Source organism: Paenibacillus sp. J53TS2, from assembly GCF_018403305.1.
In the GTDB taxonomy this organism is placed as follows: domain Bacteria; phylum Bacillota; class Bacilli; order Paenibacillales; family Paenibacillaceae; genus Fontibacillus; species Fontibacillus rhizolycopersici.
This window is the reverse complement of the sequence record NZ_BOSK01000016.1, coordinates 1-57,671: the sequence shown is the minus strand read 5'-3', so window position 1 is coordinate 57,671 and position 57,671 is coordinate 1. Positions and strand designations below refer to the sequence as shown.

At 53.9% G+C, this 57,671-nt stretch carries 52 protein-coding genes, 1 rRNA gene and 1 riboswitch (1 of these 54 running past the window's edge); of the genes, 5 read left to right on the top strand and 48 right to left on the bottom strand.

The features are described 5' to 3' along the window. The 7 genes from KJS42_RS21945 to yabP form a co-directional block, all read right to left on the bottom strand. Positions 1 to 930: the 5' portion of an ABC transporter substrate-binding protein gene (locus KJS42_RS21945; RefSeq protein WP_155608087.1), read on the bottom strand. The gene continues 825 nt to the left of window position 1, outside the view; the window shows 930 of its 1,755 coding nt (coding positions 1–930); its start codon is at positions 928 to 930; its stop codon lies beyond the left edge, outside the window. A gap of 240 nt (positions 931 to 1,170) precedes the next feature. Beyond that, positions 1,171 to 2,088 carry an ArsR/SmtB family transcription factor gene (locus KJS42_RS21940; protein ID WP_155608086.1) on the bottom strand — a complete coding sequence of 306 codons (918 nt, stop codon included), beginning with the start codon at positions 2,086 to 2,088 and terminating at the stop codon, positions 1,171 to 1,173. 110 nt (positions 2,089 to 2,198) lie between these two features. Then, complete coding sequence (gene spoIIE / locus KJS42_RS21935; RefSeq protein WP_213624126.1) at positions 2,199 to 4,706, bottom strand: stage II sporulation protein E; 2,508 nt, start codon at positions 4,704 to 4,706, stop codon at positions 2,199 to 2,201. A 411-nt stretch (positions 4,707 to 5,117) separates the two neighbouring features. Continuing rightward, positions 5,118 to 5,594 carry a S1 domain-containing RNA-binding protein gene (locus tag KJS42_RS21930; RefSeq protein ID WP_059040379.1) on the bottom strand — a complete coding sequence of 159 codons (477 nt, stop codon included), beginning with the start codon at positions 5,592 to 5,594 and terminating at the stop codon, positions 5,118 to 5,120. 124 nt (positions 5,595 to 5,718) lie between these two features. Beyond that, positions 5,719 to 6,075 carry an FtsB family cell division protein gene (locus tag KJS42_RS21925; RefSeq protein ID WP_193418984.1) on the bottom strand — a complete coding sequence of 119 codons (357 nt, stop codon included), beginning with the start codon at positions 6,073 to 6,075 and terminating at the stop codon, positions 5,719 to 5,721. Between the two features lie 18 nt (positions 6,076 to 6,093). Then, positions 6,094 to 6,681 (bottom strand): spore cortex biosynthesis protein YabQ, encoded by a 588-nt coding sequence (gene yabQ, locus KJS42_RS21920; protein WP_155608083.1) that lies wholly within the window; start codon positions 6,679 to 6,681, stop codon positions 6,094 to 6,096. Next, positions 6,678 to 6,959: a sporulation protein YabP gene (yabP, locus tag KJS42_RS21915; RefSeq protein WP_155608082.1), complete on the bottom strand. Its 282-nt coding sequence runs from the start codon at positions 6,957 to 6,959 to the stop codon at positions 6,678 to 6,680. Before yabP ends, yabQ begins: the two co-directional genes overlap by 4 nt. 162 nt (positions 6,960 to 7,121) lie before the next feature. Here yabP and KJS42_RS21910 point away from each other — a divergent pair, with 162 nt between their 5' ends. Next, complete coding sequence (locus KJS42_RS21910; RefSeq protein ID WP_213624134.1) at positions 7,122 to 8,555, top strand: aspartate ammonia-lyase; 1,434 nt, start codon at positions 7,122 to 7,124, stop codon at positions 8,553 to 8,555. A gap of 15 nt (positions 8,556 to 8,570) precedes the next feature. Further along, complete coding sequence (gene hydF, locus KJS42_RS21905) at positions 8,571 to 9,827, top strand: [FeFe] hydrogenase H-cluster maturation GTPase HydF (RefSeq protein WP_213624125.1); 1,257 nt, start codon at positions 8,571 to 8,573, stop codon at positions 9,825 to 9,827. Positions 9,828 to 10,305: 478 nt separating this feature from the next. Here the strand turns inward: hydF and hydG are convergent, their stop codons facing one another. From hydG to KJS42_RS21760, 29 genes are all read right to left on the bottom strand, one after another. Further along, positions 10,306 to 11,739, bottom strand: coding sequence for a [FeFe] hydrogenase H-cluster radical SAM maturase HydG (gene hydG, locus KJS42_RS21900; RefSeq protein ID WP_155608079.1), 1,434 nt, complete (start codon positions 11,737 to 11,739; stop codon positions 10,306 to 10,308). Between the two features lie 116 nt (positions 11,740 to 11,855). Then, a complete protein-coding gene (locus tag KJS42_RS21895; protein ID WP_240908800.1) occupies positions 11,856 to 13,595 on the bottom strand; it encodes an NADH-dependent [FeFe] hydrogenase, group A6 in 1,740 nt (579 codons plus the stop codon). A 15-nt stretch (positions 13,596 to 13,610) separates the two neighbouring features. Beyond that, positions 13,611 to 15,494 carry an NADH-quinone oxidoreductase subunit NuoF gene (nuoF, locus tag KJS42_RS21890; protein ID WP_204801189.1) on the bottom strand — a complete coding sequence of 628 codons (1,884 nt, stop codon included), beginning with the start codon at positions 15,492 to 15,494 and terminating at the stop codon, positions 13,611 to 13,613. 16 nt (positions 15,495 to 15,510) lie between these two features. Next, positions 15,511 to 16,038, bottom strand: coding sequence for an NADH-quinone oxidoreductase subunit NuoE (gene nuoE / locus KJS42_RS21885; RefSeq protein ID WP_239484104.1), 528 nt, complete (start codon positions 16,036 to 16,038; stop codon positions 15,511 to 15,513). Positions 16,039 to 16,051: 13 nt separating this feature from the next. Beyond that, positions 16,052 to 18,343: a thiamine pyrophosphate-dependent enzyme gene (locus KJS42_RS21880; protein ID WP_213624124.1), complete on the bottom strand. Its 2,292-nt coding sequence runs from the start codon at positions 18,341 to 18,343 to the stop codon at positions 16,052 to 16,054. Between the two features lie 59 nt (positions 18,344 to 18,402). Then, positions 18,403 to 19,395, bottom strand: a complete 993-nt coding sequence (locus KJS42_RS21875) for a 2-oxoacid:acceptor oxidoreductase family protein (RefSeq protein WP_155608077.1) — start codon at positions 19,393 to 19,395, stop codon at positions 18,403 to 18,405. 94 nt (positions 19,396 to 19,489) lie between these two features. Further along, positions 19,490 to 20,548, bottom strand: a complete 1,059-nt coding sequence (gene hydE, locus KJS42_RS21870) for a [FeFe] hydrogenase H-cluster radical SAM maturase HydE (RefSeq protein WP_213624123.1) — start codon at positions 20,546 to 20,548, stop codon at positions 19,490 to 19,492. Between the two features lie 497 nt (positions 20,549 to 21,045). Next, positions 21,046 to 21,327 carry an RNA-binding S4 domain-containing protein gene (locus tag KJS42_RS21865; RefSeq protein WP_059040394.1) on the bottom strand — a complete coding sequence of 94 codons (282 nt, stop codon included), beginning with the start codon at positions 21,325 to 21,327 and terminating at the stop codon, positions 21,046 to 21,048. Further along, complete coding sequence (locus KJS42_RS21860; RefSeq protein WP_068784357.1) at positions 21,327 to 21,599, bottom strand: HU family DNA-binding protein; 273 nt, start codon at positions 21,597 to 21,599, stop codon at positions 21,327 to 21,329. The genes KJS42_RS21865 and KJS42_RS21860 overlap by 1 nt, the downstream gene beginning before the upstream one ends. A gap of 184 nt (positions 21,600 to 21,783) precedes the next feature. Beyond that, positions 21,784 to 23,280 (bottom strand): bifunctional methyltransferase/pyrophosphohydrolase YabN, encoded by a 1,497-nt coding sequence (gene yabN, locus KJS42_RS21855; protein ID WP_213624122.1) that lies wholly within the window; start codon positions 23,278 to 23,280, stop codon positions 21,784 to 21,786. Positions 23,281 to 23,452: 172 nt separating this feature from the next. Next, positions 23,453 to 25,117, bottom strand: a complete 1,665-nt coding sequence (locus KJS42_RS21850; protein ID WP_213624121.1) for a putative polysaccharide biosynthesis protein — start codon at positions 25,115 to 25,117, stop codon at positions 23,453 to 23,455. Between the two features lie 191 nt (positions 25,118 to 25,308). Further along, positions 25,309 to 25,851 carry a stage V sporulation protein T gene (gene spoVT / locus KJS42_RS21845; RefSeq protein ID WP_155608073.1) on the bottom strand — a complete coding sequence of 181 codons (543 nt, stop codon included), beginning with the start codon at positions 25,849 to 25,851 and terminating at the stop codon, positions 25,309 to 25,311. A 306-nt stretch (positions 25,852 to 26,157) separates the two neighbouring features. After that, positions 26,158 to 27,303 (bottom strand): peptidylprolyl isomerase, encoded by a 1,146-nt coding sequence (locus tag KJS42_RS21840; protein ID WP_213624120.1) that lies wholly within the window; start codon positions 27,301 to 27,303, stop codon positions 26,158 to 26,160. After that, positions 27,290 to 30,814, bottom strand: a complete 3,525-nt coding sequence (gene mfd / locus KJS42_RS21835; RefSeq protein WP_193418848.1) for a transcription-repair coupling factor — start codon at positions 30,812 to 30,814, stop codon at positions 27,290 to 27,292. The genes KJS42_RS21840 and mfd overlap by 14 nt, the downstream gene beginning before the upstream one ends. Positions 30,815 to 30,974: 160 nt before the next feature. Then, the gene (gene fin, locus KJS42_RS21830; protein ID WP_155608070.1) at positions 30,975 to 31,205 is read right to left on the bottom strand and encodes an anti-sigma-F factor Fin; all 231 of its coding nucleotides are present in this window, start codon (positions 31,203 to 31,205) and stop codon (positions 30,975 to 30,977) included. 81 nt (positions 31,206 to 31,286) lie between these two features. Beyond that, a complete protein-coding gene (gene pth, locus KJS42_RS21825) occupies positions 31,287 to 31,847 on the bottom strand; it encodes an aminoacyl-tRNA hydrolase (protein ID WP_155608069.1) in 561 nt (186 codons plus the stop codon). Positions 31,848 to 32,449: 602 nt separating this feature from the next. Beyond that, complete coding sequence (locus KJS42_RS21820) at positions 32,450 to 33,403, bottom strand: ribose-phosphate diphosphokinase (protein WP_155608068.1); 954 nt, start codon at positions 33,401 to 33,403, stop codon at positions 32,450 to 32,452. A 102-nt stretch (positions 33,404 to 33,505) separates the two neighbouring features. Further along, the gene (glmU, locus tag KJS42_RS21815; protein WP_155608067.1) at positions 33,506 to 34,906 is read right to left on the bottom strand and encodes a bifunctional UDP-N-acetylglucosamine diphosphorylase/glucosamine-1-phosphate N-acetyltransferase GlmU; all 1,401 of its coding nucleotides are present in this window, start codon (positions 34,904 to 34,906) and stop codon (positions 33,506 to 33,508) included. Positions 34,907 to 35,064: 158 nt separating this feature from the next. Beyond that, positions 35,065 to 35,349: a septation regulator SpoVG gene (spoVG, locus tag KJS42_RS21810; RefSeq protein WP_036618134.1), complete on the bottom strand. Its 285-nt coding sequence runs from the start codon at positions 35,347 to 35,349 to the stop codon at positions 35,065 to 35,067. Positions 35,350 to 35,525: 176 nt separating this feature from the next. Continuing rightward, positions 35,526 to 36,362 (bottom strand): pur operon repressor, encoded by an 837-nt coding sequence (gene purR / locus KJS42_RS21805; protein ID WP_193418845.1) that lies wholly within the window; start codon positions 36,360 to 36,362, stop codon positions 35,526 to 35,528. 117 nt (positions 36,363 to 36,479) lie between these two features. Further along, on the bottom strand, positions 36,480 to 37,334 hold the full coding sequence (gene ispE / locus KJS42_RS21800; protein WP_213624119.1) for a 4-(cytidine 5'-diphospho)-2-C-methyl-D-erythritol kinase: 855 nt from the start codon (positions 37,332 to 37,334) through the stop codon (positions 36,480 to 36,482). A 185-nt stretch (positions 37,335 to 37,519) separates the two neighbouring features. Next, positions 37,520 to 37,699, bottom strand: coding sequence for a small, acid-soluble spore protein, alpha/beta type (locus tag KJS42_RS21795; RefSeq protein WP_016314706.1), 180 nt, complete (start codon positions 37,697 to 37,699; stop codon positions 37,520 to 37,522). 203 nt (positions 37,700 to 37,902) lie between these two features. Continuing rightward, positions 37,903 to 38,178, bottom strand: coding sequence for a biofilm formation stimulator Veg (gene veg / locus KJS42_RS21790; protein WP_155608065.1), 276 nt, complete (start codon positions 38,176 to 38,178; stop codon positions 37,903 to 37,905). A 236-nt stretch (positions 38,179 to 38,414) separates the two neighbouring features. Then, positions 38,415 to 39,332 (bottom strand): sporulation peptidase YabG, encoded by a 918-nt coding sequence (gene yabG / locus KJS42_RS21785; RefSeq protein WP_213624118.1) that lies wholly within the window; start codon positions 39,330 to 39,332, stop codon positions 38,415 to 38,417. A 24-nt stretch (positions 39,333 to 39,356) separates the two neighbouring features. Then, entirely contained in the window at positions 39,357 to 40,253 is an 897-nt protein-coding gene (gene rsmA, locus KJS42_RS21780) for a 16S rRNA (adenine(1518)-N(6)/adenine(1519)-N(6))-dimethyltransferase RsmA (protein ID WP_193418843.1), read from the bottom strand. Positions 40,254 to 40,258: 5 nt separating this feature from the next. Continuing rightward, positions 40,259 to 40,804, bottom strand: a complete 546-nt coding sequence (gene rnmV, locus KJS42_RS21775; RefSeq protein WP_155608062.1) for a ribonuclease M5 — start codon at positions 40,802 to 40,804, stop codon at positions 40,259 to 40,261. 192 nt (positions 40,805 to 40,996) lie between these two features. After that, complete coding sequence (locus KJS42_RS21770) at positions 40,997 to 42,133, bottom strand: resuscitation-promoting factor (protein ID WP_155608061.1); 1,137 nt, start codon at positions 42,131 to 42,133, stop codon at positions 40,997 to 40,999. Positions 42,134 to 42,570: 437 nt separating this feature from the next. Beyond that, positions 42,571 to 42,782: riboswitch (cyclic di-AMP (ydaO/yuaA leader) on the bottom strand. A 205-nt stretch (positions 42,783 to 42,987) separates the two neighbouring features. Continuing rightward, positions 42,988 to 43,761: a TatD family hydrolase gene (locus tag KJS42_RS21765; RefSeq protein ID WP_155608060.1), complete on the bottom strand. Its 774-nt coding sequence runs from the start codon at positions 43,759 to 43,761 to the stop codon at positions 42,988 to 42,990. A gap of 17 nt (positions 43,762 to 43,778) precedes the next feature. Next, positions 43,779 to 45,068, bottom strand: coding sequence for an HD domain-containing protein (locus KJS42_RS21760; RefSeq protein WP_155608059.1), 1,290 nt, complete (start codon positions 45,066 to 45,068; stop codon positions 43,779 to 43,781). A gap of 316 nt (positions 45,069 to 45,384) precedes the next feature. On the opposite strand from KJS42_RS21760, the gene KJS42_RS21755 reads away from it, so the two are divergent. Next, positions 45,385 to 45,639, top strand: coding sequence for an AbrB/MazE/SpoVT family DNA-binding domain-containing protein (locus KJS42_RS21755; protein ID WP_009226360.1), 255 nt, complete (start codon positions 45,385 to 45,387; stop codon positions 45,637 to 45,639). A gap of 154 nt (positions 45,640 to 45,793) precedes the next feature. On the opposite strand, the gene rsmI is transcribed toward KJS42_RS21755, so the two are convergent. The 10 genes from rsmI to KJS42_RS21705 form a co-directional block, all read right to left on the bottom strand. After that, a complete protein-coding gene (gene rsmI / locus KJS42_RS21750; RefSeq protein WP_155608058.1) occupies positions 45,794 to 46,693 on the bottom strand; it encodes a 16S rRNA (cytidine(1402)-2'-O)-methyltransferase in 900 nt (299 codons plus the stop codon). Beyond that, positions 46,690 to 47,445 carry a tRNA1(Val) (adenine(37)-N6)-methyltransferase gene (locus KJS42_RS21745; RefSeq protein WP_193418839.1) on the bottom strand — a complete coding sequence of 252 codons (756 nt, stop codon included), beginning with the start codon at positions 47,443 to 47,445 and terminating at the stop codon, positions 46,690 to 46,692. The genes rsmI and KJS42_RS21745 overlap by 4 nt, the downstream gene beginning before the upstream one ends. A 66-nt stretch (positions 47,446 to 47,511) precedes the next feature. Further along, positions 47,512 to 47,883 (bottom strand): DNA replication initiation control protein YabA, encoded by a 372-nt coding sequence (gene yabA, locus KJS42_RS21740; protein ID WP_155608056.1) that lies wholly within the window; start codon positions 47,881 to 47,883, stop codon positions 47,512 to 47,514. 47 nt (positions 47,884 to 47,930) lie between these two features. Then, the gene (locus KJS42_RS21735) at positions 47,931 to 48,731 is read right to left on the bottom strand and encodes a PSP1 domain-containing protein (RefSeq protein ID WP_155608055.1); all 801 of its coding nucleotides are present in this window, start codon (positions 48,729 to 48,731) and stop codon (positions 47,931 to 47,933) included. A 152-nt stretch (positions 48,732 to 48,883) separates the two neighbouring features. Then, on the bottom strand, positions 48,884 to 49,864 hold the full coding sequence (gene holB, locus KJS42_RS21730) for a DNA polymerase III subunit delta' (protein WP_213624117.1): 981 nt from the start codon (positions 49,862 to 49,864) through the stop codon (positions 48,884 to 48,886). A gap of 25 nt (positions 49,865 to 49,889) precedes the next feature. Beyond that, positions 49,890 to 50,333, bottom strand: coding sequence for a YaaR family protein (locus KJS42_RS21725; protein WP_155608053.1), 444 nt, complete (start codon positions 50,331 to 50,333; stop codon positions 49,890 to 49,892). A 555-nt stretch (positions 50,334 to 50,888) separates the two neighbouring features. Further along, entirely contained in the window at positions 50,889 to 51,218 is a 330-nt protein-coding gene (locus KJS42_RS21720; RefSeq protein WP_059048766.1) for a cyclic-di-AMP receptor, read from the bottom strand. Positions 51,219 to 51,270: 52 nt separating this feature from the next. Beyond that, positions 51,271 to 51,921 (bottom strand): dTMP kinase, encoded by a 651-nt coding sequence (gene tmk / locus KJS42_RS21715; RefSeq protein WP_155608052.1) that lies wholly within the window; start codon positions 51,919 to 51,921, stop codon positions 51,271 to 51,273. 31 nt (positions 51,922 to 51,952) lie between these two features. Then, positions 51,953 to 53,506, bottom strand: coding sequence for an aminotransferase class I/II-fold pyridoxal phosphate-dependent enzyme (locus tag KJS42_RS21710; RefSeq protein ID WP_213624116.1), 1,554 nt, complete (start codon positions 53,504 to 53,506; stop codon positions 51,953 to 51,955). A gap of 154 nt (positions 53,507 to 53,660) precedes the next feature. Beyond that, the gene (locus KJS42_RS21705; protein WP_155608050.1) at positions 53,661 to 53,846 is read right to left on the bottom strand and encodes a sigma factor G inhibitor Gin; all 186 of its coding nucleotides are present in this window, start codon (positions 53,844 to 53,846) and stop codon (positions 53,661 to 53,663) included. 211 nt (positions 53,847 to 54,057) lie between these two features. Here KJS42_RS21705 and KJS42_RS21700 point away from each other — a divergent pair, with 211 nt between their 5' ends. After that, entirely contained in the window at positions 54,058 to 54,585 is a 528-nt protein-coding gene (locus KJS42_RS21700) for a hypothetical protein (protein WP_155608049.1), read from the top strand. Positions 54,586 to 54,723: 138 nt separating this feature from the next. Here KJS42_RS21700 and KJS42_RS21695 read toward each other — a convergent pair whose 3' ends face one another. Beyond that, complete coding sequence (locus tag KJS42_RS21695) at positions 54,724 to 55,098, bottom strand: hypothetical protein (protein ID WP_244868573.1); 375 nt, start codon at positions 55,096 to 55,098, stop codon at positions 54,724 to 54,726. Between the two features lie 474 nt (positions 55,099 to 55,572). Between KJS42_RS21695 and KJS42_RS21690 the strand changes: the two genes are divergently transcribed. Continuing rightward, complete coding sequence (locus KJS42_RS21690; RefSeq protein ID WP_213624114.1) at positions 55,573 to 57,489, top strand: amidase family protein; 1,917 nt, start codon at positions 55,573 to 55,575, stop codon at positions 57,487 to 57,489. Positions 57,490 to 57,546: 57 nt separating this feature from the next. Here the strand turns inward: KJS42_RS21690 and rrf are convergent. Next, positions 57,547 to 57,663 (bottom strand): 5S ribosomal RNA (gene rrf / locus KJS42_RS21685). Between the last annotated feature and the right edge of the window lie 8 nt (positions 57,664 to 57,671).

Here is a 57,671-nt window from a genome sequence, read left to right as displayed (position 1 = left end):
GTAATCCACTTCGCCCGTCTCCAGGTACTGCCAGACGTCGCCTTCGGATGTTTTATAAATAAACTTCTCAGTTTTCGGTTTGCCTGCATAGTAATACGGATTGGCGACGTAACGCACCTCTTGCCCCGGAATGAATTTATCCAACACGTACGGTCCGTTGCCAACCGGCTTCTCGTGCAACTTCTTAATGTAGTCGAGTTGCCCGTACTTGTAATCCTTACCGTAGTATGCTTTAGACAAGACGTCACTGCCGAGCAGCACCAGCGCCGTCGCGTTCGGCTGCTCGAGCGTTACCGATACGGTCTGCGGATCTTTAACAGAGATGCCAGAGATACTGCTAGCCTTCCCTTCCTTATAAGCCTCGCCGCCAACAATATGTAGCGTTGGGATCTGAGAGTCCCCATCGTAAGCTTTGTCGTGGAGCAGCGTCCAGGTGAAAGCCACGTCGTCCGCGGTCATTGGCGAACCGTCGCTGAACTTCAAGTCCTTGCGCAAATGGTACGTATACGTCAGCTGATCCTCAGAAACCTCCCAGCTTTCGGCGAGGCCCGGCGTAGGCAACCCTTTGTCATCCACCGTCACTAGAGGGGTATACAGCAGCGACGATACGTTGCCATCATATCCACTCTGTTGGAAATAGGGCGTGAACGCGCCGCTCGGGTCGGTCAAGCCAACGATAATGGTATCGGTGCGTCCTTTAGCGACCGCTGGCAATTTAGACATATCACTGGCTGGAGTGAACTCCAGCACACTCCCTGCCGCCGAGTTGGTGTTGCTCCCCTCGGCTGTATTCTGGCCGTTCCCAGACTGTGCCGATGCCGATTCCCCTCCCTGCGAGGTGTTGTTGCCTCCGTTCCCGCCGCAGGCGGCCAATACCAAAGCCCCGGACAATAATAAAGTCATCAATGCGGTCATTCGATTTCTCTTCATTAGTTTCACTCTCTCCCTCCGATTTGCCTTTTTTTAGGCGAAACCTTACAATAGACGTTAATTCCGATGAGATAAGTTGTATTTAATGCTCCTATTATACGAAAGGGTGCCTGTTCTGTAAATAGAGAACTTATTAATCTTTCTTTATTCAGAGAATTAAACAATCATGACACCATAAAAAAAACGACTCCGCCGCCGTCCACACGGTGCGAAATCGTCTTTGCCAGACATCTCTGACGCTTATAAGTTTACGTTAACGATATAATCAACCAGTTTCCGATGTATCACGTCCAGCATTTCGGGTCGCAAGCTGTATTCGGACACCGTTTCCCCGTCGAAATGGGCTCTAAGGAAGCCCCCACTGCGGAGTTTAGACACATGATCATGTGTGATCCCCTTAGACAGCTTCAAATGACGGACGATTTCCGTGAACGTTCGGGGACCGCCGCTCAAATAACGCAGGATTTTTAACCGGCTCTGTTCAGCCAGCGCCCGGATCATACGGTATTCATGAGGAGGAAAATCCGTCTCGCCGCCCAGATAGATCCGAGCCGAATAATGGCATATCGTGATTTTACCAAAGTGATAAATGACGTTCATCGGTTGAAAATGGTATTGCGGGATCAGTAGCAGCTTCTCTAATCCCTCCTTTGGCATAAACGTCAACCCGTTCGTCGTTCGTTCAATGAATGACGCCGGTTCAACGATAGCCAGCTCGGCCTTCCGCTCCTCCGCTTCGGAACGCAAAGCGCCGATCACCCCCGGCTCTAGATTACGGAAATACTGGTCGTGCCAGTCGGTTAACACCTTCAAAGTGCGGGAACGAAACTGCCCCATATCCTTCGGAAACTGTTGGGTGTACTCCGCAATCAACTCATACAGATCCCCCGGCGTCTTCGCTTCCAGCCAGGCCAGAAATTCCTCGGATGAAGACCCCTCCGGGGATAGATAGGAGAGCAAATATGTAGTTTTCCAATCGCCGTCAACTTCCATATCGCCAAGAACGGAGCCGAGATCTGGTGTGACCTGCTTTAGGGTGTCCTTCACCCAGGCCGGGGCCAGGTCGATCTTCTTATGCGATTTGCGGCATATCATCGTATGTAGACTACTGAGCAGCTCGTACCGGGGTTCAAATGCAATGTCCACGCGGTAATCCAAATTCTCACGCCCCTTTCTCTCCTCCTATTATAACGTGCTCCCCCCCGGTTCAGGCAAAACAAGAATTTTACGCAAAAAAAGAACCTGAGGCTCTCACCTCAAGCTCTCTACTAACTCACCGTTCGCGGTCGCTCCAGGCGGCTGATGCCGGGGATGTGCAGCGTGGACCACTCGGGACGCAGATGGTCAACGTTGGCGACGACCACCGTCATATCGTCGTGGATGACGTTCTTCTGATACCGGATCACCGACTCCAGAAGGCAATCCGCGATTTCTTGCGGCTCCTCCGCCTGTATCTCCTGAATCAGACGCTTGATCCACAGTTCTTTGTTAACCGCGGGTCCCGGCGCATCATAAATGCCATCCGTCATCATGATGAGCGTATCCCCCGGATACAGTTGGACGGACACCAGATCAACCTCGATATCCTGGATGATGCCAATCGGCAAATTGCTGGCCGTGACCGGGATGACCTCCTGGCCTCGTTTGATGAAGCTTGGCGAAGAGCCGATCTTCATAAACGTCGTTCGCGCCGTATACTGATCGATCAGCGCCATGTCGACCGTTGCATACACCTCATCCGGCGAACGCAGCATCAATATCGAGTTTACCGATTTGATCGCGAGGGTCTCCTCCATGCCGGATTGCAGCAGTTGCTCAAGAATGTTCAGCGCCGTGCTGCTCTCGAGCCGCGCCCGCTCCCCGTTGCCCATGCCATCGCTGATCGCCACGGCAAACGTGCCGTTGCCAAGCTCCTTGGCGCTGAAACTGTCGCCCGAGAGCATGTCCCCGCCTTTGGCGGTGCCAGCGACCCCCGTCGTGATTTCAAACGCCTTGGCGGAGCCAAAGGATACGGTCGACAGGCCCTCTTTGCCGCCATGCAGCGTTTCGTTCATGACGGCGATATGCTCGCCCAAAATATCCGACAGAAGCGGGGCGATAATCTTCCGACATTCGTCAAAACCTCGAGTGTACGCATGCACGATTTCAATCTCCACATTCCCGTGATCCAGATTGACGATGTCGATGCTATGGATGGACAGGCCCATTTTCTCTAATGCCTCGCGGATTTGTTCCTCCTGCTTGTACATGGCTTGTCCTTCGCGCTGGATTTCCCGGGCCAGGTCCTCCATGACTTGCGAGACGCCTGATAGCTGTTCAGCCACCAGCTGGCGGCTGTCGTAGATTTGCCGTTTCCAATGCATATCATGTTGATACAGATCGTATTCGTGCTTCATAATGTCCAGCACCTGGTCGGTTTTCGAGCATAGCTTGCCCCACCTTGCAGGGAACTCACTTACGGTGATGTCCGGCTTCTCCTCGATCGCCGTCATCATCTCCGTCATCAGTTTGTACGTTTGATAGAATCGCCCATCCCAGCACGTGTTCTTACGGAAGCAGGTTGCGCAAGCGCCTTCAGTTACCGCGTTCATGAAATGGTCGATCTCCTCGCCGCGCTTAGCGATTTCCCCGGTGCTGGACACCTGTCCGAAGCTGCGCGCCAGTTGCTTGAAGACTTGGGAGAACTGCGCCACCCGACCGGCCGTAATGTCACGAACCCGTTTGGCATATTCATGTTGTGTCTTGGCATGCTCCTGCGTGCCGGGTACGTATTTGGCAATGACTTGGACCGTTTTTTTGGGAGTCAACAGAAAGAGTAGAACTGCAGCGCAGCTCTCCCAAGTGGAGGACATCACGTCCGCCGGACCCGCGATGTAGATCGACAGAATGGACGAGCCCAGCAGCATCCCGAAGCCCACTGCCCATTTGCGCCCTTCCCGAAGCATCCCGGCTAGCATCCCAGAGAACGCCAGCAAACTCATTTGGTAGAGGGCTGACGTGTCCGCCAGGCTGAGGATCAATCCGGTAATCACGCCAACCGATGCCCCCAATGGTGCACCGCCCGCTAAGGCAAACAGCAGGATCAGGTATCTCGACAGCACATGCTCAGCCGATAACCCTTGAATCTCCCACCCGACCGTTCCGGTCATAACCGAAGCCAGCAGGATAACCAGGCATAAAATTTCTTCACCGCGCAGCTGGTAATGCTTCTTCCGGTATGTAAACACCGGGACCGCTTGAATGAATACCAAGGTTAGGACAAAGCTCAGCAGCGCGTCCATGACGGTCATCGCCAACGCGTACCAAGTCAGCGAAGGGCCGATCACTGCCCCGAACATCCCGACGAAAAACGTGCTCGTGAACACCATAATCGGAGCATAGGAGAGATCCGCCCGTTCAAACGTCTCCAGCCCCTTTTGCAGCAAATAGAAGATCAGCAGCTCCACGGCAATCTCCACGGCATGGAGATGCGCATCCGGCGTCAACATCGCTCCTGCCACCATCACCGCGCTTGCGATCCAGGCGATGTCTCGCCGCATAAACAGGATGACCGCGAAGAATGCGACCGCAAACGGGGCCAGCTCGTCCAATATTGTCGCACGCCCCAGCAGAAAGCTCATCACGAGGAGCAATCCGTTCCATTTGTTAACCGCGAACAGCCGCCCGGCCCGCCGGATGACCGGTTGGTCCAGCAATAGGCTCCGCCACGATCCCTTGTCCCATGACTTCGCCTTTCTCATCCCTGGAAACAGGGTGACATTCCACTTATTCAACATCCTGGCACCGCCTTTTCCAAATTAGTAAGGTATGTCCCATTATAGGAGGCTAGAACCGGAAAGTTTGTCAGATACCGGAGCAGGGGCCAAAGAAATTTCCGACAAATTGAGAGGGGACGCCGACAGGGCGCGAATGCATGCCCCCCATAGCAATGGGGCACGTTAGGGGTTTTTATGTTCGCATCGAAGATCACGGGCGTTGTTAGCGAAAGACGGCCGTACGGAGGCGCTCCTCGTAAAAAACCGTAAGAACCTGTCGGCAAAAAGCCCGGAGGCGACAAAAGATGCTTCAGAGAAAGTTCAAAAAGTCATCTTTTGAAGATTTCATTAACTTTTTCAGTCGCTAAACAAAACAAAAAACCGCAGGCGAGCGAACCGCCTACGGTGGGTTTGATTATTCATTTTCAGGGATTACATTCGTTTGGCTCCGCGTCCTCCGCGTTTGCCTTCCGTATTCTTCTTGAGCGAAGAAATGCGCTCCTCGCTATCCTTCAGGAAACGAGAAACTTTGTCCTCAAAAGAAGCTTTGTTGGCTGGGGGCTTGAAAGAACGTCCTCCCCGGTCTCGGTTAAATCCGCCGCCCGGACGGTCTCCGTCTCTTCCGCTTGGCCGGTCCGGTCTCGGTGCGCGAGGCGGTCTGGCTTCGGCCGGTTTGTCAACAGCCTGCTTGATGGAAAGTCCGATCTTGCCGTCCTTATCGACGTTAATTACCTTGACGGTAACCGTATCGCCGATCTTCAGATGATCGTTGACGTCTTTCACGTAATTGTCGGCGATCTCCGAAATGTGAACGAGACCCGTGACACCTCCTGACAGATCCACAAATGCTCCGAAATGCGTGATGCCTGTCACTTTTCCTTCTAACTTGGTGCCCACTTCAATTGCCATAAAATAAAATGATCCTCCCTTAAAAATATACAGCCAGGCCTCGAAATCATGACTGCGGTGATTTGATTATACCGAATGACTGATACAAGGTCAACAGACGGATGTCCCGTCAACCCGCATGGGGTCAGTCATTTCCGGCTTCAGACTCGGATACCCGGACCGGGATCTCGCCCGGTTTGTATAGACCATATTTCTTCATGGCAATTTGTCCGATGTACTCGGGGTCGTTCAGTCGGTTAATTTCATATTTGAGCTGGTTCAAGTTCTGCTCACTGGTCGTCTTGGCGGCTTGCCGTTCCGCCAGTTGCTGTGATTTGCCGCCAATGTCCCCAGCTTGGGAAATAAACGTGTACCCGGCCCAGCCTAAGAACAGGACCATGAATCCCATCCAGAGCCGCAGCCTGCGCTTCGCGAAAGCAGATCCGTTTCCGGAGGACTGACTTGGGTTCGATGTTTTCGGATTTGTGGACACTTCGCGCATCAGGGCACCTCCCAGCATTTATTCCTTGTTAAACCAGCGTAATAGACGCAAAACTCGCTCCCACCACACAGCAGCCCAGCGCCGGATCTTGTCCCATCCTTGCGGAATCCGAAGCCTTGTCCATATAGGTCTTAATGCCCATACAAACAACCTCCAAATCGGCAACAAGGTCACCCGGCCCATGAACAGCAGCACGATCCAAATGAATCCGAGCAAGATACGGACCACTTTGACCAGCCATCGTAACGGAGCGATGATAAAAATCCCGATCATACGTATGATAAAGCGATAAATAGAGTTAACTATCCTCATTAACATTAACACAAAACGCTCCGTGATAACACTGAGGAACAAAAAATAAATCCAAATGCCTAGAAACAGGCCTAAGAAAACATAGAACCGAAGTTCCCCATGGTTGCTGTGGTACAACGTGCGGAAAACGAACAAAGCAGCAGCCAACCAATAGAGCAAATCGAGGGTATGGACGCTCCAGCGGGGAAACCGGAGTTGTCCCGAGACGACACGATAGCTGTCAAAGGCGATGCCCATGATCCCCCCGGAGGCCAGCATCCAGAGCAGGGTCGCCCATTGCGTCTCCAAATTCATCGGAACAACTTGCCGAGCAGGCCCTTACCGGACGAATTCGATCCCGGATCCAAATACGAAAGCGAGTTCACTAAACCCTCAATGCTGACCAGCCCCTGCTCCAGGTTCAGGTTTTTGATATGTAAATTCTGCCCGCGTATCGTCAAATGCCCAAGCTCGGTCTGTAGCAAGAACTCCTCGCTGTCGAAACTTTCCACATTGAGAACTCCCGAAATGTCCAGCAGCTTGCGGTTTAACAGATGCAGCTCCTGATGCTTAGCTTTATTTGGTTCGACCATGGCATGTACCCCTCCTTCATATCCCTAGCTTATGGACGAAAAATCGGCTTTAGAACAAGTTCCTTTCGGCCCATAACGTGATCTTCTTTACTGTTGTTCGGAACCGCTTTCAACTACGATGAAGTGGAAGAGATTTACATCCGTAGTTGGAGGCGAATTAGTATGAGTCCTGCATTTTCGAGAGGTCCCGATTCGCATGAAAAATACCGCCGAGAGACCGATACGCTAGGGAGAAAGGATCTCCCGGCAGAGGTCTACTACGGCATTCATACGGCGCGGGCAATGGAGAATTTTCCGGTCAGCGGGCGTCCGGCTCATCCCCGGCTGATCGAAGCGATCGCCGTAGTCAAGAAAGCCGCAGCGCGGGTCAACGGCAAGTTGGGCCTGATCCCGGCAGAGGTGGCAGGGGCGATTGGGTGGGCATGCGACGAGATTATCAGCGGCGCCTTGGCGGATCAGTTTGTCGTCGATGCCTTGCAGGGCGGTGCGGGGACTTCCACTCATATGAATGTCAACGAGGTCGTCGCCAACTTAGCGATCGAACGGCTTGGCGGGTCTAAGGGAGATTATCAGCTCGTCCATCCCCTAGACCACGTCAACCGCTGTCAATCGACCAACGACGTGTACCCCACCGCGCTGCGGATTGCGGCGATCCGGCTGCTGCGACCACTCAGCGAAGCGTATGCTTCCCTGCAGGAGGCGCTGCAGGAGAAGGAGCAGGAATTCGCTGACGTGATGAAGTTGGGGCGCACGCAGCTAATGGATGCCCTGCCGATGATGGCCGGGCAGGGGTTTGGCGCTTACGCCAAAGCGGTCGCCCGCGACCGTTGGCGGTTGTACAAAGCCGAGGAGCGGCTGCGCGAGATTCATCTCGGCGGCACAGCGATCGGCACCGGGTTGGACGCGCCCAAAGCCTACGTCTTCCAGGTGACCGACACGCTGCAGGAGTTGACCGGGCTCGGCCTGGCGCGCAGCGAATTTCCAATGGACGGGACGCAGAACATGGACGTCTTCGTCGAAGTCTCCGGGCTGCTGAAAGCGGCAGCCGTGACGCTGTTGAAGATCGCCGGCGACCTGCGGTTGCTGGCGTCCGGCCCCGCCGGGGGCATCGGCGAATACACGTTGCCCGCCGTCCAGGCCGGCTCGTCAATCATGCCGGGTAAAGTGAACCCGGTCATGGCGGAAATGGCCGGCCAGACGGCCATGCGGGTGATCGCGAACGATACCGCGATCACTTGGGCCGCCGCCGGCGGCCAGCTCGAACTGAACGCGTTTGGCCCGCTGATCGCCGATTCCCTGCTGGAATCGCTGGAGATCCTGGGGCGGGCCGTTCCGCTGTTCGAGCAACGCTGCATTCGCGGCATCGCCGTCAACGAGACGGCTTGTCGCGAGCATCTGCGGCGCTCCACCGTGCTGGCCACCGCGCTGGTTCCGCATCTCGGCTACGAGGCGGCCGCCGAGATTGCCGGGATCGCCCGGCGCGAAGGGCTGTCGGTGGAGCATGTCGCCGTCGACGGCGGCTGGCTCACCGCCGAGCGCGCCGCCGCCATCCTGAATCCGCTGCAAGTGACGAAGCCGGGCATCCCCGGCGAATAGAAGGGGGAACGCGAGATGAGCCTAAACGCAACGCCGCGCGGAGAGCGGACGCATATCGCCGTTTTCGGCCGGACGAATGTGGGGAAATCGAGCGTGGTCAACGCTTTGACCGGGCAGGAGATCGCCGTGGTCTCGCCGGTGCGGGGGACGACCACCGATCCAGTGTACAAAGCGATGGAGCTGCTACCTTTGGGGCCGGTGGTGCTGATCGACACCGCGGGTCTGGACGACGAAGGAACGCTGGGCGAGCTGCGGAAGCAAAAAACGCGGGAGCTGATTCACCGTACCGACCTAGCCTTGTTGGTGATCGACGCTATGACGGGGCCCGACGACTTTTACCGGGAGCTGCTGGCCGAGTTGAGGCAGCGGAACATCTCGGTTGTAGGCGTGCTGAACAAGGTCGATGCGCTCTTGGATGCAGACGCGGGGGCTGCGCTTGTTGATACGAAGGCGCAGCTGGGCCTGCCGGAATGCGTGGCGTTCAGCGCCCTGGACGGCCGCGGTATCCCCGAGCTGAAGCGGGCGATCGTGGCGGCCCTTCCGCACGAGGAGGAGCGCTTCCGGCTCGTCGGCGACCTTGTCGCGCCGGGCGATCTCGTCGTGCTGGTCGTGCCGATTGACAAAGCCGCGCCCAAGGGCCGGCTGATTCTGCCGCAGCAGCAGACGATCCGCGACCTGCTCGAGAGCGACGCCATCGCCGTCGTGACCAAGGAGCACGAGCTCAGGGCGACGTTGGAGCGGCTCGGAACGAGGCCGCGGCTCATCGTCACTGACTCGCAGGTCTTCCTCAAGGTTGCCGCCGACACGCCGAGGGACGTGCCCCTGACCTCGTTCTCCATCCTGTTCGCCCGGCATAAAGGCGACTTAAATGAGCTGGTCCGGGGCGCACGGGCCATTGATCGGCTCAAGGACGGGGATCGTGTCCTGATCGCAGAGGCCTGTACGCACCATCAGCAGTCCGACGACATCGGCACCGTCAAAATCCCACGCTGGTTACGCCAGGCCACAGGCAAGCAGCTGCACATCGAGCATGTCTCCGGCTACTCTTACCCGCCGGACCTGGCCCGCTACGCAATGATCGTGCATTGCGGCGCCTGCATGCTCAACCGCCGCGCGATGCTGCATCGCCTAGGCGAAGCCCAAGCGGCCGGCGTCCCGATCGTCAACTACGGCGTGCTGATCGCCTACCTTCACGGCGTGTTCCCCCGTGCCATCGAGCTCTTCCCCGCCGCCATGATGGCGTGGGAGGAAGCGGCCCAGGAGCATGAGTGAGGGAACTCGGGGAAAGCAGCGAGCCGAAACTCTAACGCTTGTCAGCAACACTATTTGTCCCAAAATAGGGGGTTTCAGAATCTAGCGCTTATGAGAGAGCTTATTTGCCTGTTTCTCCTCTTAAAAGAGGTGATTCTACCCAAATAAGCTCGCTGGTAAGCGTTAGAAATGAAATCTCCCTTATTTAGCGCCAATAAGCGTTCTGGCAAGCGTTAGCCTGGGGTTGTGCGAATACGGTGAGCTCCCCGTGCAATGGGCAAGTGGAAATGGGGTTGGCTAATGGATTAGGGTTGGCCAGCAGGCGGGATGGCAGTTGGGATGTTGGCGGGTTGGCCAGCAGGCGAGATGGGTTGGGATGCGGGCGAGATAGGGGTAGGATGTCAGACGATGGGTCATCCTATCGACGCCAAATAAGCCTTCAACATCCGCCTCAATAGGCGGTGTTGAAGGCTTTTGTTATTCCATTCTGCCGCTCGACTTAGAACCGCAAGTCCCGCTCGCCGTTCTGGATCCGCTGCAGGCGGTCGATAGTCACTTCGCGCGCGGAGGCTTTGGGGATGCGGCGGAGGTTGTTTTTGATCAGCGTCGCCCCCATTTCCCGGGCTTCGTCATCTCCGTAGTCCAGCAAATACTCCTGCAGGGTGAGCAAGGCGTTCGGGTGGCAGACGTTGTGGATCTGGCCCGATTTGGCCAGGCGCATAAAGCGGTCGCCCGTCCGGCCCTCGCGGTAACAAGCGGTACAATAGCTCGGAATATAGCCGTCCCGGCACAGCGACTTGATCATCTCGAGCGGTGAGCGGTGATCGCCAACCTCGAACTGCGCGGTATCGGCATGACTCTGAGCTCCGCTATCTCCGTACGCATCCATGTACCCGCCGACGCCGGTGCACGAGCCCGCGCTGATCTGGGAGATGCCCAGCTTGACCACCTCGTCGCGGAATTCCGAGTCTTCGCGGGTGGACAGGATCATGCCCGCATAAGGCACCGCCAACCGCAGCACGGCCACGATTTTCTTGAACTCGTGATCGCTCACTAGATACGGGAAGCTGTTCAGGTCGACGCCGTCCGCCGCCCGCAGGCGTGGGACGGAAACCGTGTGCGGCCCGCAGCCAAACGTTGCCTCCAGGTGCTCGGCATGCATCAGCATCGCAATCGTTTCGTATTTGTGATCATATAATCCGTACAATACCCCAACGCCGACGTCGTCAATGCCGGCCCGCATCGCCCGGTCCATCGCCGTCGTATGCCAGTCGTAATCGCGTTTCGGTCCTTTTTGGTGCATGCGGCTATAAGTGGGACGGTGGTACGTCTCCTGGAACAGGATGTACGTGCCGATCCCCACGTTCGCCAGCTTGCGGTAGTCCTCCATTGTCGTGGCGGCAATGTTGACGTTAATGCGGCGGATGCTCCCGTTATCGACCTTCACCGAATAGATGGTTTCGATGCATTCGAGAATGTAGTCGATCGGGCAATGCTCCGGATCCTCCCCGGCCTCCAGCGCCAGCCGCTTGTGCCCCATTTGCTGCAGCACCTCGACCTCCTGGATCAGCTCCTCCCGGTTCAAGCGCCGTCGCACCATGCTCTCGTTGGATTGTTTATAACCGCAGTACTCGCAGTTGTTCACGCAGAAGTTGCTAACGTATAAAGGGGCAAACAACACGATCCGATTCCCGTAAATCCGTTCCTTCACCTCGCGTGCCGCATGGTAAATCTCCTCCAGCAACACATCGTCCTCCACGTTCAACAGGACGGCGGCTTCCGCCGCGGTGATGCCTTTGGCGGTCCGGGCACGTTCCAGAATAGCCAGCACCTTCTTACGGTCGCGGGCCAGCTGCGACCCGTAAGCGAGCGCCGATACGATCGTTTCATCCCGGATGAAATCCGCCGGCTCCCATTGATCTGACCTGCTCATCCTAATCCCTCCCTGTAAGATGCGCCCTAATCCACTCATAAACCTCTTCGGGACTGTTTGGACAACCCCTCGCGCAACGCACACAACACCCCACGCTAACAACCAACGACTAACAATTAATAGCGGGAGCGCACCAAATAGTGCGTATGCAAGAATTGATGGCTCTTGTGGCTGTTCGGCTCCTCCAAAAACTCGCGATAGATCTGCTGGATATAAGGGTTCTTATGCGATTTGCGAATCGTAGAAGCCTCGTCCTCGTCGTAAATCGCCTTGGCTCGTTCCGCCTTCACATCCAGCGTATCCCGCAGACTGGCACTTACAATCGGCTGCCCGCCGCCGCAAATGCAGCCGCCCGGGCAAGCCATGACCTCGATAAACTCGTATTGGCGCTGGCCGGACTGGATCATCGCCATCAGCTTCCGGGCGTTGCCGAGCCCGTGCACGACGGCGGTTCGGATCATGCGTCCGTCCGGCAGCTCAACTACCGTCTCCTTGATGCCGTCCATCCCCCGCACGGAGGTATATTCCACCGTATCCAGCTCTTCTCCGGCCACCAGCTCGAACACCGTTCGCAGCGCGGCCTCGGCCACACCGCCGGTCGCGCCGAAGATCACTCCGGCCCCCGACGCTTCTCCAAACGGATTGTCGAACGTCTCGCCGCGCAAACCGGCGAAGTCAATCCCCGCTTCCTTGATCATCCGGGCGATCTCCCGCGTCGTCAGCACGTAATCAACGTCTTGCAACGATTCGCTGGCCAGCTCCTCGCGCTGCCCTTCGAACTTCTTCGCCGTACACGGCATGATCGACACGACGACGATGTTCCCCGGATTGATCCCCATCGTTTGGGCGAAGTAGCTCTTAATCATCGCCCCCTCCATCTCGTGCGGCGACTTGCAGCTCGATAAATTCTCCAGCATATCCGGGAAGTTATGCTCCACAAACTTCACCCAACCTGGACAGCAAGACGTCATCAGCGGCAGGTTCTCCCCCGTCGCCAATCGATGAATCAGCTCGGTACCTTCCTCCATGATCGTTAAGTCGGCGGCAAAATCAGTATCAAACACCTTATTGAAGCCAAGCCGTCGCAGCGCGGCAACCATCTTCCCCGTCACGCGCGTGCCGATCGGCATCCCGAATTCCTCGCCCAAGGCGACGCGCACCGCCGGTGCGGTTTGGACAACGACGAATTTATGCGGATCGGCAATCGCTTGCCAGACGTCGCTCACATTTTCCCGTTCCTGCAGCGCGCCAACCGGGCAAGCCATGATGCATTGCCCGCAATTGACACAGACCGATTCGCCAATCGGACGACCCAAGGCTGGCCCAATGACCGTGTCGAATCCCCGGTTCATGAACCCAATAGCCCCCACGGTCTGTACCTCGCTGCAGACGGCGACGCAGCGGCCGCACAACAGACATTTCGAGGTGTCGCGCACGATAGACGGTGACGAGAGGTCGACCGTCGACCGCGCTTTACTCCCTGAATAACGCACGTCGCGCACGCCAATCTGATTCGCCACCTCCTGAAGTTCGCAGGTTCCGCTGCGCAAGCAGGAAGTGCATTCCCGATTATGGTCCGACAGGATCAGCTCGACCGTTGTTTTGCGGGCTTTGCGCACCCGCGGCGAATTCGTCCGAATCCGCATCCCGTCCTCGGCCACCAGCGTACACGAAGCGATCAGGCGGGGGCCCGACTCCACCAGGCATACGCGGCAGCTGGACGGGTGGTTCATGCCCTGCAGATGGCAAAGGGTAGGAATGTGAATGCCTAATCCACGAGCCGCCTGAAGCACCGTCGTTCCCTTCGGTACTTCCGTTTCCATCTCATCTATCCATAGTTTCACGGTATCCAACATAGAGTTCTCCCCCCTTTAGCTCTTGTAAATCGCAGCGAATTTGCAGCTGTCAAAGCAGATTCCGCACTTGATGCAGACGAGCGGATCGATCGTATGAGGTTCCTTCACCTTGCCGGTAATCGCTCCCGTCGGGCATTTCCGTGCGCAGAGGCTGCAGCCTTTGCATTTCTCCGCATCGATCGTATACGTAATCAGCGAGCGGCAAACGCCGGACGGGCATTTCTTGTCGACCACATGGGCGATATACTCGTCGCGAAAATATTTCAGCGTGGACAACACCGGATTCGGCGCCGTTTGGCCGAGTCCGCAGAGCGAAGCCGCCTTGATCTGCTCGGACAACTCCTCCAGCACATCCAGGTCCTCCATCGTGCCCTTACCTTCCGTGATTTTCTCCAAAATCTCCAGCAGGCGCTTGGTACCAATTCGGCACGGCGCGCATTTGCCGCATGATTCATCGCGCGTAAAGTCGAGGTAATAGCGGGCCACGTCGACCATGCACGTCTCTTCGTCCATCACCAGCATACCGCCCGAGCCCATCATCGAACCCAAGCTCAGTAGCGTATCGTAATCGATCGGACGGTCGAGGTGCTCGCTCGTCAGGCAGCCGCCCGAAGGGCCGCCGGTCTGCACTGCTTTGAACGCCTTGCCCCCGGGAATCCCGCCGCCGATTTCGTAAATGACCTCGCGCAGCGTAATACCCATCGGCACCTCCACCAGCCCGGTGTTGACCACCTTGCCGCCCAAGGCGAAAACCTTGGTGCCTTTGCTTTTTTCCGTCCCGATGCTCCCATACCACGAAGCGCCTTCCAGCAAAATGATCGGCACATTGGCGAGCGTCTCCACGTTATTGATCACCGTCGGTTGGCCCCATAACCCGCTGACGGCCGGGAACGGCGGCTTCGGATTCGGCATGCCGCGCTTGCCTTCGACGGAGTTCATCAGCGCCGTCTCTTCGCCGCATACGAACGCCCCCGCTCCCAGGCGGACGCTGATGTCAAAGGAGAAACCGCTGCCGAACAAGTCCTCGCCCAGCAGCCCGTAATCGCGGGCCTGTTTAATCGCCGCCTGCACCCGTTTCACCGCGATCGGATATTCCGCCCGCAAGTAGATGAAGCCGTGGTTTGCCCCGATCGCATAGCCGGCGATCGCCATGCCTTCCAGCACGGAGTGCGGGTCGCCCTCCAAGATCGAGCGGTCCATGAACGCGCCTGGATCGCCTTCGTCGGCGTTGCAAATCATATATTTTTGCCCCGTCCGCTGCTTCGCCGCCGTCTCCCACTTGACCCCGGTCGGGAACCCGCCGCCGCCGCGCCCGCGGAGGCCTGCTTCCTTCACCTCGGCCACGACCTCCGCCGGATCCATGGTCGTCAGAACTTTATGAAGCGCCTTGTACCCATTCATGGCGATATATTCGTCGATATCCTCCGGATCGATCGTGCCGCAGTTGCGCAAAGCGATCCGCTGCTGCTTGCGGAAGAAGTCGACTTCATGCAGCGGCTTGATTCGCCCATCCTCCAGCGACTGCTGATAGACGAGGTGTTCGACAATTTTGCCCTGAAGCAGGTGCTCATCGACGATCTCCGCCACGTCCTTCACCTTCACCCGGCTGTAGAACACCTCCTCCGGGTAAATGATCACGACCGGCCCCAGCTCGCATAACCCAAAGCAGCCGGTTCTTACGATATCGATCTTGTCCTGAATTCCTTGGCTGGTCACGGCTTGCTCAAACGCGTCCGCGATCAGCATGGAGTCCGAAGAGGTGCATCCCGTGCCGCCGCAGATCATGACGGACCGCTCCGCAACGCCCCCATCCCCGGCCCCGCTCTTACCCAGTTTTCGGCGGACCAGCCGACTTAACTGCGCCGTACGGATACTCTCGAGATCCAACAACGTTTTCATCGTTCCACCCTCCCTTCTAATGCGTCTCCGCAGGCGTGCGCATCGGCTTCAGAATCTTCGGTATTTCGTTTGGCGTCAGCCGGCCATGCACTTTCTCGCCGATCGTCATCACCGGCGCCAAACCGCAAGCCCCCAGGCAGCGGGTGGCATCTAGCGTAAATTTCCCGTCTGCCGTCGTCCCCTGCACAGGAACGTTCAGCTCCTGGCTGAGGCGATCCAGCACACCTTGGGCACCCTTAATGTAACAAGCCGTCCCCATGCAGACCCGGATCACATGCTCCCCCTTCGGCTCCAGCGAGAAAAACGAATAAAACGTCGCTACCCCGTAGATTTCAGCCATCGGCATTCCCAGCTCCCGGGAAACGATTTGCAGCGCCTCTTCCGGCAGGTAGCCGTACAAATCTTGAATTTCGTGCAGCACCGGGATCAACGCGCCTGGCAGCAAGCGGAACTGATCGACGATTTCCCCGACCCGGCGCAGCCGCTCCTGCTCTCCCTCGCAATGGCAAGTCTCTTCCATATTTGCATCCTCTCCCTTCATCATCCGGCAGTACTTCCTAGAGCAGCGGACTTTCGTGCTTCAGTTTCAGCCGATCCCAGCGCCGATTGACTTCCTCCTCGAACGCTTCCAGCAGTTCCTCTTCCTTCAGCATGTGCTTCGTCTTGCCCATCAGCTTCAGCCATTCCTGCGGCGAAATCCGATTGTTCTTCGCTTCCGGATTGTAGGTGATATTCGTGACGCCATGCTCAATTTCATAGAGCGGGAAAAAGCAGGAATCTACCGCCGTCTTGAGGATTTTCGTGCCGAGTTGATCCTCAGACCGCCAGTTCAACGGACAAGTGCTAAGCACCTTCCCGTACACTAAGCCTTCATGTTGCGCATACCACTGTGCCTTGGCTGCCTTCGTGATCAAGTCCTGCGGGAAGGCTTCCGCCCCGGTGAACACGTAAGGAATGTTCGTCGCTGCCATGATCTGCGGCGTATCCTTGTGGTGGAACGCTTTCCCTTTCTGCGTCTTGCCTACGCCGGACGTGCTGGTCTGATGGCCCAGCGGCGTGGAGTAGGAAAGCTGGGAGCCGGTATTCATATACCCTTCATTGTCGTATTCCAAAATGATCATCTTATGGTTCCGCAGCGCCGAACCGATCGCCGGCCCCATCCCGATATCCATCCCGCCGTCGCCGGTCACCATGATGAAGGTGACGTTGTCCGAGACGTCGATCTCGCCGCGCCGCTTCCGCTCCCAGAACGCCTCGACGACTCCAGCTACGGTCGCGGCTCCGTTCTGGAATAGGTTGTGGATGAACGTTTGCTTATGCGAGGTGTAAGGGTACCCGGCCGTAACGACGTACGAGCATCCGGTTTGGAATAACGTGACGACATCCCCTTCAATGCCTTTGTAAAATAGCTCCAGCGAAGAAATCGCGCTGCAGCCCGGACAAGCACCGTGGCCTGGAGCCAGACGCTTCGGCTTCGCCGTCAGGCTGCGAAGCGGCGGCAGCTTCACCTTCAGCTTGCCGGTCGCCTCATCCGGCGTCACCTGAATCAACCCGCTGTTAAAGGCATCCCCGTGCTGCGGGGTCAACAGCGGTCTAAGCTCGTGGATCGGATCGCCGGGCACCTGTCCGAAGTAATCGAAAGGCACTGCAGCCTTGCCTTGGTTCATCGCCTCGATAGCCAAATCAAAGAACGCTTCGGCTTCGTCTGGATAGAAGTCTTTGCCCCCCAGCCCAAACACGCGGGATAAGACGATCGTTGGGTTCGCCGGATCCAGCTTCAGCGCGGAGCGGATCTCATGCGTCATATTGCCGCCTTTGCCACCGTAGGAATCGGCGCGTTCTCCTACTAACAGCGCTTTTACACCGCGCAATGCATTCCGGATTTCCTCCGCCGGGAAGGGTCGGATGACGTTCGGCCGGATGATCCCCGCCTTAACTCCCTGCGCCCGCAGCTTATCAACGATCGTTTTGGCCGTTTCCGCCGCGGAATTCAACAGGAACAAGGCGACCTCCGCATCCTCCATCCGATACAAATCGAGCACGGTGTATTCGCGCCCCGAAAGGGCCTTATATTCAGCGGCGATTTGTTGATACACTTCGCCGGCTCGCTCATGTGCTAGGTGCAACTGGTAGTGATTATTCAGCAGGTCATCGCCATTCATATGCGCGCCGACCGTTATCGGCTGCGACGGGTCAGCCACGGTATCGAAGCCGGTCGGCGGCGTTTCGCCCACAAAGGCCCGGACCGCTTTAGCATCTTTGAAATAACTCAGTCTCCGTTTCTGATGGGACGTAAAGAACCCGTCATAGGCAACGATCACGGGCAGCCGCACCTCCGGATGCTCTGACCATTTCAGCGCCATAATGTTCATGTCGTACGCGGCTTGCGGCGTACTCGCCGTCAGAATCAGCCAACCGGTATTCAGCGCGTAATACAAATCGGAGTGGTCGCCGCGAATATCGAGCGGACCGCTGATCGCGCGCGTGACCAAGTTCAACACCATCGGGAACCGTGTCCCGGACTGCACCGGCAGCTGTTCGATCATGTACATGAACCCGTTGGCACTGGTAGCATTGACAACCCGGGCTCCGCTGAGCGCCGCCCCGTAACAGATCCCCGCCGACCCATGCTCCCCGTCCGCCGCAATCAGTTTGATGTCATGCAAGCCTTGCGCCTTCTTCTGATCCAGAATCTGCGCGATCTCCGTGGAAGGCGTAATCGGAAAATACCCCATCACATGGTAATTGATCTGAGCCGCCGCCATCGCCGCCGCCTCATTGCCCGATTCGAAGGCTGTCGTTTGTTCTGCCAGCATTATTTTTGTGACTTTCTCTTCGGTTATAGACATCGATAAAGTCCTCCTTTAGGCTCTTCTGCGAGTTCTTTTAATAAAGGTTTCAACTACCTCTATTGGAATACATGCGGCACGCGGTGGTCTTCGGCATACCCGGCTTCCTCACGGCGCACGCTAAGCGAACCCGTCGGACAGATCTCCACGCATTTCAAACAGCCTTTGCAGTACTGATAATCAATCCCGCGCAAAAACATCTGCGGCCGCCCCTTCTTGTCCTCCCCGGATTCCCATACGAAGCACAGATCCGGGCAAACCGTGTCACAGTTGGCGCAATGAATGCAGCTCTCCAGGTTCAGTTCCGGCAGAAAGCCCTGTCTAGAACCGCTCAAATCCTTCAATAGGCTGTTACCCTGCGCGCGAATCACGCCGCCAGGCGCTTGCGTCTCGTAGCCGAGCAACGGCTGCGGCCGCTCGAAGCGCATTCCCGTCGCCCCTTCGGGCGGCGCGATCGTCTGGAAACGCACCTCTTGATAGCCCCGGTCGAACGTACGCAGATTGGGCTCCACCAGGTGCGGATATTTTTTCTGGAACGTATGTCGGATCACTTCGCGCATGGAATCCGGGTCGAGAAAATCGCAAATCCGGAACAACGCCCCCAGCATCGAGGTGTTCACCTTCGTATGCTCGTCAATAGCGATGCCCATTGCGTCGACAACAGCCAACGTCCCATAAGGGAACTTCAGGTCACGCCGAATCTCCTCGAAATCACGGGTCGAGTTTACCAACACAATCCCGTCCGGTTTCAGGCCGCTTAAGACATTCACTGTCTTATGCAACGCTTCGTGGAAGACACCGATTACGTCCGGCTCCTCAATCGGGCTGTGATCGTGAATCTCTACATCCGGTTCACATAAACGGACGAAGCTCTTCACGGGAGAACCTTTCTTCTCCGAACCATAAGACGAGAAGTTTGCCCCGTTTAAGCCGAGTCCCAGTACCCCGGATTCCGCCAGCATCTTCCCAGCCAGGTTAGCTCCGAGCCCACCGATGGATTCCAGCCGAATTTCAAAAAATCCAAGCTCGTTCGTTTTGGTCAATATGCTCATTCGCCATGTCTCCTCTACGTTTAGTTGTGAAATATTTCACGAATAATAGCGAAAGAAATCTCTTGTTCGGTCAATCCGCCCACAAATGCGCATATTATGCATGGCGGCGCGTACCTGCCGCCTTCAGGCTGTCCCCCCTTCCCATATCTACGGAGAATCCCGCGGCTCCAATCCGGAGCTCAAGGCAGTGCCTGCATTGCGCAGATTCGTCTCCCGTACAGATTTTGTTGTTGTACAGGGCATATTTCTGGCGAACGAAGACAGGGGACAGGTTAGGCATGACCACATTAGCCCCAACCTTCAGCGCCAATTCTCTGCCTTCGGGGTTTAACGTGCCGAGTGCGGTCGTTGCGGGAATTAAAGCATTGGGAATGAATAGGCGAGTTAGGGCCACCATGATCAGCGTATCCTCCAAAGATCCAGCTTTCGCCTCACCAAGCGGGGTCCGATCATGAGGAATAAACGGCCCGATGCCGATCATATCCGGATTTAACGTCTTCAGATAATTCATGTCCTCCGCTAAATCCTCCGCGGTTTGGCCGGGCAGCCCGACCATGAACCCTGCACCCACCTGATAACCGATCGACTGTAGCGTCTCTAGGCACTTGCGCCGGTGATCAAAAGACATGGATGGATGCAGAAATTGATATAGCCTTCGGGAAGCGGTTTCGTGACGCATCAAAAAGCGATCCGCCCCCGCTTCATACAGCAAACGGTAGGTTTCCTCCTCCCGTTCGCCAATCGACAAGGTGATAGCCGCATCCGGAAACTCCGATTTGATCTCCCGGATTAAGGCAGCCAGCAGATCGGCCGTATACCAGGGGTCCTCGCCGCTTTGGAGCACAAATGTGCGGAAACCCAGCCCATACCCTTCCCGGCAGCATTCGAGTATTTCCTCGGGACTGAGCCGGTAACGCTCAGCGTCGCGATTGCCGGCCCGCAACCCGCAATACAAGCAGTTCTGCCGGCAGTAGCTCGAAAATTCGATCAAGCCGCGCATGTACACCTTGTTCCCGTAAGCCTCTTCCCGTCTCAGACGAGCAAATCGGAAGAGCTCCCCGCGGGTTTCGACATCCATATGCCCCAGCAAATAGACGAGCTCATCCTTGGAGAGCTCTCTCCGGGCATAGAGCTTGTGCACAAGCTGTTTCATCAGTCGATCATCCCTTTTGGATAAACTGGATTATGGACCTTTGTATACCCTATGGCTGTCATGAAAAATGATGAATGAAGTAATTGTGAATATTTTCACTTTGTAAGCGTTTTAATTAATGTTCGCGAATAAGATCACCCCGGTTTCAGGATAAAGCTGCAGTCTGAGCGAAGAAATGGGCATGTCGTTGGGTTCGTTTGTTGCTTCATACTTTGTTCCGTACAATGAATAGGATCGTTAGTTCGACTGTTGTTTGATCGATGGGTGTGATTTCGGTTCGTAGATGCGTGCTACGGTTGCAGCGTCGTTGAATTTCGACATGAGGTTGATCAGAGGTGTTTTCTAAGAAGCAGGTGTGCTTAATCGAAAACGTTAGTAAATGTGTATTTAATATATTACCACGATTTCACAGTTTAGCTAGGATATTTTTTACAACCTAGTCGGAGATAAAAAAAGCATGTCCCGAGTTAACGGAACATGCTCTGAGCTTCGCTATTTCAGGACCAGTCCAGACCGGTATCCTTCGCGATCGGCTCTTCCTTGATTAAGGTATACATGGTCGCAGCTTCATCCTTACGAGTCGTTTCGACAAGTCGTTCAACGCGCACGGTCACCAGCTTCTGGCCGAATTGAACCGTGATTTCGTCGCCAACTTTAACGGTACTGCTCGGCTTGGATTCGCGCCCATTAATGAGGACTCTGCCTTGTTCGGAGACGTCCTTGGCCACCGTGCGCCGCTTAATTAACCGCGATACCTTCAGGAATTTATCAAGACGCATTATTTTACAGCTTCTTTAAGTTTGTTACCCGCTTTGAATGCTGGAACATTGGAAGCCGGGATTTCGATCGTTTTGCCGGTTTGCGGGTTGCGGCCCGTACGACCGGAGCGTTTACGAGTTTCGAACGTACCGAAGCCGATCAATTGTACTTTGTCGCCGCCAGCAAGGGCATCGGTAATTTCACCGAGGAAACCGTTCAATACGGATTCAACGTCTTTTTTTGTCAAACCGCTTTTGCTGGAAATGTTGTTGATCAGATCTGTCTTGTTCATTAATAATGCCTCCCAATAATAAAAGAAATAGGTGATACCTTGGCACTACAGGCACTAGGCCTGTCCAGGGCCAGATGGTTATCTTTGTATGAGTATTCTTGCTTGATTTTAAAAATCCTGCACTGCTTGGAACTTTTTTTTTGTTTTTTTCGCAAAAAAACCGAAATTTAGGCCTTTTCTCCCATCATTCCCGTTCTTTCGACTTAGCCTCAACCCATAAAACGTCCATTTCTGCTAACGTGCTGTCGCCGGGGGGTTTCCCCAGTTCGCGAAGCCGTTCCTCAACGTAATGGAAGCGCGATGTGAATTTGCGAATTGTTCGAGTTAGGGCTTGCTCCGGGTCGGCCCCGATGTAACGGGCGGCATTCACGACCGAAAACAACACGTCACCCAGCTCCAGCTCTTGCGACTCAGGATCTTGCTGTTGCGCGATGGCCTCTTTCAGCTCGTGGATTTCCTCCTCCAGCTTGGACCAGACGCCGTCGATGTCCTCCCAGTCGAAACCGGCCTTGGCCGCCTTTTTCTGGAGCTTGTACGCCTTCATCAAAGCCGGCAAATCCCGCGGTACCCCGCTGATCGCCGATTGGCGTTCGGGTTCGATACCTTTGCGCTTCTTCTCCTCGACTTTCATCGCTTCCCAGTTGTTCAGCGCCGCCTCGGCGTCCTCCGCGCTCAAATTGCCGAACACGTGCGGATGACGGTATATCAGCTTCTCATTCAGCTCCTGGATAACGTCATACACCGTAAAAGCGCCGGTCTCCTCCTCCATCTGGGAGTGGAGCATGATTTGCAGCAGCAGATCGCCGAGCTCCTCACGCATATGGTCGGGATCGTCGTCGTCGATCGTCTCCAGCACTTCGTAGGTTTCTTCGATGAGGTTCTTGCGGATCGATTCATGCGTCTGCTCGCGGTCCCACGGACATCCCCCCGGGCTGCGCAGAATCGACACGATTTCATGAAGCCGCTGAAAGCTGCGGATGCGCAAGGATTCATCCTCGCTGGCAGGCACGTAAACGAGTGACAGATTACCGTAGCCGTCGATTCGGTCTAACTCAAATAGCGGCACCCGCTCAATTCGCTCCTGATCTGCGACGCCGAGGGCATGTCCCACGACCACCGGATAATCGTCGGGCAGCAGCTCCATCAGCCCCAGCTTCACTTCCGAAGCGGTCAACTGGTCATAAACTTGCCCGATCAACGTATGCCGTCTAGGATCAATCGCCGCCCCGCCCACCTCCGAGGCATCCAGCAGCAGAAAGCCCTCGATCGGATCAAAACCAAGGCGAACGAACGCCTCGTCCAAGAAGCTCTCTCCGCCAATAATGTCGAGTGGGATGCCCCTCTCTGGGCAGCGCTCCCGCAGCAGCTTGACCGTCGCTTCGGCGACCAGCGGATGTCCGGGGACGGCATATATCATCTTCTCCCCATCTCCGCCTGCTTCGGCCCGTGCTAAAAGCCGGGTGACAATCTCCTCGTATACAGAGGGAAAATCGTCCTTCGCTTCATAAACCTCATCGAACGAAGCAAAGCCGACGCCCGTTTGCTCCAGCCAATCCACGACCGGATGATCCTTCGTTCGGACGTAACGTTCTCCCGCCTCCTGCAGCCGCTTCAGGCTGCCCAAGGTCAGCCGGTCGGGATCCCCCGAGCCGAGGCCGACCACCGTAATGGTTGCGCTCATGGTGTTGCTCACTCCCTGTCCGTTCTACTTGCCGATCGATCCGCTCACTTGTAGGCTAGCGGACCCGAAAGACCTTTGAAAGCTACCTCTTACTATATCACTGCCTGGGTCGAAATAGAAATTGAGAAGCCAATCATCGGGCCGGGCCGAGCGTGGCGGCTGCCAAGCCATGCTACGGCAGCAGCCGCAGCTTCCGAAGCAGCGCCAGCAGCTTCGGGCCCACCCGCGGTAGGGCGCCCAGCTCTGCCGCGCTAAGCAGCCGCGTGCGCAGCACGGCTGCGGCGAACACGGCTGCGCCCAGCAGCACGCCGAGCAGGCTCACGGCCGCGGCTACCCCGCGGCCTGCAGGCAGCTCGGCGGCGGCGAGGCGCAGCGCCAGCACCGCGGCGGCCATCGCCAGGGCGGCCGCCGCCGGGCGCAGCAGCGCGTCCCGCAGGCGCGGACGCAGCTGGACCCGGCGCAGCAGCAGCGCGGTATTCAGCGCCGCTGCCGCGCCGTAAGCGGCGACGCCGGCGATCGCCGCGCCGGTGATGCCAAGCTGCGGCACGAGCACCGCGTTTAACGCGGTCTTGAGCAATGCCGCAGCGAGCAGGTGCAGCGCCGGGGCGCGCACGTGGCCGAGGCCCTGCAACAGGGCGCTCGTAACGGCGACCAGCGCGCCGGGCGCAGCCGTCCAGGCCACCCAAGCCAAGGTGGCCGACCCCGCCGCATCCTCGTACAGCATCACGTTGATCGGCGTAGCCAGCAGAGCCAAGCCCAGTGAGGCCGCCAGGCCGATCAACCAGAACCAGCGCAAGGCCACCTGTACCTGACGCCGAATCGCCCCGGCGTCCCCGTTCATCTGCAGCTCAGCCATCGCCGGGATAAACAACACCGACAGCGATGTCGCCAACATCGTGACCAGCTGAACCAACGGGATACCCCGGTTGTAGATGCCTACCTGGGCCATGATTCGCAATTCCTCCCCGTGGGCGGAGAGCAGCCGCGGCAACGTGAATGTATCCACCAGGCTAATCAGCGGAACCGCCAGCGAAGCGAGGCTGATCGGAAGCGCATATTTTAACAGCGTGGACACAAGCTTTCTTCGATGCCCTAATCGCGACGACATCCGACTCCCATCGACTAACAGCGCCCCGTCCCGTTTCGGCGATAGAGCGTCTTTGCGCAAGCCCATTACTGGGCGAGTAGAAGCCCTCCGCCAATACAGCAGCATGACCGCCAACCCGGCGGCCGCACCGGCCGAGGAGCCGATAAGCGCCCCGCCGGCCAGTTCCGGCTCTCCGGCTCCCCATCGGCTTAACCCCAACAGCAGCACGATCATGACCGTTACTCGGACGGCCTGCTCGATCACCTGGGAGGCCGCCGTCGGCGTCATATTCTGGTGGCCTTGAAAATACCCCCGCAGCGCCGCAGCCACCGGGACAAGCAGCAGCGCCGGCGCCGCCCCGCGAAAGGCCGGAACAAGCAGGCGACTGCCGATCAACTGCGCCAGGATCGGCGCCCCGAAATAGAGCAACAGCGCAAAAGCGAACCCCAAAACCGCCATCATGACCGCCGCAATCCGCAGTACCTCACCTTGCTCCCTTTCCAACCCCGGGGCTTGTCGTTCCGCGACGAACTTGGCAATCGCTGCCTGAAAGCCGGATGTCGTGAGCGTAATCAATAGTGTATAAAAAGGATATACCGTATTATAAATGCCAAATACGCCGTCTCCCCCGATATTTTGCAGCGGGATCTTCTGCAGCATCCCCAGCAACTTGGTGATCAAAGCTGCCCCGCTCAATATGGCCGCTCCCCTCAGCAGCTTCGAGGGCAGATTTTCCTTCGTTTCCATCATGGCAACCTACTTTGCTTCATCAATAAGCTAACAGGTTCCATTATAAGACGAAACGGGGGGTTGCCGCCATTTCTCCCCGGGCGAAACGCAAAAAACTTACACATCCCTCGTAAGCTTCGAACGGATCAAGTCCGCCCCAAACAGCGGGTGTGTGTAAGTTCCTCCATGCGCCATAATTGATATTTATGGTTCTATTGCTCCATCTGTTTCGCCAGAAAACCAGCTGCGGTCTCGGACATTTTCGATTCCAAATCGGACATTTTGACCGCATCATCCTTGTTGACCAGAACCACCGTCCCGATCGGGTCCCCGCCGGCAATAATCGGTGCGATCACGAACGAGGAGATGTTTTCCGGATGATCCTTAATCATCTCATAAGACCCCGATTCGGTCTCCATGATGATCTTCCGCCCGTCCATGCTGCCCTCCAGCAGCATGCTGATTTGCTTCTCCAGGTATTCCTTCTTGGAAGCTCCTGCAACGGCAATGATCGTGTCCCGATCCGAAATCAAGGTAATATGACCGGTGCTCTCATACAACGACTCCGCATACTCCTTCGCAAAATCGCCCAATTCGCCGATCGGCGAGTATTTCTTCAGAATCACTTCTCCATCCCGGTCCACAAAAATTTCGAGGGGATCTCCCTCCCGAATCCGCAAGGTGCGGCGAATTTCCTTAGGAATAACAACACGGCCCAGATCATCGATACGGCGTACAATACCAGTAGCTTTCATTTCACTTGATGCCCCGCTTTCATAGAAGTTTTAAACTACGGCTGAATTACTTTAAGCTTCACCTAATCGGACTTTATACGTAATCTGCAGCTTACACAGATGTATGCGCCATAAGCTTCGCCAAAACGAGCGGCCGAAGGTGGGGACAGGGATGGCTTGTTCTGTGATTATGACCATAGTATTCATCCCGGGCGAACACCTTATTCATCATAATGAACCATGATTTTAAACGAAGGTCCGTGTATAGGTAAAAAAGCCCGCACAAAAAAGCAACGCGATTTCCTCCGCGTTGCTTCCTTGTCTTGCTTATTTGCTCGTATTGCCGCCGTTGGTGCCAGCGTCGTTGGTAGCGCCATTGCCGCTCGTTCCGGCGTTGCCGGAACCCTCGGTACCGGCATTTTTACCGGCGTCGGTCCCTGCATTCGTTCCATTGCCCGCATTGGTTCCTGCATTCGTGCCGTTTTCACCGGTGCTGGTTTCCACTTTAGGCAATTCGATCTTCTTGATGATCTTCTTCTCCAGATCGCCCGACATGAACTCGTCCAATTTATTCGAAGCGAGTGTCGTTTGGATCATGTCCTTCTGTTCTTGGGTCAAATCCTCGTATTTCTTCTCGGTCCGAGCTTCCACGCGAATAATGTGGTAACCGTATTCGGTCTCCACCGGTTCGCCGATTTGGTTAAGTGGTTGAGTCAAGGCCGCTTGCTTAAAGGCTTCAACCCAATTGCTGACCTCCACATTTTCGTACAAACCGCCGTTGTCCTTGGAGCCTGGGTCTTCGGAATACTGTTTGGCCAAGGCTGCGAAGTCCTCACCCTTGTCCAGTTTCGATTTGACTTCCTTCGCCAGCTTCAGCGTATCCTCGGAAGTGCGCTCTTTGCCGTCCGGATCGGTGAAGTTGATCAGGATATGACGAACCGATGCCGTCGTATAATCCTGTTTCGTCGCTTCAAACTCCTTTTTCACGTCGTCTTCGGTGATCTTCTGCCGTTCGCCTTCCATCACGGTATAGATCCGTACCATGTAGTTCTTGAAATCGGCTTCGGTAATCTTCTGAGCGTCCAGCATTTGTTTGAAGTTGTCTTCGCCGTTCGATTTCTTCATCTGATCGAACTGCTCTTCAGCCTTTTTCTTGCCGGCTTCCTTGGTCTTGTCGTCGGCTTTGGTTTCGAGGTATTCATAGGCGATTTCCTGCTTGATCAAATACTGACGGAAATCCTCCATTTGCATGAATTGTTCCATTTGTGGCTGGAGCGCTAACACGATCCGCTGCTCGCGGTCAAATTCGTTCTCCGTGATTTCGCCGCCTTCGTACGTAGCGATAACCTTACTCGTATCTTTCCCTCCCGAGCTTGCTTCTTTCTTACCGCATCCTGCCATGACGGAGAGAGCCAATACCGCTACGAGAGCAATCAGCAGCATTCTCCATGAGCGCCTTTTACTTTGAAACATCCTGTAGTTCCCCTTTCGCTTTGAACGCATCCTTCAGGGCTCCGAGAAACTGCTCCAGCAAGCCCATCAACTCTTTGTCGTCCATTCCCTTGGTTTTTATCCGGATAAGCATCACGGATCCTTGACTAAATTGTACACGTCTTCCGAATAGATTGCCAACTTCCGCGAGCTTGTTCGGAACAACGACCTTTTCCCGTCCTTCGTAGAACTTGATCGTCACTTCTTCCCCCCGCAGCGTCATCGATTCGATGCCATATTGCTTACCATACAGTTTGACGCGGGCGACGGCTAGGAGATTTTGCACGGCCTCCGGCAGTTCGCCGAAGCGGTCCAGCAGCTCGTCCTCCAGCTCGGACACGTCCTCAAATGAGGAAGCGGAAGCGGTTTTCTTGTAAATTTCGATCTTCTGAATACTATCGTAAATGTAATCCGACGGCAAATACGCGTCGATACCCAGATCGATCGTCGTATTCCAGGTCGCTTCGGCTGGCACGGTCTCGCCAAGCATGGAGATTTTACGTTTCTGGATTTCCTCAGCCAACATCTGCGAATACAGATCGAAGCCGACGGAAGCAATGAAGCCGTGTTGCTCCGCACCAAGCAAATTCCCCGCGCCGCGGATGGCCAAGTCGCGCATGGCGATCTTAAAGCCGGAACCCAGCTCGGTGAATTCCTTGATCGATTGCAGCCGCTTTTCGGCTACCTCGGTCAGGGACTTGTCGCGCTGATACGTGAAATACGCGTAGGCGATCCGGTTGGACCGACCAACACGGCCGCGCAGCTGATACAGCTGGGACAAGCCCATTTTATCGGCATCGTGAACGATTAACGTGTTGACGTTTGGAATGTCCACGCCGGTCTCGATGATGCTGGTGCTGACCAAGACGTCGTATTCGCCGTCAAGGAAATCGAGAATGGTCTTCTCCAGCTCCTGCTCCGACATTTGGCCGTGCCCGATCCCAACCCGCGCATCAGGTACAAGCATGGAAATTTGCGAGGCCATTTCCTGAATGCCTTGAACGCGATTATACAGGTAGTAGATCTGTCCTCCCCGCGCCATTTCCCGTTCGATCGCTTCACGCACCAGCGACTGGCTGTGTTCGACGACATACGTCTGCACCGGGAAGCGATTTTCCGGCGGCGTTTCAATGACCGACAGGTCCCGTACGCCCAGCATCGACATATGCAAGGTCCGCGGAATTGGCGTCGCTGTTAACGTCAACACGTCGACGTTCGTTTTTAGCTTCTTCAGCTTCTCTTTATGCGTCACGCCGAACCGCTGCTCTTCGTCGACGATCAACAGGCCCAAATCCTTAAAGACCAGATCCTGCGACAGAATCCGGTGGGTCCCGATGACGACGTCCACTGTCCCTTGGCGAACGCCTTTGATCGTTTCGTTCTGCTCTTTGCGGCTGCGGAAACGGCTTAACGTCTGAATGTTAATCGGGTATCCGGCAAAACGCTCCCGGAATGTCTCGTAATGCTGCTGCGCCAAAATCGTTGTCGGCACCAGCACCGCAACCTGCTTGCCCTCAATTGCCGACTTGAAGGCCGCACGGATCGCGACTTCCGTTTTGCCATAACCTACGTCGCCGCAGAGCAGACGGTCCATCGGACGGCTCTGCTCCATATCCTTCTTGATCTCCTCGATCGCCCGCAGCTGATCCGGGGTTTCCTCGTACGGGAACATCCCCTCGAATTCCTGCTGCTCGGGAGTGTCCTTCTCGAAGGCATACCCCGGCGCGGCTTGCCGTTCGGCGTACAGCTTGATCAAATCGTCGGCAATGTCTTGTACCGAGGAACGGACCTTGTTTTTCACGCGGGTCCATTCGTTGCCGCCCAGCTTGTAAATCTTCGGCTCCTTATCCTCGGAACCGACGTATTTCTGAATCATGTCAATCTGTTCGATCGGCACCGACAGCTTATCCCCGCCGGCATATAGGATATGCATATAATCCTTGTGGATCCCGCCAACTTCCAGCGTTCCGATCCCCATGTATTTACCGATCCCGTGATTCTGGTGGACGACGTAATCGCCGACCTTCAGCTCGGTATAGCTCTTGATCCGTTCGGCATTGTCCATACTCTTGCCGACACGGCGCGCTTTACGTTGTTTCTGGGAGAACATCTCGCCTTCCGTAATGACGACAAGATGTGCGGACGGCAGTTCAAAACCGGACTGCAGGTTGCCCTGCAACAACGATGGCTCATCAATCCCGTAATCCTGCAGCACCCGCCGCATGCGATCCATGCGTTCCTCCGTGCTGGCCAGCATGATGACGTGGGCGCCGCTTTTTTTCCAACGCTCCATCTCCGCCTTCAGGACGTTCATTTGCCCATGAAAATCCTGCATCGCCCGCGTTACGAAGTTCACGATGTTCTGCGGTTGAGAATGCGGCACTTGGCGCAAGAACAACGACATAAACAACGTCTGGAACGGACGGTGGTAGATCAGATGATCCACGTCCACCGCCAGCGGCAGATCGGGAAGACTCTTCCCGTTCTGGAACAGGTGCAAATTCCACTCCGCTTCATCGCGTTCGAGTTGCTTGGCTGTCTCCAAGAGCCTCGCCGGTTCGTCGAGCAGAAGCAACGTATCCTTCGGCATGTAGTCGTATAGCGTTTTTCTCTCCGGATAAATCAAGGAAATATATTTATAGATTTCTGAAAAATAAACATGCTCGCGCAGCATTTCCATTTCTTTGAACAGCTCTTCGCGCAGCCGGTTTTTGGCCTGACGATCGGTCATCTTGTCCAGCTGAATCTCCAGCTTCTCGGACACGGCCTGCGCTGCCTGCTCCAGCCGTTCCTTAGAAGCGATCAGCTCCTTGCAAGGCGGGATGAACACTTCTTTGATCTGGTCCACGGACCGCTGATCGGCTGGATCAAAGGTCCGAATCGAATCGACTTCGTCGTCAAACAACTCCACCCGGTAAGCCGTGGAAGCGGTCAGCGGATAAAAGTCGATGATTCCTCCGCGCAGGCTCATCTCGCCGCGGGATTCCACCCGCTCGACCCGCTCGTAACCCAGCTCGACCATTTGGGTGAGGAAATGCTCCAGCTCTAGCGTGCCCCCAAGCTTCACCGTCAGTCCCGCTCCGGCCATAGCCTCCGGCGTTGGGATAAAGCGGCGAATGCCGGAATAAGGCACCACCACGACGCCCCGGAATCCCCGAGAACATTGCAGCAGCACCTCGATCCGTTGTGCCAGCGTTTCCGGACTGGATACGGCCGATTCGGCGGCAACCAATTCATTCGCCGGATACAACAGCACCTGATCCGGTGATAGCGCTTCCTGTAAATCTTCATATATTTTCTGTGCGGCAAACATATTGTGGGTCACGACGAGCAGCGGCCGGTCCGTATCTTGATGCAACGCGGCCAGCATCACTTGTCTGGACGAACCCGACAAGCCGGAGATGAGCTGCTCCTTCATGCCCGAGTTCACGCCCGCTACCGTCGATGCAAAATCGGTATCGCGTGAAAAAGCTTGAATAAGTGCTTGTAGCAAATGAGGCACCTCTCTTACTGCTGATGGATAGAAAATGGATGTCTAGACGAAAAGGGTAAGTCCTCCTTACCCGAACCAAAAAGGAGCCTCAGCAAACGTGCCAAGGCTCTATAACCGTGCATTCCGGTGAATTTGTCCATTGTTGCTGGAGGCTTGCGGGCTATTGCAAAGGATTCGCAAGCAACATCAGCTCTGGGTTATGGTCGAGCGCTTCCCTGCAATAATCGCAGGTCACCCGGACCGTCATTTCGCCGTTTGAATCATACGCTATTATATCTCTCCGCTCATCGGGGGTCAAGGAATGAAAGCCTAACTGGGCTTCCGTCACTTGAGGCGATTCAATTCTACCAATCACCGTTCGGCAGTGCTTGCAAACGTAGTTTATAGCCATCTTTATGCCTCCTGAAGATTCTTTATGTCTCCAGTATGCCCCGGGCGTTTGGCTTTTAGCCTATCGGCCTTGCTATAAACCTTAACCGTTAAACTTAGCCATCGTTTGTTCAAACGTATGATCCATGCTGTATTCCAATGCATCGCATGCCGCTTGAATGGACTGATCGAGCAGCGGCTTATCTTTCTTGGCGAAACCCGACAGTACATAATCAACCACCGCAAAACCTGGCTCCGGCCGGGAAATCCCCATCCGAATTCGGTTAAACGTCTGTGTCCCGGTATGTTGAATGATCGACTTGATGCCGTTATGTCCGCCAGCGCTACCTTGATATCTCAACCGGTTTCGCCCCAGATCGGTATCCAAGTCGTCGTACACCACGATCATGTCATCAATCGACGCCTTATAGTAATCCATATAAGCGCGCACCGCTTCGCCGGATAGATTCATGTAGGTCATCGGCTTGATCAGCACAACTTTGCCGCCCGGCAGCATCCCCTCCCCGATCAAAGCCTTGCATTTGCTCTGCTTGATCTCGATGCCATGCCGACGCGCCAATTCATCCACGGCCATAAAGCCGATATTATGCCGGGTTTTCTCATATTGGGCTCCCGGATTGCCGAGCCCTACGATCCACTTCATGGGACATGTACCTCCAAGTTATGTTTGTTACTGTGGCGTTCCTCCGCTCTGATGTAGCTCAAAACCGCCGCTGGTGCTTGATTCTTCGTTAAACTAACTAACCTCTCAATCGGATTAACTGGAAAATGTACCGTTAATTTCGACGTGGATCCGCTGTTCGAGCAACTAACGGTAAAACCTACCGTTAAATCGCCCAACACTCCCGATTCCGCCTAAATTAACAGTAGAAATTCCAGTTAATTTGTATTCCCCGACGGGGAGTGTCATCGATCCCGTCGTCCCCTACCGCCTTACCCTACTGCCATGGCAGGTATTTGCGGAAAGCATCCAGAAAGGGGCAGCCGCCGCTCAGGTGTTGGTTATACGGTGAAAATTTGCGGAGCGGGCCGTTTGAATCCGAAGAAGCGGAGCGTTCGCCTTTGTGAGCGGATTTCTACAACTTCTGAATTTAGTCCAATTCAAGAAATCCGCGAACAACAGCGATCGTAGGATCAAACGAGCACGCACAGCACCTTTTTCACCAATTAACAACGCCAATACACCGATAGGGGTTACGTTCCCCGTTTGGGAGGACGCAACCCCTGCTGTGGCAGTGACCCTTATTATTCGATTTCGAACAGCTTGCTGATCGACAGCTCCTCGTGCACGCGGATGATCGCTTCGCCCATCAGCGGAGCGACAGACAGCACCTTAAGCTTGCTCGTCGGATTCGGATGCGTGATCGGAATCGTATCCGTGACGATAACTTCCTTCAGCGGAGAGTTTTCCAACCGTTCCATCGCCGGTCCGGACAACACGGGGTGTGTACAGCAGGCATACACCTCTTGAACCCCGCCTTCCTTCAGCGCGTTAGCGCCAAGAACGATCGTACCAGCGGTATCGATGATGTCATCCACGAGGATCGCGGTTTTTCCTTCGATATTCCCGATGATATTCATGACCTCACTGACGTTTGGCTCTGGACGGCGCTTGTCGATGATCGCCAGCGGCGCATTCAGGAAATCGGCCAGTTTACGGGCACGAACCACCCCGCCATGGTCAGGCGAGACGACAACCGGATTCGGAATATGCTTGGAACGGAAATACTGGGCCAAAATCGGTACGCCCAGCATGTGATCGACAGGGATATCGAAGAAGCCTTGGATCTGCATGGCGTGAAGGTCCATCGTAATGACCCGGTGCGCGCCGGCTTTCTCGATCAGGTTGGCAACCAACTTCGCCGTGATCGGATCGCGCGAACGGGCCTTCCGGTCCTGACGGGCGTAACCGTAATACGGGATAACCACATTGATGCTCTTGGCCGAAGCTCTTTTCAAAGCATCCACCATCACGAGGAGTTCCATCAAGTTATCGTTGACGGGCGCGCAGGTCGATTGCACCACATAGACGTGGCAGCCCCGAACGCTTTCGGACAGCTTGACCTGTATTTCGCCGTCGCTAAAGCTCGTCGTCTCCGAATCCCCCATCGGGATGCCGATGTAGTCGGCGATCTGATGAGCCAATTTAGGGTTGGAGTTACAGGTGAATATCTTTAATTTAGAATCACAATAAGTCATAAAATGTAAACCCTCCGTGCTGTGTAGATAGCGTTTGGGCGTAATGTGAATAACCCGCCTTCCCAGCTACCCCGTCTATTCAAATGGTCACTACATCCTTGATTAAGATTCCTGTTGTCTTTGCTTCTTGGCTTTGGCCCGAGCACGAATCTTCTCGGCATAACCGGTTTTGTTCTCCTGCCGGGGTCTAGCAATGGCCAGGTCGTTCTCCGGAACGGAATGCGTAATCGTAGATCCGGCAACGACATAAGCGCCTTTACCCACCTTGACCGGCGCGATCAAGTTCACGTTGCTGCCAACGAAGGCATCGTCCTCGATCTCCGTAATGGACTTATTATAACCATCATAGTTCACCGTAATCGCGCCGCAGCCGATATTCACGTTCTTACCGACTTTCGCATCACCGATGTAGCTGAGGTGCGACACTTTGGAGCCATCATCGAGCGTCGCATTTTTGATTTCCACGAAATCGCCGACTTTTACGTGCGCTCCGAGTTTCGCCCCCGGACGCAAATAAGCGAAAGGCCCTACCGTCGTTTCCCGACCGACCTCTGCCCGGCTGAGCACCGACTGTTTCACCTTCGCGCCGTCTTGTATCACACTATCTTCAATTTCTGCCGCCGGCCCAATCACACAATCTTCGCCAATCACGGTCTTCCCGGACAGAACCGTTCCCGGATAAACCACGGTATCCGCACCGATCGTTACGTCGGCTCCAATATAGGTGGACGCCGGATCGATCACCGTTACGCCATTCAACATATGGCCTCGCACGATGCGCTCACGCATGACCGCTTCTGCCTCCGCTAACGCCACCCGGTCATTGACGCCGATCGATTCCCGAACGTCCGTTACCGCGTATCCTTCCACCACTTCGTTCGCCTGTACCAAAATGCCGATGACATCGGTAAGATAGTACTCCTGCTGAGCGTTGTTGTTTGTGACTTTCTCCAGCGCGGCAAATAATTTTGCATTATCAAAACAATAAGTGCCTGTATTAATTTCCTGCACGGCGGCTTCTTCCGGCGAGCAATCCTTCTGCTCGACAATCCGTTCCACCGTTCCGTTCGCACCGCGGATCACCCGACCATATCCGTACGGCTGCTCCATCTTCGCCGTGAGCACGGTCGCCGCCGCTCCCTTACGATGATGAAGGTCGAATAGCGCTTCTAGCGTCTCTGCCGTAACCAATGGGGTATCGCCACAGATAACCAGCGTGACTCCTTCTTCTCCCGCCAATAATGACCCGGCTTGCTTGACGGCATGTCCGGTTCCCAGCTGCTGTTCCTGCAACACGTATTCCGCCGATGAACCTAAGTAGGATTTCACGGCTTCGGCTCCGTGGCCAACAACCACGATGCTGCGTTCACAACCTACCTCTTGAACCGCGTTCAACACATGCCCGACCATCGGTTTGCCGCAAACGGGGTGAAGCACTTTATAAAGCTTGGACTTCATCCGTTTCCCTTGACCCGCGGCAAGAACGATCGCTAATCTTTTCAAGTCCCCGGCCTCCTTCTCTTTTTTTAAAGAAGTAGTTCTCTCTCATTAAAACTCATTACTGAATATATCTCATTTAAGGCAAAAAGAAAAGGGAGCCATGTACGCATGGCTCCCTTTTCCTCGAACCCCAATTGGTCAAGAATTCAAATAAATGCGACTTACGCCCCTTCTTCGATCGCTTCCTCTTGGTCGGCGGCACGCTCGTATTCAGCTAGGACTGCAGCTTGAATCTTCTCGCGGGTGCCAGAGGAAATCGGATGCGCGATATCCCGGAACTCCCCGTCCGGCGTGCGCTTGCTAGGCATAGCTACAAACATCCCATTGTTCCCGTCGATGACGCGAATGTCATGAACAACAAATTCGTTATCGATGGTAATGGATGCGATTGCCTTCATTCTGCCTTCAGAGCTGACTCGGCGGAGTCTTACATCCGTAATTTGCATATGTGTTCACCACCTTTTTCCATCAGAGACTTGGTGTAATATTCCACATAGCAAACGGAAATCCTTTTTTTTTGATCAACAAAATGGCCGAAAATCACGATTTTTTTTGATAAAACGGGCTTTTCGACACGTTTCGTCGAGAATTCTTACAATTTGAGAAGATCTCGACATCGTTCTTATTGTCCAAATTTCGAAAAATAATTCCCTGGTTCTACCGAGATCTCCTTCTCCTTGGCATCGACCGCTCGAAGCGTCGCCAAGGAAACGTAATCATGCAATAGACGCTGCTCGCTGGCGACCTCGCCCGATTCCACCAGGACACCAACGCCGGCAACCTCAGCATTAAATTCGGCCAGCAGGTCTACCATCCCCTGGATCGTTCCTCCTGCCTTCATGAAGTCATCGACGATCAATACGCGGGAACGTTCCTTAAGCGCCCGACGGGACAACGTCATGGTGTGCAGACTCTTATGGGAGCCCGACACGTAATTGATACTAACGGCCGATCCTTCGGTGACCTGATGGTCGCGGCGGACCAGGACTACCGGCAGATTCAACTCTGCCCCGGTCGCATACGCAAGGGGGATCCCCTTCGTTTCCACGGTCATGATGCAGTCGATCTCCAAATCGCCGAACGCCGTAGCAAACAGCTTGCCTGCCTCGTTCATCAGTGCCGGTTGCCCCAAGAGATCGGACATATACAAGTACCCGCCCGGCAAAATACGGTCTGACTGCGCCAGTTTCTCACAAAGCTGCCGGATAAAAACCTTGGCTTGCTCCCAGCCGACCCGGGGAATATACTTCACGCCACCGGCCGCTCCGGCAAGCGTCAGCAAATCCCCCATGCCTTCGCCTTCAAACACTTCTTTGATGATGCCCAGATCCTCGCTGATCGACGACTTGGCCGCTCCGTACCGCTGCGCAAAGGTGGTCAATGGGATCAAATGATGGGGTCTAGACAACAGATAGTGGGTCATCTCGACCAAACGAGCGCTTCTCTTTAATTTCTTCACGAAGTACCCCTCGCTAAATCCGAATATTTTAATGAAACTATAACATTTTTGTACGGATTTGTCCAAGCCTTGGAAATCAGCGAATGAGTACAGCAAATCAAGGTCACTTAGCCGACCTCAAGTCAACAGCCTCACGGCATAGACTTCTTTGCAGAATCCCCGCAATCCGTTGTAAATGCGCGACACTTTCGATTCCTTTGAGACGAGGCCGAAAACCGTCGGTCCGCTGCCAGACATCAGTACCCCATCCGCGCCGAGACGTAACATCGCTTCTTTCAAGTGCGCGACTTCCGGGTGAAGCGTAAGCGTCACCTGCTCCAGCACGTTCCCCAGCTGCTGGCATACCTCGTTGAACGAGCGATTCTCCAGCGCCTCCTGCATCCGGGAAGCCGACGGATGATTCGCAATCTGCTCCGCATGAAGGCGCCCGTATACCTCCGCCGTTGAGACGTTAATGGGGGGCTTCGCCAGCACCACCCAGCATTGCGGTGGATTCGGAAGCGGCGACAATACTTCACCCCGCCCTGTCGCCAACGCCGTGCCCCCTGTCACGCAAAACGGCACATCCGAGCCAAGTTCCGATCCCAGCTCCTTTAGCTCTTCTTCGGGAATGCCTAGCTCCCACAGCCGGTTTAATCCGCGCAACGTCGCTGCCGCATCGCTGCTGCCTCCGGCAAGGCCAGCGGCAACCGGAATCTTCTTGTCGAGGTGAATGTATACCCCGCTCCGTACGTTGTATCTTTCCTTAATCAGCTTCGCCGCCTGGAACGCTAAATTCTTCTCGTCCAGCGGAATATATCCAGCCTGGCTCGAAATAATAATCGTATCCCGCGGGAGGGCGCTCATTTCCAGACGGTCGGCTAGATCCACCATGGTCATGATCATCTCAACCTCGTGGTAACCGTCCGGACGTTTATGCAACACATCGAGCATTAAATTAATTTTGGCCGGTGCTTTTTCGTAAATTTTCATGGCGCTCCCCCACCTCAGCAATTCCGTGGAATCCTCATCCATCCGGTCATCTGGCACATTCCTATATTGTAAAAAATGATTGCCTCCACGTCTATGTACGAAAGACAAATTTTTCTCCCTCTATCTTACTTCATCCGGCGAAAAAAACGAAGCTCCCCGGACGGGAAGCTTCGCTGCGGCAGAGGTTATTGCTGTTTCGCTGCGGCCTTCTCGGCGAGCTCAATCGCCCGCTTCACCATATTGCCCGCATCTTTGGCTTTGATGCCGCCCCAGCCTTCCTGCTGGACGGTATCATAAAATCCCAAATCCTTCGCCAACTCGACCTTCAAGTTCTCCGACATCACGCTGCGTCTTCTTCGCGACATGGTCAGTGCTCCTCCTTTGGGGTCATGGATATAGGAACGATGATTAGTATACGCAGGCTCTGGCTCAAGCATACGATGGAAAGTCTGTCCACGTAAGGCGAACAAATCACGAGGCAGCCAGTCCCCTCATGCAGGCAAGAAAAAAACGGCCTCACCCACCGGGCGATAACCGTTTGCTGCTTAATTCATTTGGTTCATGATGTTCACGGTTTAATATACGAAATCCTCATCTCATCGTTGTCGTCGCAAATCATAACTTCAACGGATTCGGTCAGTATATCGGCATAACTGTAAGACACACGCTTAAAGGTTTGCTGCTCTTGATCCAGCTTCACAATGAAGACCGAAGGATAAGTCTCCTCCAAAACTCCAGTGCGTTCGACGGTCTTCCGGCGACCTCCGTTTGCCCGGAGCATAATTTTCTGTCCTACGTGGGCGTCGAGACTATGCTTAATTTCCGACAGCGCATTTTTAGCCATTGCCTGTGACCACCTTCTTTCTTTGTCCATTATACAGGAAAGTCACAACCTTGTCAAATCAAAACAAATAATTATATCAGCAGTAAAAATGATGTGTCAACGATTATTTTTCGACATTTTTTCTCTTAACCCGATGGGAGTCCTAATAAAATAACCGGAAGGTCCTGGGGCGTTCGCCTCAGATCCTTCCGGCATGGACAAATAACAAGGATGCTCTTTATTTTTATTTTGGTCTTTCACATGGACGGCACAACTTTCAGCGTCGATAAATCCTTGAGTTTGGGCAGTCCGATACGGTAGCTGCCGCGGGTCTCAATCCCACCGACGCCTTGCGCTCCGCTGATCGTGTGATTCAGCACGTCGGTGATCTGGATGGTCTCGCGGATGGAGGTGAGCGACGCCTTGGCTGCGATGTAGACCGGATCCAGGGCATGGATCAGCACGCGACCGGGCGAGCTGGCAAAATTAGCCCCCGCCTGTAGCAGCGCCTCAAAATGCGACTGGCAAGCGCCGGCCACGATCGTTAACGTATCGAAATTCCGTTCATATTGCCGGGCCGTTTGAATGGCCTCCACAAAATGCTTAGAATTTTTATAGCTGGTTAAATTGTAAAGGTCGCCGTTGGGACGCGATTTTAAAACCCCGTCATGTCCGGTCAGCACAACGATATCCGGTTTGACGGCAGGAAGCAGTCGATACAGCGCATGGGACATTTGCGACTCCGTGACGTAATAGCCTTGAGCCGGCACTCGCAGCTTCTCATACAGGCTTAAGCTTTTTTGCAAATATCGTTCGTCGCCGTCCAAATGCAGCACCTTACCCGGCACCTCGAAATAGGCCGGTTCCCCTTGCGCATAAAACTCCCGTCCAATCGCCGTCCGGTTTCGTTCTACCAAGTCCTTGCGGTCCTGGGTCAACCACTTCAGCGACTCCGTGGCCTTGATTCGGGCTCGCTGCGTCGTTTCTCCTGGGGAAGCCGGGTCTACCCTGACCAGATCGGTCAAGGGCGCATCCGCCAGCAGCCGAAATTCCGTTCCTTTGATGATAGCTTCGCTCCGTACAATCCGTTCGATCCGGAACGTGACGTCTCCACCGTATGATTTGCGGACGACCAAGTCTCCCAAATTCGTCAAGTCAATCACCTCTATCCCCATCGTATGGGCGACAAGAGGGAATGGTTACACGCGGAGTTCCTTCAACCCGGCGTCCAGTAGCGTATCGCTCAGCTTCGCAAACTCATCCAGGCTTAACGTCTCGGCCCGCCGGGAAGACTGGATACCGGCTTCCTCCAGAAGGTTCTCCAGTCGCTCGCGCCCCTCTTTGGGGAAGAAGCGGCTCTTGAGATTGTTGGATATCGTCTTCCGTCTCTGGGCAAAAGAGGCCTGCACCACCTCGAAGAAAAACGCCTCATCCTTAACGGCCACAGCCGGCGTCTTCCGTACGGTCAAGCGGATCACCGCGGACTCCACATTCGGCTGCGGAATAAATACGCTGTGCGGCACCGTGCAGATCAGCTCCGGTACGCTATAGTACTGAACGGCGATGCTAAGGCTGCCGTAATCCTTGCCGCCAGGAGCAGCAGCCATACGCTCAGCCACTTCCTTCTGGATCATCACGACAATATGCTCTAGAGGCAGCTTCTCCTCAAGGAGCTTCATCAGAATCGGCGTCGTCACGTAATACGGCAGATTAGCCACTACACTGACGCCGTTCACCCCGCCGAATTCGGCAGCGAACAGCGCTTGAAGATCCAGCTTCAGCACGTCCCCATGGATCACGTTCACGTGCGAATAGGGCTCCAGCACCTCTTCCAGGATCGGAAGCAGACGTTGATCGATCTCCACCGCCGTTACCTTACCTGCTTCCTGAGCCAGTTTTTCCGTTAACGCGCCGATACCCGGTCCGATTTCCAGCGCGCCCTTGGTATCGTCCAGGCCGGCTGCCGCGACGATCTTCCCGAGAATGTTCTGGTCGATCAGAAAATTCTGTCCCAGGCTTTTTTTAAACGAAAAACCGTGCCGTTGAATGATCTCCTTCGTTCGGCGCGGCGTGGATACCTCTTCCCTTATGCTCATGCTCCTTAAACTCCTTTGCTCTCCAACTCGGCCAGCGCGGCCGCAAACTCCTCGCGGGTGATACGGAACACCGATAACCGCTTGTACAATTGCTTCCCGTTGCAATACCCGATGCCTAGCAGCTCACCTAGCGCTTTCCGTCGCGCGGCAGCCTGCGGGTGAACGATTAACCCCGCACTCATCAAGTCCTCCCAGTCGATCGCGGCCTCTACTCCCGGCGCTTCGCTGCGGACTCGGGACAGCGCCGTGCGGATCGCCTCCGGCGAGGCGTTCTCCACGCCGATGTCGCCCCGCTTCGTGGCCTCTGCCTCGGGAAGGAACGCATGCTTGCAGCCCGGAACCCGTGCCGCCACGATTTTGCGAATCCGCTCCCCGGCATGGTCCGGATCAGTAAAAATAATTACCCCTCGGCGCTCCTGAGCCAAAGCGATCTTCTTGAGCGTCACTTCCCCGATGGCCGAACCGCCGGTCTCAATCGTATCCGCCTCCACGGCTCGCTTGATGGCCACGGTGTCATCACGGCCCTCCACCACGATAACCTCTTTGATCATGGTATCTATTCTTCCCTTCGTGCTCTAGCTTATCTTTTTTGTTATTAATGATGTTCAAAAAGTCGACTTTTTGAACTTCCTTGCAAGAATAACAAAAAGAAGAGGATAACATCCTCTTCTAATCCACTGTCTTATTCATCATCCTAATACTATCTCATTCCCTCTGCATTGTAAAACAAAGAGAGTCGAGAGTTAATTCAATTCCGGCTTCGTCGGGCCGATGACGTAAACGGTACGCCCCTTCTTCCGGCCGAAGTTCTTCGCATCCTTCAGGGTATCGTAATAAACATCCATCTTGTTCCCATCAATAGCCCCGCCGGTATCCTCCGCCTTACGGAAGCCGATCCCCTCGATGTATACCCACCAACCGAGTGGAACGACGTCCTTATCAACCGCGATTGTTCTGCCTTCGGTCACGCGGGTACCGGAGGCCGTGCGGGTGCCAATCCCGTCTTCTTCCGCCGAATAGGCGGTCAACGTGACGTTTTTAAGTATCTTTTTATATTCAAAAGAGACGCCGCCTTTGGTCGTCAACCCGCTAATGTTCACCGCATTTGCGGTACGGTTAATGCTGGCCGACAGAACGGCGGTTGGCTTCTTCGTGCCGACGGCAACAACCTTCGGCTGGGCCTTTTTAGTGACCTCTTTGCCGAGCCATCGCTTTGTCACGAACTTTCCGTCCTCGTAAGTTTTCTCAATGTTGTGAATGACCAATCCGGCATTGCCTTGCTGAACGACCTTCGTCGTGCCTTTCAGCAGATTGGCGTCCGACGTTTTGACCACGCTAAAAGGCACGGTCTCCTTCGTCTGCACCGTTTGCTTACTCACCCGAACAATCTTGACGTCCAGGTTCGCAGTAACTTTACTGTCCAGTGTCGGTGAGACCTTGTCATCTTGGTCCAATGTGACGCCGATCTCGGACAATACGCCTTCTACTTTGCTTTGTGTTGTGAAGTGAACCTTTTTCATGCCGTCCACGCTCACGTTTACCGGCTTTGCGCGTACGATGACAATGCGGTCACCGTTCTTAAGCGAGCTGTCCAGCGGAAGCGATACGGAATCCTTCGCGCTGAGTTGAATCGATTGCTCCTCCAGCAGATGGGCTACGCTGGATTTATTCGTCTCCACCGATTGGACGCTGCCGTCCACAATCAGGGACACTTCTTTATGTGCCTGGCCAAACAGCCAGATTAGGATGATGATGAATACCGCGATGGTCAGAACGCCGACGAGCGCAATCTGACGTAAATTCTCATGCTTCCATCGCATTGCGTAAGACATGCTGGATGAGCGTGATTCATGGGTCTCCTCTTTGCGGAAAATGCCCATTTCTTCCGTCCTCCTTCATAGTCCCGCCGTCTAGGTCGATGCATGATAACGATTGACGTGACTACAGTTACTTTTTACAAAACGACTATGGTTGTCAAAAAAGTCATCTTTTGATCACGAAGTAAATCAAGAAGTTGATTCGACATCGAATCTTGAATTCACCCGGGCCTTCCGTTGCTCACGTACCCCTATGTACGCTCCGCTACTCAGTCCCTAGTTTCATCCAACCTTCTCGGTGCTGAAAACCTGACTTTTTGACTCTTATTGAAATACCAAGCCATTTTGCATCCTGATCCAGTCTTCTTGCGTACGTCACCTCCTGTTTACCAACAGTATGATGACCCTATTACTTTTATTCAAAACAAAAGAAGCCCAAAGAAAGAGTTAGAGGAACTCCTTCGTGGCTTCCTGAATGTCTTGGTGTAATAGCTGCACGAGTGACCTCTCTTATACGCTTACGAGGTTAGCTGTCGGGTTCGGGCGAAAGAGAGCCGCCCTTTCTCAGTTCATTCGCTCATGGCGCAATGACCTCGAATTCACCCCATAGACCCTGGAAAGAAATCAAATACCGACGCGAGAGGCTTGCCGCCAACCGCTGCCTGTATCGGTTCCCCCGTTCTCCGTGAAGGAGATTCAGCGAGACTGGTTCATGGAACCAAGTATCGTTCAATTTGTCCATCCAGAACGCACTAAATCGATACTGAAAAAATTCTATCCTGTTTCGATGCATGTTGTAAAGGACGAATCAACCACGTTTTTTTAAAAAAATGGTTAAAAAAATGTAATGATCTCGGTTTTAACGGTTAAAAAGCATTAATCTTCCCGAAATCCTCTTTTTTTCATCCGATTTACTCTTAAATCCTCGAGATTCCAAATCGTTCCATTGCATTTCGGGTCGTAATTTCGGCGATTTCCTCAAAAGTAACCCCTTTGAGCTCGGCAGCCATTTCCGCAACCAGGCGGACATGCGCAGACTCATTTCTCTTCCCACGATATGGGTGTGGTGTTAAATAAGGGGAATCCGTTTCGATTAATAAACGATCCATTGGCGTCTTGGTCAGCACTTCTTTGGGCTGTTTTGCATTTTTAAACGTAATCGGTCCGCCAAACGACAAATGAAATCCCAAATCCAGACACATTTTGGCAATTTCCCAACTACCAGAGAACGAGTGCATGACACCCCCAACCTCGTTTGCTTTCTCCTCGCGGAGAATGCGGACCACATCCTCATGGGCATCGCGATTATGGATGGAAATCGGCATCCCCAGACTGCGAGCTAGTCCAATTTGCTTGCGGAATACGTCATGCTGCACTTCTTTTGGGGACGTGTCCCAGTAATAGTCCAGCCCGATTTCACCGATCGCTACGACTTTGTCATGTTTACATAATTCAGCGATCCAGTCCAAATCCCCTTCTTGCATCGTAATGGCATCCTGCGGATGCCAGCCAACAGCCGCATAAATGAAGTCATACGACTCCGCCAATTTCATGGTCGACGGGATGGTTTCCCGGTTAAATCCGATGTTTATCATCCTCGTGACCCCTTGCTCCACGGCGCGTGCAATCACTTCCTCGCGATCCTCGTCAAATTGGGGAGCATCCAAATGCGTATGCGTATCAAATAACATCTCGAATCGTCATCCTCCTAATTCCGTTGCTCGAATATGCGGGCTACCTTCTGGGGCAACCGATCCATTACAGCACACAATTTATTATCCGGATAGTACAAATGCGTTTTGCCTCGATGTAATCCGCTAATCGACCGAACGATATCCGACACTTCAGAAATTTCCCGTACCCGTTCCTGACGGTCCAAGAGCAAGATTTGCTTCTGACGGAACCCCTCATCCGGACGGAACACATCATACGGCAGATCGGTCGGAAAATCAATTTCCATGTCATATTCGGGATGCAGTCCGACGCGCGTAAAGGACTCCCGAATCTCCTCCAGCATTTCCAGCTCCGGTGTGTCCAATTCTACATATTTATACAATTTGCGATTCAAAAACCGGGAGCACAAATCGCGTAATAACTCATCTGACTCCCTCGTCCACTGCATGAACGCCGTTTGCATCAAAGCTTCGTCCAACTGCAAATAGTCAGCGACCCCGATGTTACCTTCAAATAGATCCGGAAGCGGATGCGGCAGGAAACCAAAGGAATACCCGTTCTGGTACAATTCCTTAGCTCGGCGCAAAATTTGCCGGAGAATAATCTCCGAGCTCCGCGTTACCGGGTGAAAATAAATCTGCCAATACATCTGATACCTGGACATCAAATAGTCTTCCACCGCGTGCATGCCTGATTCCTTTACGACCACCCGCCCCTGAAAAGGTCGAAGCATCCGCAGAATCCGGTCCATATCAATCGTACCGTAGTTCACACCGGTAAAATACGCATCCCTCAGCAAATAATCCATTCGATCCGCATCGAGGGGGCTCGAGACTAAATTGACCACAATCGGATTCTCGTAATCCTTGCGGATCACGGCAGCCACTTTCTCCGGAAAATCCGGGGCAACCTCGCGCAAAATGGCACTAACTTCCGTATCGCCCAGCAAAATTTTACATGTCCAATCTTCGTGATGCATCTGGAATGCTTCTTCTATAGAATGGGAGAACGGCCCGTGTCCCAAATCGTGAAGCAACGCCGCGCACAATGCCACCAATTTATCTCCTTGAGGCCAATCGGCGTACCCGCTCCGTTCAAACTGCGAAATGATTCGGCGGGTAATCTCATAAACACCAAGCGAATGCGAGAATCGGCTGTGCTCGGCGCCATGAAACGTCAAATAAGACGTGCCTAGCTGACGGATCCGACGAAGGCGTTGAAACTCCGGCGTATTTATGAGCGACCAGATCACTTCGTCCTGTACATGAATATAATTATGTACGGGATCTTTGAACACTTTCTCTTCGCTAAGCCGACGATGCATGGGTCAACACTCCTTTTTCTTCATAAATGCGAGACCAAAAGCGGAATTCTGACTGATGACGACGGGTTATGTCGAATAATGTCGATGTTTGTCAAATTAACGATTTCCAAAATGTCGAATCATAAAGTATTAGTAACTTGCTAGACTTCATAACGGTTCTCGGAGTTATGTATCCCTGTAATTTAGAAATAATATTGAACTATACCATAAATAGGTTGACTAATCTGGCAATGGTTGGTATTATAAAAATCATAAAAGATAGAATCATGTCGAATAATGACAATTCCAATTTATAGTGAGAGGGGCAATCATCAATATGATGAAATCCACAGGTATCGTAAGAAAAGTAGACGAATTGGGTCGTGTCGTAATCCCGATCGAATTGCGCCGCACTCTGGGGATCGGTGAAAAAGACGCGCTCGAAATTTATGTAGACGGTGAACGGATCATGCTCAAGAAATATGAGCCAGCTTGCATCTTCTGCGGTAATGCTGAGAACGTGACCTACTTCAAAGGCAAAATTGTTTGTCACGAATGCATTACTGAGCTTCCTACCCCTGTGACAAATTAAGAATTATAGTATATAATAGATTTACTGAAACTGTTAATTCTAACCTTTTTCATATCTCCTTGGCGCCTTCCTAGGCTTGAACCCAGCCTAGCGAAGGCCCCTTTTTTTTCGGCATTTTGGTTAATAATGTCTATTTTCGGAGAGATGTGGAGATCTAGATCAGTTGATTATAAATATCTCGCTTCGCCACGCCCCGATCTGCGGCCGTTTTCTTCATCGCATCCTTTCGCGTCATCCCTCCTTCCGTTTCGTAATGCCGGACATGCTCCTCCACCGTAAGCGGTTGCCACCAGGCGTCACGTTTCTCCTTCACCTGGTCGGGATGTGCCCCCTCGACGACAAGGCAATATTCGCCTAGCGGCGGATATTCCTGCAGCCAAACCAGGCAATCCTGAATCGTCCCCCGTGCCATTTCCTCATAACGCTTGGTCAGTTCTCTCGCTAAGACGATTCGACGATTCCCCCAAACCTCGAGCAGGGACTCCATCGTTTTGATCAGCCGATGCGGCGACTCGTACATCAGCATCGTCCCTTCCTGATCTTCCAACGACTTCAGTAACAGATCTCGCTCCTTGTGGTCTCTAGGCAAAAAGCCGAGAAACGTAAATCGTTCGGTCGGCAGACCGGAAACGATGAGTGCCGATAAAGCCGCATTGGCTCCCGGCACCGGTACGACGGAAATTCCCGCCGCCAACGCAAGCTTCACCAGATCGCTTCCGGGATCGGAAATGGCCGGCAAACCGGCGTCGCTCACAAGCGCCAAATTTTTTCCTTCTATTATAAAGCGTATCAGTTCTGGGCCACTAGCAACCTTATTATGCTCATGATAGCTTAGCAATTTTCCCGGGGAGATTTCGAAATGAGTTAACAGCTTTCGCGTCTGCCTTGTATCCTCCGCTGCGATGATGTCCGCCTCTTGCAGGGTACGGACAGCTCGGTAGGTCATATCCTCTAAATTCCCGATCGGGGTGCCTACAAGGAACAACTTGCCGCTGCCCGCTTCGCCCCTTCCGCCCGGTGATGTTTCAAAGCTCTTCTGTACTTGAACGTTCATACTCTACCCTCTTTTGGCCCGTAATAGATATTCATGATTTCTTCGCAGTATGCCCCATTTTCATTATAAACGATCAACGGCGGCAGCACCCGCAGGTCCGGTTTCCCGTCCCGCAGTGCTTCAATCAGTACCATATTCGCTTCCGCTCCGGCCCTTGGATGTACGAAACGGATCACCTTCGGTTCTAGTCGGTACTGGCGCAACACCGTGACAATTTCGCCCAAGCGCTGGGGTTTGTGCACCATCGACACCTTACCGCCGGGCCGTACCAAGCGCATCGCGGCAGCAGCCACTTCTTCCAGACTGCAGTGAATCTCATGTCGGGCGATTGCTTGATGAGCATTAAGCTTTACCTCGCCCGTCGTCACCGGCATATACGGCGGGTTCACGGTGATGGCATCGTAAACTCCATGACCCGTCACCTTAACCAGCTCGCGCAAATCTCCTTCACGAATGAGGATCCGCTGCGAGAGCCCGTTCATTTCCACGCTGCGACGAGCCATATCTGCAAGCCGCGGCTGAATCTCAATCCCTTCGATCTCCGCTTCTGTCCGGGTGGAGAGCAGCAGCGGGATGACCCCGTTGCCGGTACACAGATCGAGAATTTTGCCAACCTTCGGCACCGGGGCAAACCGGGCTAACAATACGGCATCCATGGAGAAGCTAAACACTTCATCGCTTTGAATGATATGTAGCTCATGCGTCAGCAAGTCGTCTACACGTTCCTGCTCATAAATCGGTACTTGGTTCATGGACTTCGATACCCATCCTTTTTCAACACAAATTTAAAAAAACCGTAGGGACACCCCCACGGTTCATTATTTATTCAAAAACGACAAGCAGAACAGGCAATCGCCTTCCGTGCGCAGATGCCCATAATAAACATTGCAAATATGGAAGCCCTCATGATAAAGGCGCGCCAAATTGTCGTAGCCTTCACCCACGACATCCATTGCTTCCTTGCCGGTCAGAGCCGGAATATCGGCTCTCTCCGCCACGGGTATGGACAATGGCCCTTCCGCGCTTTCTCGCTTTAAGATTTTGCGCAGTTGTTCATTTTCGAGGCGTAGCCGCTGGTTCTCTTCCACCAGCTTCTTGACCTCCAGCTTGAGGCTGCCCAAATCGCCGTGAACTTTTCCCATTTGCGTTTCCAACGCCTGCATACTTGTGAATATGTCCTTGTTCTCCAAGTTCCCACCCCAGAGTCATCTCTAGAATCTATCGTAAAAGAAACTCCTTATTTCAGGACGACATCGTCCAGCGGAAGCTCCTTCACTTTCCCGATTTCAAACAGCTGTACATGCACGGTGCGGGTGCCGGCGTTGAGTCCGACGACCTTGCCGTCTCCCAGCGAAGTGACGACGATTTTACCTACGGATGGAAGCTCTTCTTTGGTGCTTTCGTAGTTATCATGCTCAAACTTCAGGCAACACATCAATCGACCGCATAATCCGGAGATTTTGGTTGGATTCAGCGACAAGCTCTGATCCTTGGCCATCTTGATCGATACCGGTTCAAAGTCGCCTAGCCAGGAAGAACAGCAGAGAACACGTCCGCAAGGACCGATACCGCCAAGCATCTTGGCTTCGTCCCGTACACCGATCTGTCTTAGCTCGATCCGGGTCCGGAAGATGCTGGCCAAATCCTTAACCAATTCGCGAAAATCCACGCGGCCTTCCGCCGTGAAGTAAAAAATGATTTTATTGCGGTCAAAAGTAAATTCAACGTCGACCAGCTTCATTTTCAAATCATGATCTTTAATTTTATTTAAACATGTGGCAAAGGCATTCTTTGCCGCAAATTTGTTCTCTTCGACAACACGGGCATCGGAATCATCGGCGATCCGAATGACCTTCTTCAGCGGAAGGACGACATCGGATTCTCCAACCTTCTTCTTGCCGACCACCACTTTCCCATATTCGATTCCCCGCGCGGTTTCGACAATCACGCTCTGGTCCTTCTCCACAGGGAGCTCCAGCGGATCGAAATAATAGATTTTGCCCGCTTTCTTAAAGCGGACACCCACTACTGTATACAAAAACTAACCCCCTCGTATAGCTCTAAAAACTGGTGAACCGCTTTCCCATTGAAGCGCGCGTTCAGAAGAAACTACTAGAAATCCCTGCTCTTTCAGGGGAGAAAGTTTCATGCGAAAGTACATCTTGTCTGTCTTGTCCCTTGCGGCTAGTGCTATCGTTGCCCATCCACCGCGATCAGAAATTGCTCTACGCAGAGGCTGGCATTCATATGCTGCCGCAGCTTCTTCTTGCTCTCCGCGGCCTGCGCCATGGCATCAATCCACTGTTCGGCGCTGCGACTGGCGGCATGCTGATTGATAAACGGAAGCTCATCTATGAAAACGATTTGATCATGTTTATGATAGAGCGCATGGATCATATCTTTGAACCACAAATGGAAAAGGCTGAACAACATGTCCAAATGATCGATCAAGCCGGATTTGAACAACGTTTGCTGCGCCGTTATTAAAGGAGAACCGCCACGGCCTGCGATTTCCTTCCCTAATTGTAACACTACGTTTCTAATTTCTGCAAACCAATTCTGTTGGATTAAATCACGGCACGGACCCAGTCCCGCCGCGAGGTGAACGGCACTTCGAGCCAAGATTGACGGAAATCCCTCGTTCGCCAATATTTGGAGCATCATCTCCGGATCCACCGCTGAAAAAGGAACCCATTGTGCCCGCGACTGAATCGTGGGGAGCAAGGCCCGTCCATTGTCCGACAGCAAGATCGCAACGGCCGGAGATGGCGGCTCTTCCAGAAACTTTAGCAGGCTGTTCGCCGCTTGTACCGTCATTTTTTCGGACTCGTCAATAATGTAAGCTTTGGGATTTCCGCTCTCCGATCGATAAGAGAAAATCCGTTGCAGATCACGAATTTGTTCAATTTTGATGGATGCCCCGTCGGGCTTGATCGTAAACAAATCGGGATGATTGCCGTGCAGCACCTTGCGGCACTCCAGACATTCCCCGCAAGCCTCGTCGCCGCCCCGGGTGCAGAACAACGCCTGGACGAAGGCCATGGCCATTTCCATCTGCCCGCTTCCAGGCGGTCCGCTAAATATATAGGCATGGGATATTTCCTGGCGTCTCAGGCTGCTCTGCAACAACTGTTTGGCCGTATCCTGCCCGATGATCTCTTGAAATGACATCGCGTTTGCCCTCGTCCTTTCGAAGCTAGAAGCACAGATTGATCAGCATACCGCGGATTTCGCCGATTTTTTGCAGCAGGTCGATTTTGCCCTGCTCCGTCTCCAGCAGTTCATCTGCCATCGCGAGCAGCGCAGCGTCCACTTCATCCAGCAGCTTGTAGCGTTTACCTCGGCCCCGGCGGTCCCATCCTTTCGCATCTTTGATGGTAACGCCCCGCCGTACCGTATCTTCCAGAAACCGCTTGACCATCATTCGGTAAGCCTTCAGCTCTCGAACGGTCATGGACCGGGCGAGCCGGTCCCCTTGCATTTGAATTTCTTTAAATCTCCGGTTCAGTTCCTCTTGAGTTGCTTGCTGGCCATGCTGCTGCATCACATCGGAGAAGCTTTTGGATTGCACCGGCTTGGCAGGGCTGTCGCTAACTCCCAAACCGCTTTTGAGCGGCCGGTATCCCGGATCAATTTTCAAAGCGTTCACCGCCTATGGTTGATTAGATAGTTGAATATTTAAAACCTAGTTCAGTACAGGGACTGAGTAGCGCAGCGTAGGCGAACCTACGTGAGCAACGGAAGTCCCGGTTGAGTTCAAGATTCGATGTCGAATCCTCTTCTCGAGACACCTCGTGATCAAAAGCTGGCTTTTTAATAACCTAGTTCAGTACAGATCAAAAAAGTTAGGTTTCCAGCACCAAGAAGGTTGGATGAAGCAGGGATTGAGTAGCGCAGCGTAGGCAAACCTACGTGAGCAACGGAAAGCCCGGCTGAATTCAAGATTCGACGTCGAGTTAGCTTCATTGATTCTCTTCGTGTTGGGAAGATCACTTTTTTGATAACATCTTCAGATGAAGATTAAAAAGTCGGCTTTTCAGCACCGAGAAGGTTGGACGAAACTAGGGACTGAGTAGCGCAGCGTAGGCGAACCTACGTGAGCAACGGAAGTCCCGGTTGAGTTCAAGATTCGATGTCGAATCCTCTTCCCGAGACACCTCGTGATCAAAAGCTGGCTTTTTAATAACAACTATATTTAGAAGTGTTCGAAACGGTCTACTGGGAGTACAAACACCGTCGCCCCACCCACCTGCACTTCCACGGGCAACGGCAAATACGAATCGGTTGTACCGCTCATCGGCGTAACCGGGGTAACGAGCTGCTCCCGCACTTTACAGCTGGTACGGATGACGTTCAAAACGGAATCCACCTGATGGTCGTCAACACCGATCATAAACGTCGTGTTCCCCGCCCGAAGAAACCCTCCGGTACTCGCCAGCTTGGTGGCCCGATAGTTTTCCTTCACGAGCGCGCTGGATAGCCGGTTGCTGTCTTTATCTTGGATAATCGCAACAATCAGTTTCATATGCAGTACCTCCTTGTTTTATAAAAATGTACCATACTAACCTATTTGACGGCTAGGCCATGAATTCCTTTATTGCCGCGGAAAGATACCCTCGGATCTCCGCAGCGACTTCTTCCTTGCTGCGCGAAGCATCAATCGTCTTGATACGCTCCGGATACATCCCGCCGATAATCCGATATCCTTCCCGGACCTTCTGGTGAAATTGCAGACTTTCCATATCCAAGCGATTCACTTCGCGCCCCGCTCCAGCAGCGATACGGGCCAAACCCTCTTCCGGCTCGATATCGAGATAAAAGGTGAGATCCGGAAACCGCCCCTTGGTGGCAAAAAGATTAATCTCCAACACCTCATCAATGCCAAGTCCACGTGCGTAGCCCTGATAAGCCAGACTACTATCCAGAAACCGGTCGCAGAGAACGGTAATTCCCCGCTCCAAGGAGGGCTCCACCTTCTCAGCCAAATGCTGCCGCCGGGAAGCTGCGTATAACAGCGCCTCTGTCCGCGCATCCATCGCCGTATGCTGCGGATTAAGAATCACCTCGCGGATCTTTTCTGCGATCTCAATGCCTCCGGGTTCCCGGGTAGAAATAAACGGCACGCCATGCTCCTCTAACGCCTGTTCCAATTCCCGCATCACCGTCGTTTTGCCGGAGCCATCCCCCCCTTCGAGCGTAATAAATAATCCTTTGGCTTGATGGTTCATCTAGTTCGTTCCCTGCTTTCTTCTCAAAAAATCATGTACAAGTATATGCTTGGTTTTCCCTTTTCTTGACTTGAATCGTCCGCAGCTGCGGGTCGGCCGGCCCCTGGCATTTGGCTCCGGAATCCCGTAGCTTCATCAGTTGCTGCCCAACCGCCTCGGTGATGATTTCTCTGGGATAAAGCAGCGGAATGCCCGGAGGATACGGAATGATCATTTCCGCCGCTTGCCGGCCGATACTTTCCTGAGTGGAGATCGCCTCAATCTCTGTCGGACGCAGCGGTGTAAGGCCAAACGGCACGGGCTCGGACACTTCCGACAGATCGGCCTCGTCAGCCGTAATGTTCCACGTGGAAAGTTCATCGGCCAGTACCGGATCAGGGCTGAGGCCCGCTGCATTTCCCATTTGTTCGGCCTCGGCGGCGATGCGTACCAGCGCCTGCAGCAAACGATCCGCATCCTCCATCGTTGAGCCGGGGCCAAGCGCCAGAACTACATGGCGGTCATCGCTCATCTCCGGTACGCATCCCTCGGCTTCAAGCCGCTCCTGCAATTTATACCCGGTGAGGGCTGCGGATGCATCGTATATGACAAGTTTCAAAGGATCTTGGATAGTATATGCAGCAGCCCTTCCGCTGGCGCCCGGCGGAGCAACGACGCCGAAGCGCGGCAGCTTGGCCAGGCCGCGCCGCAGGTGCGCGGCCGCGGCGAGCCCGCCCTCGAAGAAGGCGGGGCCCTGCGTCCCCAGCAGGCTTCGGCTCAAGTCGAGCGAAGCCATGATGGGGTAGGACGGGCTGGAGCTCTGCAGCATCGCCAGCCGCTGGCGCAGCAGCGCGCGGTCGAGCAGCCCGCCCTGCACGTGCAGCATCGCGCCCATCGTGAGCGCGGTCAGCATCTTGTGCGTCGACTGCACGACGCCATCGGCCCCTGCGGCCAGCGCACTCTCCGGCAACGCCGGGTGCTGGCCGAAGTGGGCGCCATGCGCCTCGTCGACGAGAAGCGGCACGCCGTGCGCATGGCACAGCTCGGCCAGCGGCCGCAGCGGCGCGCCCATCCCGTAGTAGCTCGGGTGCGTGAGTAGCAGCCCCTTTGCGCCGGGATACCGGCGCAGGGCTTCTCGCACCGCAGCTTCGCTCGGGATGGTCGCCAGCCCGCTGCCGGCATCCTGCTGCGGCGCCAAAAACACCGCGTGCGCGCCTGCCAGCATCAATCCGTGAATCACGGATTTGTGCACGTTTCGCTGCACGAGCAGCACATCTCCTGGCGCGGTGCACACGCTCAGGATCAACGCCAGGTTCCCGGCCGTGCTGCCGCCAACCAGAAAAAACGTCTCCTCCGCCCCAAACTGGGCGGCGGCCAACCCTTGCGCCTCACGGATGACACCCTCCGGATGATGGAGATCATCCGTCCCGGTGATTTCCGTAACGTCGATTTCCATCACGCGCGCCAGATCAAGGATCGCACGCTCGTCGCCACGTAATGCTTGTCCGTTTTTATGACCCGGCACATGAAACGAAGCGTCCTTTTTCTCCCGATATCGCCTTAAAGCCTCATACAATGGGGCTACTTGGTTTAATCCCTCTTCCATTACTATGCTTAATCCTTCCGACTTAAGGTTGATCATTTGAATTGCTCTTCCATCGGTATGGCAACCTTTGCTTCATTTTACCGCTATTCTACCCGGTAGAGCAATATAAAAGGACCCGCTCCCCAAAATGAACAGGTCCTTTTAACCGGCGTTGTTATGCATTTTTTTGCACCCAGATCTGCTTCATTTGATGAATGAAGAAATGGTATTTCTCCTCCTGCACGTCGGTGTGCACCATCTCTGATTCGCAAGCGTCGCAGATAAATTCCGATACGATATGAATGCCTTCGGTTTTTGGCTCCCCGCAAATAATACAAGTTCTGACGCCCAGCTCATCCATGCCCGATCCCACCTTGTCTGTTTTTACTATCAGTATGACACAGATTCTACTATTTTAAACCTTTTCATAGTCCGTTTCCTACTTTATCTTATGCCGCAGGCCAGTACCCGGTGTTTGTACGCGGCGTCTTAATTATTCTTTGTTTTGTCCGATATATTAAGAAGAGCTTGCCCGCTTCTTGCGGGAACCGATGTGAAGGAGGATCGAACGCTTGAATTCCGCCGAAACCGAAACCCATGCGACTTTTTATCATTATACGCTGCTCAAAAAGAAGGTTTTGCCAAAGTCGCTCATCCACAGCTTAGTGATACTCCCCGTCATATGGCTGGCTGCCGAGACGGTTTTTATATCCTGGACCAGCCTCTTTTTCTTCCTACTGGCCATACCAGTCATATTGTGGATTCAATACGTGATTTCCCGCTCCGTGTTAATGATCGTTAGTCACTCCTACCGCAAGCGTTGGAAATTTTCCCGTCAGATGCCATGGATCGGTTATATGCCTGATCAATACATCGCTTACCCTGTGTATCGACGGGTCCATCTTCATTCAGCCTGGATTGGTTGTTGCATTATAGGCATTCTTATTCCTTGGTCGCCAGTTTCTTTTGTTCTCTCTTTATTTTTCTGGCACCTTTGGCTAATGATCCCGCGTTTTATTGTACTGGCCACCCTGAGAGGACAACGCAAAGACGGAATGATCAAAATCACCGGTTTAGAAATTGCCTATTACATGCAATAAGCTAACGATAGGCATAGACACAAGCAAAAAGGCCTGCCCCCTGCAACAATCGCAGAGTTCAGGCTTTTTTGCTTGTTATCGCGTTTTGTACCGGCTTGTCCGGTAACGGGCGTTGCCTTCTTATCCGAATCCTGAAATTTAAGGACTGCTTTCTAAACCTTGAATGACCGTTTTCTCTTCCTTTTTGGGAACCAGAACCGTAAAAGAGTCGTCGTGAATTGTTAACTGCACAATTTGCTTCCCTTTCTCGTACACTCGGGTTGTGCCGGTGCTCTCTTCTTTTTTCTCTTTCCATCCCCATTCCGCGATTACCTTCTGATAGGCTTCGGGAATTTCGTTACTCTCTTTGAGTCCAGTTAGCTTATAATGCACATAGTCCATCTTAGAGTTATTAAGAGCCGTTTCCGTTTGATTGGCCTCTTTGGGGACGGGAAAATTCTTCTCAACCGTTGATCCCACAAAATCCGTCCACGAAGGCTCGGAAGATGCACAGCCTGCGATGACTACGATCATCATCAAGACTCCCCACATGAAGCATAAGGATATTCTAATCCCTCTTCGCCGCATGATCCATTCCTCCTTACCCTGCCTATATACTGAAAAAACTTCCTTGTTGTCATTCTGATATAGATTCCGGATAGGCTAAATGCCCTAGATGCTAACATACCAGTTTTATTATAACGGGTGTCGTATCCATGTCGGTAACAATTTGGTTACATTCCATTTGGTAGAAACTGAAAATAACTCAGTATTCTTTCAGAAAACTAAAAAATATATGTCAGTTTTAAGTTACTTTATTTAACATCATGGAGATCAAATATGAAATTTTATTAATGAAAGCAATCCAGCGAAATACCTCAATTCTCTTTAATAACTTAGCATGTATGCGTTTTATTAAGGAAACCCGACCTTTGTCACCATATCTAACATGAAATTATGATAGGTCACATAAACTTCAAACATTTCATAAGGGAGAGGGGATTGCACATGAACCGATATCGACTACGTTGGAAAAAAGGAAGCAGGTATTTGCTAGCTTCTGTACTCATCTCCGGATTATGGATCGGACAGATCCCGCAAGCCCAAGCTGCTTCAGACCCATTGTCAGCTACAGTAGCTAAACCATCGCTGGTCACCGGCGAGCAATTCCGTCAGTCGATGAAACAAGCCGCTTCTGAAGCGGGAGGCTCCTTTACAATGCCTGAGATCTCCGGTAATCGCGTGCTCCGTAGTCAGGTCGCTGTCTTGCTTCAAGAATGGCTGGGGTTAGAGAAGTCTGCTGAATCCTTCCGCGACGTTCCGGACCAGGCAGCTTACGCCGGGGCTGTTGGGGCGGTCGTTAAGGCCGGGCTCATGAAGGGGTATTCCGACACCTCATTTCTGCCCGCGGAGCCGCTCACGGCAAATGATCTTAATCGCCTTCATGACCGAGTCCTCGGTTATTTGAAACCCTTTGTGCTCCCTGAAGCCACGATATCCGAAATTCAAAGGGCGATGGAACAAGGCAAACTTACTTCGAAGCAGCTGGTTCAGATGTATCTTGACCGCATTGCCAAATACGACGATCAAGGGATCTCCCTGCAGGCGGTCTTAACGATCAACCCCGAGGCACTCAGGATCGCGGAAGCGTTGGATCAAGAACGGGCGGCCAAAGGTCCACGCGGGCCTTTACACGGGATTCCGATCTTAGTGAAAGACAACTTTGATACCTCAGATATGCCTACCACTGCCGGTTGCCAATGTCTAAAAGACTCTATACCCGATCAGGATGCCGATCAAATTGCCAAGCTCAAAGAAGCGGGGGCGATCATCCTAGGCAAAACCAACCTGCACGAGTTCGCCTTTGGGATTACGACCTCCAGCTCGTTAGGCGGCCAAACCAAGAATCCCTATGCCCTGGACCGTTATCCCGGTGGATCTAGCGGTGGTACTGGAGCGGCTATTGCTGCTAACTTAGCTGTCGCCGGACTGGGCACGGATACCGGGGGCTCCATCCGCATACCGTCTAGCTTCAACAGTCTCGTAGGTATTCGCCCAACGATCGGCTTATCCAGTCGGGATGGTATCATTCCTCTGGCCCTGACCCAGGACGTTGGCGGTCCGATCGCCCGAACGGTTGAAGATGCAGCAATTCTGCTCGACGCTACGGCCGGTTATGATCCTGACGATGTTGCTACCGCCTACAGCGTTGGCCGTATCCCGGAAAGCTATACTCGTTTCCTAGATGCGAATGGATTAAAAGGCGCTCGTATCGGTGTAGCCACAGAACTGTTCTTGGAAGGCAACGATCAAGAAAAAGCCGTCTCCAACGTAGTAACTAATGCCGTAAATGAGCTAAGTTCCCTTGGCGCAACGGTCGTTAATATCAAGATTCCCCATTTAGCAGAGATCAATAAGTACCCGAGCTTAAGCGGCTACGAGTTCAAATTTCAGTTGAACGACTACCTAAAAGAATTAGGGGACGACGCCCCTTACCACAGCCTGGCTGAAATCATCGCCTCGGGAGAGTATGATAAAACCCAGGAGTCCTCCATGAAAGCCCGTGAGGCCCGTGAATCCCTGGATACCCAGGAGTACAAGGATATCGTGTTAAAGCGCACCAGCTTGACCCGAGAATCCCTCCTGAAGGTCATGGCGGACTACAATCTCGATGCCATCGTCTACCCGACAAGCACCCAACCACCTGCGTTAATTGGCGAGAGTCAATCATCTGGAAACAACAATCGCCTGAGTCCGTTTTCCGGCTTCCCGGCCATCACGGTCCCGGCTGGCATTACCGCGGAAGGCTTACCCGTTGGGATCGAATTTCTGGGCCGCGCCTTTGACGAAGGCACGCTAATCAAATACGCTTATAGCTTTGAGCAAGGTACGCATCACCGCCATGCCCCTAAATGGACGCCTTAACTCTTCTATATATTCAAAAAGAGCACTACCGAATGAACGGTAGTGCTCTTTCCCTTTGCTTGGCGGCGTCCTACTCTCCCAGGACCCTTCGGTCCAAGTACCATCGGCGCTGGAGGGCTTAACGGTCGTGTTCGGGATGGGTACGTGTGGAACCCCTCCGCCATCGCCACCAAACGGTTCAA

Bases quoted from the DNA above. Each gene is read 5' to 3' on its own strand.
- spoIIE (WP_213624126.1), bottom strand. From the start codon at position 4,706: ATGTTGAATAAGTGGAATGTCACCCTGTTTCCAGGGATGAGAAAGGCG.
- KJS42_RS21930 (WP_059040379.1), bottom strand. From the start codon at position 5,594: ATGGCAATTGAAGTGGGCACCAAGTTAGAAGGAAAAGTGACAGGCATC.
- KJS42_RS21925 (WP_193418984.1), bottom strand. From the start codon at position 6,075: ATGCGCGAAGTGTCCACAAATCCGAAAACATCGAACCCAAGTCAGTCC.
- yabQ (WP_155608083.1), bottom strand. From the start codon at position 6,681: ATGAATTTGGAGACGCAATGGGCGACCCTGCTCTGGATGCTGGCCTCC.
- yabP (WP_155608082.1), bottom strand. From the start codon at position 6,959: ATGGTCGAACCAAATAAAGCTAAGCATCAGGAGCTGCATCTGTTAAAC.
- KJS42_RS21910 (WP_213624134.1), top strand. From the start codon at position 7,122: ATGAGTCCTGCATTTTCGAGAGGTCCCGATTCGCATGAAAAATACCGC.
- hydF (WP_213624125.1), top strand. From the start codon at position 8,571: ATGAGCCTAAACGCAACGCCGCGCGGAGAGCGGACGCATATCGCCGTT.
- hydG (WP_155608079.1), bottom strand. From the start codon at position 11,739: ATGAGCAGGTCAGATCAATGGGAGCCGGCGGATTTCATCCGGGATGAA.
- KJS42_RS21895 (WP_240908800.1), bottom strand. From the start codon at position 13,595: ATGTTGGATACCGTGAAACTATGGATAGATGAGATGGAAACGGAAGTA.
- nuoF (WP_204801189.1), bottom strand. From the start codon at position 15,494: ATGAAAACGTTGTTGGATCTCGAGAGTATCCGTACGGCGCAGTTAAGT.
- nuoE (WP_239484104.1), bottom strand. From the start codon at position 16,038: ATGATGAAGGGAGAGGATGCAAATATGGAAGAGACTTGCCATTGCGAG.
- KJS42_RS21880 (WP_213624124.1), bottom strand. From the start codon at position 18,343: ATGTCTATAACCGAAGAGAAAGTCACAAAAATAATGCTGGCAGAACAA.
- KJS42_RS21875 (WP_155608077.1), bottom strand. From the start codon at position 19,395: ATGAGCATATTGACCAAAACGAACGAGCTTGGATTTTTTGAAATTCGG.
- hydE (WP_213624123.1), bottom strand. From the start codon at position 20,548: ATGAAACAGCTTGTGCACAAGCTCTATGCCCGGAGAGAGCTCTCCAAG.
- KJS42_RS21865 (WP_059040394.1), bottom strand. From the start codon at position 21,327: ATGCGTCTTGATAAATTCCTGAAGGTATCGCGGTTAATTAAGCGGCGC.
- KJS42_RS21860 (WP_068784357.1), bottom strand. From the start codon at position 21,599: ATGAACAAGACAGATCTGATCAACAACATTTCCAGCAAAAGCGGTTTG.
- yabN (WP_213624122.1), bottom strand. From the start codon at position 23,280: ATGAGCGCAACCATTACGGTGGTCGGCCTCGGCTCGGGGGATCCCGAC.
- KJS42_RS21850 (WP_213624121.1), bottom strand. From the start codon at position 25,117: ATGATGGAAACGAAGGAAAATCTGCCCTCGAAGCTGCTGAGGGGAGCG.
- spoVT (WP_155608073.1), bottom strand. From the start codon at position 25,851: ATGAAAGCTACTGGTATTGTACGCCGTATCGATGATCTGGGCCGTGTT.
- KJS42_RS21840 (WP_213624120.1), bottom strand. From the start codon at position 27,303: ATGTTTCAAAGTAAAAGGCGCTCATGGAGAATGCTGCTGATTGCTCTC.
- fin (WP_155608070.1), bottom strand. From the start codon at position 31,205: ATGGCTATAAACTACGTTTGCAAGCACTGCCGAACGGTGATTGGTAGA.
- pth (WP_155608069.1), bottom strand. From the start codon at position 31,847: ATGAAGTGGATCGTAGGGCTCGGCAATCCGGGAGCCCAATATGAGAAA.
- KJS42_RS21820 (WP_155608068.1), bottom strand. From the start codon at position 33,403: ATGACTTATTGTGATTCTAAATTAAAGATATTCACCTGTAACTCCAAC.
- spoVG (WP_036618134.1), bottom strand. From the start codon at position 35,349: ATGCAAATTACGGATGTAAGACTCCGCCGAGTCAGCTCTGAAGGCAGA.
- ispE (WP_213624119.1), bottom strand. From the start codon at position 37,334: ATGAAAATTTACGAAAAAGCACCGGCCAAAATTAATTTAATGCTCGAT.
- KJS42_RS21795 (WP_016314706.1), bottom strand. From the start codon at position 37,699: ATGTCGCGAAGAAGACGCAGCGTGATGTCGGAGAACTTGAAGGTCGAG.
- veg (WP_155608065.1), bottom strand. From the start codon at position 38,178: ATGGCTAAAAATGCGCTGTCGGAAATTAAGCATAGTCTCGACGCCCAC.
- yabG (WP_213624118.1), bottom strand. From the start codon at position 39,332: ATGGGGATAGAGGTGATTGACTTGACGAATTTGGGAGACTTGGTCGTC.
- rsmA (WP_193418843.1), bottom strand. From the start codon at position 40,253: ATGAGCATAAGGGAAGAGGTATCCACGCCGCGCCGAACGAAGGAGATC.
- rnmV (WP_155608062.1), bottom strand. From the start codon at position 40,804: ATGATCAAAGAGGTTATCGTGGTGGAGGGCCGTGATGACACCGTGGCC.
- KJS42_RS21770 (WP_155608061.1), bottom strand. From the start codon at position 42,133: ATGGGCATTTTCCGCAAAGAGGAGACCCATGAATCACGCTCATCCAGC.
- KJS42_RS21765 (WP_155608060.1), bottom strand. From the start codon at position 43,761: ATGTTATTTGATACGCATACGCATTTGGATGCTCCCCAATTTGACGAG.
- KJS42_RS21760 (WP_155608059.1), bottom strand. From the start codon at position 45,068: ATGCATCGTCGGCTTAGCGAAGAGAAAGTGTTCAAAGATCCCGTACAT.
- KJS42_RS21755 (WP_009226360.1), top strand. From the start codon at position 45,385: ATGATGAAATCCACAGGTATCGTAAGAAAAGTAGACGAATTGGGTCGT.
- rsmI (WP_155608058.1), bottom strand. From the start codon at position 46,693: ATGAACGTTCAAGTACAGAAGAGCTTTGAAACATCACCGGGCGGAAGG.
- KJS42_RS21745 (WP_193418839.1), bottom strand. From the start codon at position 47,445: ATGAACCAAGTACCGATTTATGAGCAGGAACGTGTAGACGACTTGCTG.
- holB (WP_213624117.1), bottom strand. From the start codon at position 49,864: ATGTCATTTCAAGAGATCATCGGGCAGGATACGGCCAAACAGTTGTTG.
- KJS42_RS21720 (WP_059048766.1), bottom strand. From the start codon at position 51,218: ATGAAACTGATTGTTGCGATTATCCAAGATAAAGACAGCAACCGGCTA.
- tmk (WP_155608052.1), bottom strand. From the start codon at position 51,921: ATGAACCATCAAGCCAAAGGATTATTTATTACGCTCGAAGGGGGGGAT.
- KJS42_RS21710 (WP_213624116.1), bottom strand. From the start codon at position 53,506: ATGGAAGAGGGATTAAACCAAGTAGCCCCATTGTATGAGGCTTTAAGG.
- KJS42_RS21705 (WP_155608050.1), bottom strand. From the start codon at position 53,846: ATGGATGAGCTGGGCGTCAGAACTTGTATTATTTGCGGGGAGCCAAAA.
- KJS42_RS21695 (WP_244868573.1), bottom strand. From the start codon at position 55,098: ATGATCGTAGTCATCGCAGGCTGTGCATCTTCCGAGCCTTCGTGGACG.
- KJS42_RS21690 (WP_213624114.1), top strand. From the start codon at position 55,573: ATGAACCGATATCGACTACGTTGGAAAAAAGGAAGCAGGTATTTGCTA.